Below are 45020 nucleotides of genomic sequence, written 5' to 3'. Positions count from 1 at the left end.
GCCCGGCCCGCGGGCCGGGCACCCCCGGGCGGGGGCTCAGGAGTGCCGCAGCGGCGTCGCAGCGGTCTCGCAGACGGGGGAAAGGACTCTCTCAGGTGAGAGCCAGTACGTACGCCACCGCTGCCGCCGCCGAGGCGACGGTCCGTATGTGGTTCCACCTCGTCCACTCGCGCACATACCGCGGCCAGTACGCGGCCGCCTCCTCGCTGTCGGGGTCAAGCCCGAGCAACACGTCGTTGCGCGGCACGTGCGCCGCCCTGGTCACCGCGAAGGAACCCGCCAGATACAGGACGCTGCCCACGACCAGCTCCACGGCTCCCCGCTCCGGCCACACCACGAACGTCACCACCGCGATCACCGCGCACACCACCGCCGACCCGAGGAACACGATCATGAAGGGGGGACGTACCGCGGCCACGTTGATCCCGTTCATCGCGGCCACCCCCCGCGCCGGCGGCAGTGCGGCCAGCCCCCTCATCACGAAGGTCGAGAACGCACAGAACACCCCGGCCACCAGGGCGGTCCCGAGCACACCCAGCACCGTCAGAGCGAAATACGGTCCATCGATCACGCCGGCCTCAACTCCCGCATCCGGCCGGACTCTTGCCCGGCACCACCTGCCACCATCTGAGAACCCCCGCACGAGCAGACCGCCCACGGCCGAGCCACGCGGATCATGCGCGAACGCCCCATGGCGCCGGTGATGCGCGAACCCCCCATCGCGCCGGTCCTGCTCGAACACCTCGTCCCGCGTGGACGTGCGCGCGCACGACCAGCGGACTCACGCCGCTCACCAGCTGCTCACCCGACGGCCGCCTCATGCTCCGTCCCACCACCCTGCGCCTCCGTTCCACGACCCCGCGTCCCCTCTTCGCGGTCCCACGCCTCCGCCTCGCCGTCTTGTTCCGTCTCCGCGGTCCGCCATCCCCGCAGTGTCCGCTCCGCGGCCGGCGCGATCCGCCGCCGCGCCTCGTGCCGGGGCACCCCGCCCATCAGCAGGTCGTCGTACGGCGTGTCCACATGCCGTACGGACGCAGCGACCGCCGAGGTCACCGCGCCCTCGGACAGCGCCCGTCCCGCCGCGCTGCGGCCCACGCGCCCGCTGCCCCGCACCGAGGCGTGTGCAGCGATCTCGTCGGCCCGGTCCGCCGGGCATCCGGGGAAGAGCCGCCGGATCTCCGCCGCGAACGCCCGCGTGAACCGCACGTCCTCGGCGGCCCGCCGCCGCGCGTCGCGCACCCGGCGCCGCCGCCGTGCCTCCGCGTCCGCGAGACACCGCCGCTCGGCTCGGGCGAGCCCCGCCTCCTCGACCAGGACGCCCTGCCGCTCGTATCTGCTCCTGCGCCGGTTGAACCGCACCACCACCGCCGACAGTGCGCTCTCCTCCCGCGACCGGCGGGTCAGGGCCGTGTCACCGCGCGGCACGAACACGAGGTGCCCCAGGTCGGCACAGTCCAGGCACCGGGGCACTCCGTCCTCCAGTACCAGCATCGGCAGGGGCCCGCCGCCGCACTCCGCGCAGTGCCGTCTCCGCAGCGGCTGCACGACGAGAAGCCCGCGGTGCGGCGAGGAGGTCACAGGAGACGCCATACCTGTTCCCTTCCCCGCGCGGCGGCCGGAGCTACGGGCATCGCGGCGGGTCGCCGGCGTCAGCGCCGGGTCCGTGCCGGTGCCGGCGTCCGTGTCCCCGCGCCTGTCGCGCGTCTCGGGGCGGAACGCGGCCCCGCCTGCCCCTGCCGCATCATGGGGCGTGTGCGACTCGAAGCGATCACCTGGGACCGGCTCGGCGACCTCCTGGCCGAGCGGCTGCTCGACCTGAAGCCGGCCGACGGCAGCCCCTGGCCCCGCATCGCGTTCGACGGCGCCCCGGCCGCCCGTCCGGGAGACCTCGCCGAGCGGGTCGCGGAGGCCCTGCGCGTACGCGGCCGCCCCTCGCTCGTCGTCGGAACCGAGGGCTTCCTGCGCCCCGCCTCGGTCCGCCTGGAGTACGGCCGCCACGACGTGGAGGCCTACTACAACGGCTGGTTCGACACCGGCGCCCTGTGGCGCGAGGTCTTCGGCCCCCTCGAACCCGACGGTGACGGCCGCGTCCTGCCCGACCTGTGGGACCCGGTCACCGACCGTGCCACCCGCAGCCCCTACGTCCAACTCCCGCCCGGTGGCTTCCTCCTGCTCCACGGTCCCCTCCTGCTGCGCCACTGGTTCCCCTTCGACCTGAGCGTGCACCTCCTCCTCTCACCCGGTGCCCTGCGCCGCCGTACCCCCGAGGGCGAGCACTGGACGCTTCCGGCCTTCGCGACCTACGACGACGAGACGGACCCGGCCGGCGCCGCCGACGTCCTGGTGCGAGCGGACGATCCGCGCCATCCGGCGTGGAGCGGCTGACCCGGGCAGACGAGGTCCTGCCACGCGCCGTGCGGTGCCCGCCCGGGCGCCCGGGTGCGTACTCCGGGGCGTACGGCGAGAATGAAGGGCGCCGGTATCCGCGGCGCGCCCGGCGCCGCCTCGGCCCGCCCGGCCCCACTCCGCGCCGCGTGGCCACCGGAGTCTGGAGGTACGCCATGACCACCGCCGCAGACATCATGCACCGTGGTGCCCAGTGGATCCCCGCCCACGAGACCCTGGACCGCGCCGCCCAGTTGATGCGCGAACTGAACGTCGGAGCCCTGCCCATCAGCGACCAGGACGAACGGCTCTGCGGCATCCTCACCGACCGGGACATCGTCGTCGGCTGCGTCGCCATGGGCCACGACCCCGCCCGGGTCACCGCGGGCGAGATGGCCAAGGGCACCCCGCGCTGGATCGACGCGGGCGCGGACGTCGGCGACGTGCTGCGCGAGATGCAGGAGCACCAGATCCGACGGCTCCCCGTCATCGAGGACAAGCGCCTGGTCGGCATGATCAGCGAGGCCGACCTCGCCCGGCACCTGACGGAGGACCAGCTCGCGGCCTGGGCCGAGAACGTCTACGCCGTGCCCCGCGGCCGCACCTGACCCGGCCGCCCCACACCCCGCGGGCCCATGCTCCTTCCGCTCCCCGGCCCAGCCTGCGCGCCCCGGTCCGCCTGACCGTTCCGGGCGTCGGTCAGAGCCAGCCGTTGTGCCGGAACCCGCGGTACAGCACCAGGCACGCCAGGGATATGACCCCCATCATCAGTCCGTAGCCGAACCGCCAGTGCAGCTCCGGCATGTGGTCGAAGTTCATGCCGTACACCCCGCAGACCATGGTCGGCACGGCGATCACCGCGGCCCAGGCCGTGATCTTCCGCATGTCCTCGTTCTGTGCGACCGTCACCTGCGCGAGGTGCGCCTGCAGGATCGAGTTGAGCAACTCGTCGAAGGCGGCGATCTGTTCCTTGGCCCTGTGCAGGTGGTCCGAGACGTCGCGGAAGTACGCCTGTATCTCGGGACCGACCACCTGTATCGGCCGGGTGGCGAGATCCTCCAGCGGACGCCCGAGGGGGACCACCGCCCTTTTCAGCTCCAGGAGTTCACGCTTCAGCTGGTAGATGCGTCCCGGGTCGGCCCGCGCGCCGTTCTCCGCGAACACGTCCGTCTCGACCTGGTCGATGTCCTCCTGGACCGAGTCGACGACGCTCAGGTAGTCGTCGACCACGTGGTCCGCGATGGCGTGCAGCACCGCCGCCGGGCCCTTGGCGAGCTGCCCGGCATTCGACTCCAGCTCCTCCCGCAGCGGACCGAGCGACCCGTGCCGGCCGTGGCGCACCGTCACCACGAAGTCCCGGCCGACGAACACCATGATCTCCCCGGTGTCGACCACCTCACTGGTCGCTGTGAGCTCCTCGTGCTCGACGTAGCAGACGGTCTTGAACACCGCGAACAGTGTTTCGCCGTAGCGCTCCACCTTCGGCCGCTGATGGGCCTCGACGGCGTCCTCGACCGCCAGCGGGTGGAGGTCGAACAGCTCGGCGATGCCCGCGAACTCGCGGTCCGTCGGTTCGTGGAGGCCGAGCCAGACGAAACCGTCACGATGCTTGCGCACCCGCTCCACTGCGTCGACCAGATCGGTGCCCGCGGGAATCCGGACACCGTCCCGGTAGGTCACGCAGTTGACCACGGACGTACCCAACGGGGACCGGGCCGGGTGGCTCAGGTCGACGCGCGGGCGCCGCCTGGCCAGCCGTGCCACTCTGCGGAGGCCGCCCACCCTGCCGAGGCCGGTCACCTTCCGCAAGTTCCCTGCCATGGACATCCGGATCTCCTCGCGTGGATCCCCCTGCGCCGTGTTCCCGCGCCCTGGCGGGCAAGTCTGCCAGGTCGGCGAGAAGCCCGTGGAAGCCTGTGGGAACGTGACGTTCCGCTTGGTTCCCGGCTGTGGACAACGGGACTTCGCGCCGCGAGCCGCAGGACCGGAAAGGACGGTGGGTGAGATCTCGACGCCGTCGAGCGTGGGCCGCTTCGGACAAGCCGTGCAACTGGGATGATCGCGGCATGACGCGATCAGACCGGTACCTCCTCGACAACCGGCAGTCCGAGGCGGGCGAGCGTTTCGACGCCTTCGCCACCGTCTTCGACCCCACGACGTTCCGGCACCTCGAAGCGCTGGGCGTCGGACCGGGCTGGCGCTGCTGGGAGGTGGGCGCCGGCGGCACCTCGGTGGTGTCCTGGCTGGCCAAGAAGGTCGGGCCGACCGGCCGGGTCCTCGCGACCGACATCGACATCTCCAGAGTCGCCCCGGTGGGACGGCCGCCGGTCGAGGTCCAGGTCCACGACGTGGGGGCGCAGGAGGCGCCGGAGGACGGGTTCGACCTGGTGCACGCCCGGCTCGTCCTCGTTCACGTGCGGGAACGCGACGCGGCGTTGCGGTCCATGGTCAAGGCCCTGCGCCCCGGCGGCCGGCTCCTCGTGGAGGACGGCGACCCCGCCCTGCAGCCACTGCTCTGCCCCGAGGAGTACGGCCCCGAGCAGCAGTTGGCGAACCGGCTCCGGCACGGCTTCCGCGAACTGCTCGCCGAGCGGGGCGCCGACCTCTCCTACGGTCGCCGGCTGCCGCGCCTGCTGCGCGAGGCCGGTCTGCTCCGGGTGGAGGCCGACGCCTACTTCCCCCTCGCCTCACCCGCCTGCACCGCCCTGGAATCCGCCACCGTCCGTCAGATCCGCGACCGGCTCGTCGCCACGGGCCGCGCCACGGACGAGGACGTCGACCGCCATCTGGCGAACATCGCGTCCGGCACGATGGAACTGGCCACCGCGCCCATGATCTCCGCGTGGGGGCGCAAGGCGTAACCCCACGACGGACCTCGAACGAGGGCGGATGCCACCCCGGCCGCCGTCCGCGGCTCGCCGGAGCGACCGGCGCCCCGGATGCCCGGCACGCCCAGGCGCACGAGGCCGCCCCGAACGCCCTGGCCCGCGACGCCAAGCGAACGTCACTCCGCTGCGGGGGGTGGTCTGCCGCCCACCCGCTGCACGGCCAGCGCTCCCGCCCGGCACCCCTCGCGTGCCGCGTCCTCAGCGGTGGCGCCCGCGAGGAGGCTGGCCAGGAACGCGCCCGTGAAGGCGTCACCGGCTCCCGTCGTGTCGCAGGGGGTCACCGGTACGGCGGGGACACGGGCCCGCACGGCGCCGGAGCGGGCGATCAACGCACCGTCCGCCCCCTGCTTGACCACCACCAGCGGGACCTGGCGGCTGAGCTTGGCCGCCGCGTCCGCCGGATCGGCCAGCCCGGTCAGCAGACACGCCTCGTCCCGACTCGGCAGCAACACACTCACCCCCTCGGTGAGCGCCAGGAACCGGTCGACGCCCAACTGCTCCAGGAAGCCGGCCGACGCGGGATCGAGGCTCACCGGCACGCCCCGCGCGCGTGCGGACGCGACGGCGACCGCCACCAGCGCCCGGCTCGGTTCGGAGAACAGGAGGTAGCCCGACAGATGCAGTCGTACGACGCCGTCCAGCAGCGCGTCCGACCAGTCGTCGGGGTCGAGGCGCAGGGAGGCCCCGCTGTCGGTGAGAAAGGTCCGCTCCGCCGCGGCGCCCGAGTCGACCAGACATATCACCGTGCCGGTCGGCGCCAGCGGATCGACGACGAGCCGGGACCGCACTCCACAGGCCGTCAGCTCCCGCTCGTGCCAGCCGGCCGTGTCCGCGCCGACCCGGCCGAGCAGGCGTACCTCGGCGCCCCGACGGGCGGCCCAGCAGGCCACGTTGGCACCAGCGCCGCCGGGCAGGGTCCGGATCGCGGAGGCCGTGTCCGTACCCGGTGCGAGGGGCCCCCGGTGCCGGGCCACGACGTCCGTGATCACGTCTCCCACGACCAGCAGGGCGCCGGCCGGCCCGTCGGTCACGCCGCGGCCCAGGCCGCCGCGATCCGTGCGGCCAGCCTCACGTTGCCGCGCACCGCCGCCAGGTTGGCGCTCAGCGAGGCGCCGTCGGTGTGGCGCACCAGGTAGTCCAGCAGGAACGGGGTGACCGCCTGACCGGTGACACCCCGCTCCTCGCAGGAGTGCAGGGCGTCCGCGAGCACGCGCGCGTGCAGCTCCGGGTCGAGCTGCTCCTCCGCGGGCACCGGATGGGCGACGATCAGCGCCGACTCGTGCACGTCCAGGGCGTCCTGGGCACGCATGACGGCCGCCACCTGCTGTGGGCTGTCCAGCGTCCAGTCCACGGGGTGGCCCGAGTCGGACAGATAGAAGCCGGGGAACCGGTCCGTGCCGTATCCGGCCACGGCGACCCCCAGCGTCTCCAGTCGCTGCAGGGTCGCCGGCACGTCGAGGATCGACTTCACGCCCGCGCACACCACGGTGATGCGCGTACGCGCAAGCAGACCGAGGTCGGCCGACTCGTCCTGCGTGAGCGTCCACTCCCGGTGCACACCGCCGAGCCCGCCGGTGGCGAACACCCGGACCCCCGCCAGGGCCGCCAGCTGGGCCGTCGCCGACACCGTGGTCGCCCCGCTCACCCCCGAGGCCACGGCGAGCGGCAGGTCGCGGTGGCCCAGCTTGCGGATGCCGTCCTCGTTGGCGACCCGCTCCAGCTGATCCTTGTCGAGACCCACGTGAGGCCGTCCGTCCAGCACGGCGATCGTCGCGGGCACCGCGCCCTCGCGTCGTACGACGTCCTCCAGCTCCAGCGCCACCTGCAGGTTGCGCGGGCGTGGCAGCCCGTGCGCGATGATCGTGGACTCCAGGGCCACCACGGGTCGACGCGCGTCGACCGCGTCCCGCACCTCTTCCGACACCCTCAGCACCACGCGCCTGCCTCCTGTCCGTCGGTCTTCTCTCATCTCTGGCGGGCGGCGCGCCCGGCCAAACCCTTGCGGCCGGTGGAGCAGGACACCAGCCTGGTGGCCATGACGGACAACACGACTCGTCTCGACCACATCGTCCTCTGGGTCCGCGATCCGGTGGCCTCGGCCGACTTCTACGAGAAGACGGTCGGCATGGAACCTCTGAGGATCACCGAGTTCGCCGCGGGACAGACGTCCTTCCCCTCCGTACGACTCAACGAGGAGACCATCTTCGACCTCGCGCCCCTGTCCCTCGCGGAAGGCATGAACATGCTCCCGGGTGCCGGGGACAGCGCCGGCCATGCCGTGAACCACGTCTGCCTCGCCCTGCGCGAGGACGCCTTCGACGCGCTGCGCAGCCGCCTGGAGGAGCGGGCCGTCCCGGTGTCCGACCTCTCCTACGACTCCTACGGCGCCCGGGGCCTGGCCAGGCGCAGCTTCTACTTCCGGGACCCCGACGGGAACGTCTTCGAGGCGCGGCACTACGCCTAGCGCACCCACGGGTCCGCGCGCAGTCCGGCGCGAGCAGCGCGGCCGCGACGACGCGTGCGCGGACCCGAGGTGCCCGGCTCCTGGACTCCCGCACTCCTGGAAGAGGCTCCTGGACCCCCGCACTCCTAGAAGAGCGGCTCCGGCAGGACGCCCTCCAGTGCGAGCAGCTTCCGCTTGGTCTCCAGACCGCCCCCGAAGCCCCCGATGCCCCCGTCGCGCTCGACGACCCGGTGGCAGGGCACCACGACCGGCAGCGGGTTGGAACCCATCGCCGTCCCCACCGCCTGGGCCGCACCCGGCTGGCCGACGCGCCCGGCGAGATCGCCGTACCCCACGACCGTGCCGTACGACACCCCGGACGCGAGTTCCCGCAGCACCTGCCGGTTGAAGCCGGATATCAGCGACCAGTCCAGCGGCAGCTCGAAGTCACGGCGCCTGCCCGCGAAGTACGCCTGGAGCTGGTCCGCCGCCTCGGCGAGCACCGGGGAGCCGGGCGCCTCGACGGGCTCGCGGCCCAGCCGGGAGGCCAGCCGGTCGAGCGCCCGGTCACGCACCGCCTCGGTGGCGTGGAACACGACGTTGACCAGCCCCTCCGGGGTCGCGGCCAGCAACAGGGGACCGATGCCGGTGTCGACGACGGTCCACACGACCCGCTGCTCGTACTGCCGATGGCTGTCCATGCGCCCACCGTACGGCCCGCCACTGACAACGCCCGGAGAGCGCGGTGGCACCCTCGGGGGGCCGGGGCGGGCTCACCATCCGCGCAACGCCCTCGGGAACCCGGGGCGGCTTTCACCATCCGCGCAACGCGCCCCGCACCACGTCGGGCCGGTTGGTGATGACCCCGTCGACGCCGTCCCCGGAGGCCCGCAGCGCGGTCGGCGCGTCGTCGACGGTCCAGGTGAAGACTTCCAGTGGCCGGCCGTGCGGTCCGGTGAGGGCGTGGACCGCGGCGACGTAGTCGCGGGACACGGAGGCGTACGACGGGTTGATCCGGTCGGTGAACGCCGCGTACGCGGGCAGTCGCGCGGGTGCCGGAGCGCCGAGGAAGGCGGTGGTCACGGCCGGTTTCAGAGCGTGCACCGTCCCGATGCTGTCCGCGCTGAAGCTCTGCACGACCAGCCGGCCTTCGACATGCCGCCGGTCGAGCCAGCCCTCGTTGCCGAGCAGCTTGAGGGTCTCGCGTTCGATGCCGGGGTACAGCTCCGGGTTCTTGATCTCCAGAAGCAGCTTCTGGTGGTTGTGCTCCACGCGGCGCATGTACTGCTCCAGGGTCGGCACGCGCGCGCCCGCGTAGGCCGGGCCGAACCAGCTCCCCGCGTCCAGGCGGGCGATGTCGGCGGCGGTGAAGTCCCTCACTTTCCATGGCGCCCGCCCGGGGAACACCTCCTCGGCGTCGGTGGTGCGCCGGAGCGTGTCGTCGTGGATGACGACGAGGGTCCCGTCCTTGGTGCGCTGGACGTCGTTCTCGACCCAGGCGATGCCCATCCGGGCCGCCCCGTCGACGGCGGCCAGGGTGTTCTCGGGCGCGTACGCGGAGGCACCGCGGTGGGCGATCACCCCGGGGCGGGCGAACTCCCCGGGGCGGCGGTCGCCGACCTCGTGGGCCAGGGCGCCGGAGGCGGGCAGCAGGAGGGCGACGGCCCCCAGGAGCGCGGTGGTCGTGGCGGCAACGGCGCGCGCGTGCATGCGTGCTCCTCGCGTCGGAATATCACGGACAGCTTCACTGTGACAGCACAAGGTCACCATAAGGCGGGCGCAGAATGGCCACAGACCTCATGGGGCCGCTCCAACTCCGCTCACCGGTGCCGCACAAGTGGGGTAAGGACGTGTTTCTTTGCCTGAAAATCGTTCGACCATTCCGGTGGCAGTCATACTCTCTGCCTCGGCCCTGACCGCCCGGGCGGTCCTGGGAAGAGGCGCAATTCAGAGATTCCGGGACGGAACAAGGCGGAAGGGTGGCCGCGCATGCAAGGCACGGTCGACGGCTTCAGTTACGGGCTCGTCACACCGCTGGTGGCCTACTTCATGGCCTGCCTCGGCGGGGCCCTCGGCCTGCGCTGCACCACCAGATCCATGCTCGTCACCCACTCCTGGCGGCCCGGCTGGCTCGCTCTGGGATCGGCGGCGATCGGCTCCGGCATATGGACCATGCACTTCGTCGCGATGATGGGGTTCACGGTCAGGGAGGCGCCGATCCACTACGACAAGCCGACGACCTACGCGAGCCTCGGCGTCGCCATCGTGATGGTGGGCGTCGGGATATTCATCGTCGGCTACCGCGGCGCCAGGGGGACGGCGCTCTTCACCGGGGGCACCATCACCGGCCTCGGCGTGGCGTCGATGCACTACCTGGGCATGGCCGGCATGCGCCTCAACGGGAAGCTGGAGTACAACACCCTCACCGTGGGCGCGTCCGTCGTCATCGCCGTCGTCGCGGCCACCGCCGCACTGTGGGCCGCCGGCCAGGTCAGAGGGTTCGCGTGGAGCGTGGGCGCGAGCCTCGTCATGGGGCTCGCCGTCAGCGGCATGCACTACACCGGGATGGCCGCGCTCAGCGTCCATCTGCACGGCACGGCCGAGCCCGGCTCGGGGGACTCGCACGCGAGCCTGCTCGCCCCCATGCTCATCGGCCCGCTCGCCTTCCTGCTCCTGGCGGGTGTCGTGGTCATGTTCGACCCGCTGATGGTGATGGGGAAGCCCGACTGGAGGCCGGTGGAGAACAAGCCCGGCGTCCCCGCACGCAGCGCCGTCCGGCATCCCCACGCCCACTCCGCGCCGCTCTCCCGCCAGGCCGGGCAACACGACCACAGCAGCGCCCGCACCCCGCAGAACCGCTGATCCGTCCGCGTTGTCAGTGGCGGGTCGTACGGTTGACATCATGCGGCCCGTTTCCAACATCGAACGCACGGTGGCGCCCTTCGAGGTCGTCAGCCCCTACCAGCCCAGCGGCGACCAGCCGCAGGCCATCACCGAGCTCGCCCGGCGCATCGAGGCGGGCGAGAAGGACGTCGTCCTGCTCGGCGCCACCGGCACCGGCAAGTCCGCCACCACCGCGTGGATGATCGAGAAGCTCCAGCGCCCCACCCTCGTGATGGCGCCGAACAAGACGTTGGCCGCCCAGCTGGCGAACGAGTTCCGGGAACTCCTCCCCAACAACGCCGTCGAGTACTTCGTCTCGTACTACGACTACTACCAGCCCGAGGCCTACGTCCCCCAGTCGGACACCTACATCGAGAAGGACTCCTCGATCAACGAGGAGGTGGAGCGCCTGCGCCACTCCGCGACCAACTCGCTGCTCACCCGCCGCGACGTCATCGTGGTCGCCTCCGTCTCCTGCATCTACGGCCTCGGCACCCCCCAGGAGTACGTGGACCGCATGGTCCCGCTCAAGGTCGGCGAGGAGTTCGACCGGGACCAGCTGCTGCGCCGCTTCGTCGACATCCAGTACACGCGCAACGACACCGCGTTCACCCGCGGCACCTTCCGCGTCCGCGGCGACACCATCGAGATCTTCCCGGTCTACGAGGAGCTCGCCGTCCGCATCGAGATGTTCGGCGACGAGATCGAGGCGCTGTCCACGCTCCACCCCCTCACCGGCGAGATCATCAGCGACGACCAGCAGCTGTACGTCTTCCCGGCCTCCCACTACGTCGCCGGCCCCGAGCGTCTGGAGCGGGCCGTGAACGACATCGAGAAGGAGCTCGGGGAGCGCCTCGCCGAGATGGACAAGCAGGGCAAACTCCTGGAGTCCCAGCGCCTGCGCATGCGCACGACGTACGACCTGGAGATGCTCCGCCAGATCGGATCCTGCTCCGGCGTCGAGAACTACTCGATGCACTTCGACGGCCGTTCGCCCGGCTCCCCGCCCAACACCCTGCTCGACTACTTCCCGGACGACTTCCTGCTCGTCATCGACGAGTCCCACAACACCGTCCCGCAGATCGGCGCGATGTACGAGGGTGACGCCTCCCGCAAGCGGACCCTGGTCGACCACGGCTTCCGGCTGCCGTCGGCCCTGGACAACCGCCCCCTGAAGTGGGAGGAGTTCCAGGAGCGCGTCGGTCAGACCGTCTACCTGTCGGCGACCCCGGGCAAGTACGAACTCTCGCGCGCTGACGGCACCGTCGAGCAGATCATCCGTCCCACCGGCCTCATCGACCCCGAGGTCGTGGTCAAGCCGACCGAGGGCCAGATCGACGACCTGGTGCACGAGATCCGGGACCGCGTCGAGAAGGACGAACGGGTCCTGGTCACCACGCTCACCAAGAAGATGGCCGAGGACCTCACGGACTACTTCCTGGAACTCGACATCCGGGTGCGTTACCTCCACAGCGACGTGGACACGCTGCGCCGCATCGAGCTGCTGCGGGAGCTGCGGTCCGGCGAGTACGACGTCCTGGTCGGCATCAACCTCCTCCGCGAGGGCCTCGACCTGCCCGAGGTGTCGCTGGTGGCGATCCTCGACGCCGACAAGGAGGGCTTCCTGCGCTCCGGCACCTCGCTGATCCAGACCATCGGCCGTGCCGCGCGCAACGTCTCCGGCCAGGTCCACATGTACGCCGACAGGATCACCCCGGCGATGGAGAAGGCCATCGAGGAGACCAATCGCCGCCGGGAGAAGCAGGTCGCGTACAACACGGAGCGGGGCCTCGACCCCCAGCCGCTCCGCAAGAAGATCAACGACATCGTCGCCCAGATCGCGCGCGAGGACGTCGACACGGAACAACTGCTCGGCTCCGGCTACCGCAAGACGAAGGACGGCAAGGGCGCCAAGGCCCCCGTGCCCGCGCTCGGCGGCAAGGCGGCCAAGGGCAGGGGCAAGGCCAAGGAGACGGTGCCGACCGACCGTCCCGCGGCCGAACTCACCCAGCAGATCGAGGACATGACGGCACGTATGCGCGCGGCCGCCGCCGACCTCCAGTTCGAGGTCGCCGCCCGGCTGCGCGACGAGGTGCACGAGATGAAGAAGGAGCTGCGCCAGATGAAGGAGGCGGGCTTGGCCTGACCCGCGCCGGAAGGCCCGGCCGAAGGGCGGCCGCGGCCGCCGCGTTCGCGGTGTGTTGCAAGAACGACACAAAGCGTGGACCGGGGTACGGCACTGTCGGTGGCTCTGCGTAGGGTTCTGCTCATCCGCGGACTCCGCGGCAACAGGGGACAGTTCGAGAGGGGATCAGCGCGTGACCGTCAACATGACCAAGGGTCAGGCCATCAGTCTGCAGAAGAGCGACGGAGGCACCCTGACCGCGGTGCGGATGGGTCTCGGCTGGCAGGCAGCTCCCCGGCGCGGCCTGTTCGGCTCGCGCACGCGGGAGATCGACCTCGACGCCTCCGCCGTGCTGTTCGCGGACAAGCAGCCGGTCGACGTCGTCTTCTTCCGCCACCTGGTGAGCGACGACGGCTCGGTGCGCCACACGGGCGACAACCTGGTCGGTGGCGCCGGCCAGGGTGGCGACGACGAGTCGGTCCTCGTCGACCTCCAGCGCGTCCCGGTCCACATCGACCAGATCGTCTTCACCGTGAACTCCTTCACGGGCCAGACCTTCCAGGAGGTGCAGAACGCGTTCTGCCGCCTCGTCGACGAGACCAACGGCCAGGAACTCGCGCGCTACACGCTCGCGGGCGGCGGCGCCTACACGGCCCAGATCATGGCCAAGGTCCACCGGACGGGCCAGGGCTGGACCATGACCGCTCTCGGCACTCCGGCCAACGGCCGGACCTTCCAGGACCTGATGCCCACGATCCTGCCGCACCTGTAGGCAGACCGGCGGGCGGCACACGACACCACAACACGGCGACACAGCCGACACGGGGGGAGAGGGCGATGACGGCCGAGCTGGTGCGGGGGCAGAACCACCCGCTCTCCCAGGTCCGCCTCGAGATCCGGGTCTCGGCCGGCACCCCTGTCGTCGCCGGGGCCACGCTCGGGGACGAGCAGGGCAGGGTCCACGGCACGGAATGGGTCGCCCACCCCGGCGCCCCCACCCTGCAGGGGCTGGAGGTCTCCCAGCAGGCCGCGTCCGACCACCGCCTCGCGGTGGATCTGGACGCCATGCCGGAGGCCGTGCACCGGATCAGTGTGCTGCTCGCTCTGCCCGCCGCGAGCGCCGGAGGTCCGGTGCGCTTCGGCGCCGTCGCCGCCCCCTTCGTCGCGGTCACCGGCCTGGACGGCACCCCGGTCGTCAGTTACACCCTCACCGGCCTGGAGGCCGAGTCGGCCGTCGTCGCCCTGGAGCTCTACCGCAGGCAGGGCGCCTGGAAGGTCCGCGCCGTCGGCCAGGGGTACGCCGGCGGTCTGACCGAACTCCTCACCGACCAGGGCCTGCCCCAGGCCCGCCGACTCGCCGACGGCATCAACGAGGCCGTGGCGCGTGGTCTGGCCCGTTCGTTCCCGGCGCCCGTCCCCCGTACGGCGGACGCCGACCGCACCCGCCGGCCGGCCGTCTCCGGCCCCGACCCCGACGGCGCCGCCGCCCAGGATGCCTCCGCGTCCCAGGGCGGCTCCGTACCGCCGCAGCCGGCCGGGTCCTTCGGTACCCAGGCCCCGCACTCCGGCACGCAGGTACCCGGCACCCCGGGCCGGTCCGCGCCGCTGCCGTCGCATCAGGGCGGGGCGGCAGCGGGGGAGTCCGCGACCGTCGGCGGGCCGTCCGCGCCCACCGCGGACACCGGCCCGATCAGCTACAGCCACCCCCGCCGGCAGAACGCGGCTCCGCCGTCACCTCCGCCGACCGTGCCCCCGGCCCCACCCGGACAGCACCCGCAGTCCGTCGCCGGGGACGCCACCGGCTGGTCCATGGACGAACGGCTCTACAACCAGGTGTGGGGCATGTTCGAGGATCTCGCCCGCACGGCGGCGGCGTACCGCAGCGCCGTCGATTTCGCGGACTCGCGCATGGAGAAGGAACTCGACCAGGTCCTGTCCGATCCGCGCAGCCGCATCGGCGGCCAGGGCGACTCCGCTCGCGAGGCGGCCCGCGCCAAGCACGCCCAACTGGTCGACCAGGCGAAGGAAGCCCTCGACCGGGACCTCGCCCAGCTGACGGCGGAGGCGGGAGTGGTGGAGCCCGCACTGCCGCCGGCCTACGCGCGCTGGGACAACCCCGTCTGGCACGGCTACCGCGTGCCGATGGAGACCCCCATGGCGCTGCGCCTGGGCGACCTCCACCTGCCGGAAGCCGCCCGGCTGCGCATCCCCGTGCTGGTCCGGCTCCCGCTGGAGCGTGGTCTGTGGATCGACAGCGGACGCAGCGAGTCGCTCGACGCCGGCTTCGCCGACGCGGACGAACTGCGCCGCCTCGCGCTGGACACGGCGGTGGCGCACGCCGCCCGACTGCTCGCCGTACACCCGGTGGGCGACTTCAACGTGCACGTCATCGACCCCGCCGGTTCGGGGGCGCAGGCTCTCGCACCCCTGGTGGCGACCGGCGTGCTCGCCGCCCCGCCCGCCAGTGGCGCCGCCGGAGTGGCGGACGTCCTGGCCCGGCTCACGCAGCGCGTCGACCTGGTGCACATGGCGGTGCGGGGTGGCGCGGCCGACGCGCTCCCGCCGGGCGTCGACACCTCCGAGCAACTGCTGATCGTCAACGACTTCCCGCACGGCTTCGACGACCGGGCCGTGACCCAGTTGCGCTACCTCGCGGACGAGGGCCCGGCGGTGGGTGTCCACCTGATGATGGTCGCCGACCGCGAGGAGGCCGCCGAATACGGTCCCCTGCTCGATCCGCTGTGGCGTTCGCTCCTGCGGCTCACGCCGGTGCCCGACGACCACCTTGCCGACCCCTGGGTCGGGCACGCCTGGACCTACGAGCCCGCGCTCGTGCCGCCCGGCAGCCAGGTGCTGCAGCAGGTGCTCACCCAGGTCGCGGCGGCTCGCCGCGCGTGGAACAGATGACCACCTCACCCCCCTTCGTCAAGCACTCGTAAAGTGCCCCTACCAGCGCACTTGGCTTCTGTTTTACCAAACCCTTTACCTTTCCTTGGTGATTGGGGTAGTGTTTTCCTCACGGAGGGGAGTACTCCCTGTCTGTGCGGCGTGCCCGTCAATACGGATCTGGCCAGATCCCGGGGCGTCGGCCCGTGGACCCAGGACGCGTCACTCGCGCCCCAGGTCCGGGGTGGAAGAGACCTCCGGCAGCGACGACGCTGACATCTGCCGTTACGTACTGCCGGAGGCGCAGTGAATGTTTCCGTGACCCTCTGGGTCCTCACCATCGCGGGCCTGGCGGCCCTGATCGCGGTCGACTTCTTCATCGGCCGCAAACCGCACGACGTGTCCATCAAGGAAGCCGGCATCTGGACGGTCGTCTGGATCGCCCTGGCCGGACTCTTCGGGCTCGGCCTGCTCCTCTTCGAGGGCGGCCGACCCGCCGGGGAGTTCTTCGCCGGCTTCATCACCGAGAAGTCGCTGAGCGTCGACAACCTCTTCGTCTTCGTCCTGATCATGGCGAAGTTCGCCGTGCCCACGCAGTACCAGCAGCGGGTGCTGCTGGTCGGTGTGCTCATAGCCCTGGTCCTGCGGGCGATCTTCATCGCCGCCGGTGCCGCGATCCTCGCCAGCTTCGCCTGGGTGTTCTACCTCTTCGGCGCCTTCCTGATCTGGACCGCCTGGAAGCTCATCCAGGAGGCCCGGGCCGACGAGGAGGACGAGGAGTTCGAGGAGAACAAGCTGCTCAAGGCCGCCGAGCGGCGCTTCGGAGTGGCCGACCGCTACCACGGCACCAAGCTGTGGCTCCAGGAGAACGGCAAGCGGGTCATGACCCCGATGCTGGTCGTGATGCTCGCCATCGGCACCACCGACGTCCTGTTCGCGCTCGACTCGATCCCGGCGATCTTCGGCCTGACACAGGACCCGTACATCGTCTTCACCGCCAACGCCTTCGCCCTGATGGGTCTGCGCCAGCTGTACTTCCTCATCGGCGGCCTGCTCAGGAAGCTGGTGCACCTCAGCTACGGCCTGTCGGTCATCCTCGGCTTCATCGGCATCAAGCTGGTCCTGCACGCACTGCACGAGTCCGGGGTACACGTACCGGAGATCAGCATCCCGGTGTCCCTCGGGGTGATCTGCGGGGTCCTGGTCATCACCACGATCACCAGCCTGATGGCGACCAGGAAGCAGGCGGCGGCCGAGGCCGCGCAGGCGGCCGGCGACGATCCGGCGAAGGACAGCGTCGAGGCCTGAGCGCAGGCCGCGGACACGACGACCGGCGGGAGCGGGACCCGGCGAACAGCCGGCCACCGCTCCCGCCGGCCGGCCGCGGATCGACGCACCACACCCCGGCCGTACCGGAGTGCGACGCCTGTAGGAGTCTGCGACGATCGCTGCATGATCGCTCGGCTCGGGTCGTTCACGACACGGTGGACGGCCTTCGTGCCGGTGGTCGCGGTCGTCCTGCTGGTCCTCACCTGGGGCCGCGACCTGCCGCCCGGTGGGGTCGTCGCGCTGGTGACGCTGGTCCTGGCCGGAGCCGTGCTGGCCGCCGTGCACCACGCCGAGGTGATCGCCCACCGGGTCGGTGAGCCCTTCGGCTCCCTGGTCCTCGCCGTCGCCGTCACGATCATCGAGGTCGCCCTCATCGTCACACTGATGGTGGACGGCGGAGCCAAGTCCTCCACCCTCGCCAGGGACACCGTGTTCGCGGCCGTGATGATCACCTGCAACGGCATCGTCGGCATCAGCCTCCTCGTGGCCTCCCTGCGCCACGGCACGGCTGTCTTCAACCCCGAGGGCACCGGCGCCGCCCTCGCGACCGTAGCCACCCTGGCCTCTCTCAGCCTGGTGCTGCCGACGTTCACCACCAGCAAGCCGGGACCGGAGTTCTCCTCCACACAGCTCACCTTCGCCGCACTCTCCTCGCTGATCCTCTACGGCCTCTTCGTGGCGACGCAGACCGTGCGGCACCGCGACTACTTCCTGCCCATCACCCGCCAGGGCGAGGTGATCACCGCGGACCACCACGCCGACCTGCCGTCCGCCCGCGCCGCCCTGGTCAGCCTGGGCCTGCTCGGACTGGCCCTGATCGGCGTGGTCGGCCTGGCGAAGGGCGTCTCGCCCACCATCGAGTCCGGCGTGGAGGCCGCCGGCCTGCCGCACGCCGTCGTCGGTGTGATCATCGCACTGCTGGTGCTGCTCCCCGAGACGATCGCCGCTCTGCGTTCCGCTCGCCGGGACCGGGTGCAGACCAGCCTGAACCTCGCGCTCGGCTCGGCGATGGCCAGCATCGGACTCACCATCCCGGCGGTCGCCCTGGCCTCCGTCTGGCTCTCCGGCCCGCTCGTGCTCGGCCTCGGCCCGACCTATCTGGTGCTGCTGACCCTGACGGTGGTGGTGAGTTCGCTGACCGTGGTGCCGGGCCGCGCCACACCCTTGCAGGGCGGGGTCCACCTGGTGCTGTTCGCGGCGTACCTGGAGCTCGCGATCAATCCGTAGGCCACGCCGCCCGCGGTGGCCCGGCGCGGCACCGCCACACCCGCCGTTCCGCTCTCGTGATAGACCGTGACCGAGCGGCCGGTGTCACTGGTCCGCCGACGTCGTACGACATGTCCGAACGGACCGGAGGAACCGTGCCCCGCACCCTGGCCAACGCCCCGATCATGATCCTCAACGGCCCCAACCTGAACCTGCTGGGGCAGCGCCAGCCCGAGATCTACGGGGCCGACACCCTCGCCGACGTGGAGGCGCTGTGCGTCGAGGCAGCGGCCGGGCACGGCGGCACGGTGGACTTCCGCCAGTCCAACCACGAGGGCGAACTGGTCGACTGGATCCACGAGGCGCGGCTCGGCCACTGCGGGATCGTCATCAACCCGGGCGCCTACTCGCACACGTCCGTCGCCATCCTGGACGCGCTCAACACCTGCGACGGCCTTCCGGTGCTGGAGGTGCACATCTCCAACATCCACAAACGGGAGTCGTTCCGCCACCACTCCTACGTCTCGCTGCGCGCCGACGGCGTCATCGCCGGGTGCGGCGTGCAGGGGTACGTGTTCGGCGTGGAGCGCGTCGCCAAGCTCGCGGGGCCGGCCCGGGCCGACGCGTAAGCCCCGCCGTCCAGGCGGGCGGGGCTTACAGGCGCCCGGCGTCCACGATGCGCCGCAGGAAGCGCCGGGTGCGCTCCTGCTGAGGATCGCCGAAGAGCTCCGCCGCGGTCCCGCGCTCCAGCACCACACCACCGTCCAGGAAGCACACCTGATCGGCGACATCGCGCGCGAAGCCCATCTCGTGCGTCGCCAGCACCATGGTCATCCCGTCGTCCTTCAGATCACGGACGACGGCGAGGACCTCGCCCACGAGCTCCGGATCGAGGGCGGCGGTGATCTCGTCGAGCAGCAGCAGCCGGGGCCGTACGGCCAGCGCCCGCACGATCGCGACCCGCTGCTGCTGGCCGCCGCTCAGCCGGTCCGGGTACTCCGCCGCCTTCGCGGCCAGCCCGAGCCGTTCCAGGAGCTCGCGGGCGCGTCCCTCGGCCTCCGCCCGGGACACGCCGTGCACCCGGCGCGGGGCGAGGGTGATGTTCTCCAGCACCGTCATGTGCGGGAACAGGTTGTACGCCTGGAAGACCGCGCCGATACGACGGCGTACCGCGTCCTGGTCGGCGCGCGGGTCGGTGATCTCCTCGTCGTCCAGCCAGATCGCGCCGTCGTCGATCTCCTCCAGGAGGTTCGCGCAGCGCAGCAGCGTGGACTTGCCGGAGCCCGAGGCGCCGATCAGGGCGGTCACCGTGTGCGGGGCGACCTCCAGGTCGACGTCCCGCAGCACGACGGAGTCCCCGAAGGTCTTGCGGACGGACTCCATGCGCAGCACGGAGGGGCTGACGGTGGCGCTCATAGGGTGCCTCCCTGGGCCCGCCGGCGGTCCATCCGCGCCGTCACCCAGTCCGTGAAACGGGTCATCGGGATCGTCAGGGCCACGAAGACCAGGCCCGCGACGATGTACGGCGTGTAGTTGAGACTGCGGCCCACGATGATGTCGGCGGCCCGCACCGCGTCGATCGCACCGCCGATCGACACGAGCCCGGTGTCCTTCTGGAGCGACACCAGGTCGTTGAGCAGGGGCGGCACCTGGCGCCGTACGGCCTGGGGCAGCACCACGTACCGCAGTGCCTGACGGTTGGTGAGACCCAGCGAGCGGGCCGCGGCGCGCTGCGAGGGGTGCACGGACTCGATGCCGGCGCGGAACACCTCGGCGACGTACGCGGAGTACGTCAGCGTCAGCGCCGTACCGCCGAGGAGCACCGGGTCGACCGTGACGCCCTGGAGGCGCAGCGCCGGAACGCCCAGGACCACGATCATCAGGTTGATGATCAGCGGGAGCCCGCGGAAGAAGTCGGTGTACGCGGCGGCCAGCGCGCGCAGCGGGAAGAAGACCGGCCCGCGCAGGGTGCGCGCGATGGCGATCAGCATGCCGAGCACGAGCACGGCGACACCGCAGACCAGCAGCAGCCGGACGTTGAGCCAGAGCCCTTCGAGGACCTTGGGCAACGCCTCGCGCGCGTACTGCCCGTTGAAGAACGTCTCCTTGGTGCGCGGCCAGCCCGGCGCGCTGACGACGACCAGGTAGAGGACGACTGCCGTGACCAGGGTGGACAGTGCGGCGATCGAGGTGGCGCGGCGGGCGCGGGCACGCTTGCTGCGCTCGCGCTCGATCCGCCGCGGCGACGGCACGTACGCGTCGCCGTCGCCGGCCATGTCACCGTTGTCGGCCGCGCCCTCCTGGCCGGACTCCTCCTTGGTGACGGTCACTTGAGCACCGGGGCGTCGACGGCGTCGGACAGCCACCGCGTCTCGATCTTCGCCAGTGTGCCGTCGGTGCGCAGGGCGTTGACCGCGTCCGTCACGCACGAGGTGAGCGCGCTGCCCTTGTCGAGGACGAGCCCGAACTGTTCGGGCGTACCGCCCTGGTTCTCGAACTGCCCGACGATCTTCGCGTCCGTGACCTCGGCCGCCGTGATGTAGAACGCGGTCGGCAGATCGGTGACGACGGCGTCGACCTGACCGTTCTTCAGCGCGGACTTGGCCTGGTCGTTCTTGGCGTACACCGCGGCGTCCCGGCTCGGCTTCACCACGTCGTCGATGTAGTCGAGGCTGGTGGTGCCGACCTGGGCGCCCAGCTTGAGGCCCTTCAGATCCGCGATGCTCGTCGCCTTGGCGGCCTTGCTGCCCTTGAGCGCGATGACGGCCTGGCGCACGTCGTAGTAGCCGGAGGAGAAGTCCACGGCCTTCTTGCGCTCGGTGCTGATCGACACCTGGTTGATGTCGAAGTCGAAGGTCTTCTCACCCGGCGCGAACGCCTTGTTGAAGGGCACGCTCTGCCAGACGACGGCGCTCTTGTCGTAGCCGAGCTGCTTCGCCACCGCGTAGGCGACCGCCGACTCGAAGCCCTGGCCGTTGGCGGGCTTGCCGTCCTTGAACCACGGTTCGTACGCGGGCTCGTCGGTCGCGATCGTCAGCTTGCCGTCGGTCCTGGTGGCCAACTCGCCCTTCGCACACGTGGTCCCGGCCGAACCCGAAGGCGTGTCGGCGGCCTTCTCCTCCGGCTGCGGGGCACAGCCCACGGCGGTGGCGAGCAGGGTTATCGTGGCGGCGGCGACGACGCGGCGCAGCGCGTGCGGAGCAGGGTGCATGGCGGGAGAGTGACAGTCCGACATCCTGTTTGTCGAGGTCACAGCGGGATCTGTCCGCATGGTGGGAACGTGTGTTGCGTTCTCGTGAACGCCTCCCCGCCGCCCTGGCGTCCGCGCCCGACACATGCCGGGGCCGCCGGTCGAGGGCGGGGATCGAAAGACCGGCGGCCCGTACCGCGCAGGAGCCGTCATCCTGTGCGGGGCTGGCACCAGTTGACCGCGCAACGAGATGGACCGGGAGCGCGCGTGTCACACGGGTGCGTGTGAACGGTTCACACGGGGTACGACCGGCCGCCCCCGCCGGTCCTCACGCCCCGCGCCCACCGCCGTGTCACCACCCGCGCGCGTGCCACTCCGGCAGATGCGGGCGCTCCGCGCCCAGGGAGGTGTCGTTGCCGTGCCCCGGGTACACCCAGGTCTCGTCCGGCAGCACGGCGAAGATCTTCGTCTCCACGTCGTGGATCAGGCTGGCGAACGCCTGCGCGTCCTTGCGCGTGTTGCCCACGCCGCCGGGGAAGAGGCAGTCCCCGGTGAAGACATGGGGATGGCCGTGCGGGTCGTCGTAGACGAGGGCGATCGAACCGGGCGTGTGGCCCACCAGGTGGCGTGCGGTGAGCTCCACGTGGCCGACCCGGATGGTGTCGCCGTCGTCGACGAGGACGTCCGTCGGCACGGGGATGCCCTCGGCGTCCTCGCGGCCGGCGTGGGTGCGGGCACCGGTGGCCGCGACGACCTCGGCGAGGGCCTGCCAGTGGTCGCCGTGCCGGTGGGTGGTGACGACGGACGCGATGCCGTCGTCACCGATCATGCCGAGAAGTGTCGGCGCGTCGGCGGCGGCGTCGATCAGCAGCTGCTCGTCCGTGGCCCGGCACCGCAGCAGGTAGGCGTTGTTGTCCATCGGGCCTACCGCGATCTTCGTGATCATCAGATCCCGCAGCTCGTGCACGTCGGCCGCGCCCCCGACCTTCACCGCTCCGCTGTACGTCATGACGCTCAGCCTATAACCGGGAGCTGCTCGTCAACCGTCCGCGCCCGCACCGCCGTCTCCGGCCGAGAAACGCCCCGGCGACCACCGCCGCGACGGCGACCGCGACGGTGACCAGGATGGTCACTGCGGCCGCCGCCGGGACGCCTACAGCGGTGGAAGGACCGGCAGCGCGCCACCGCGCACCCTCAGCGCGGAACCGTCGCGGCGCCCGGAGAGCCAGCCGAGCAGGTCGGCCGCCGGTCCCTCTACCTCGACCGGCCCCCCGGCGGCACCTCCGCCCGTGGTCCACACCCGGCCGTCATCGGTGGCCAGGCTCGTGGAGGGCACCTCCGGGTGGCCGGCGAACCGCTGCGCGAGAAAGTCGGTCTCCCGTTCCACGAACTCCTCGGGGAGGTCCTCCAGCTCGTAACCGATCCCCAGGTCGACGTGGTGCAGCTCCACCTCGGCCCAGCGCCGGAACGGCACGCGCGAGGCCGCGTCGGTGACCCCGTTGCGCAGCTCCACCGTGCGGGACCAGTCCGCCGGAGCGTCCCCCGCCTCCTGGAAGCGGGCCGCGCTCGCGCGCAGGTCGGCGAGCTGCACGTCGAGGGGGCGCGGGGCGTCCCGCTCGATGTCGGCGTCCCGTGCTTCCCCGGACGCGTACATGGGACGGCCCTGGAGGACGTTCACCAGGGCGTCCGCGTTGCGGGCGAGGTGGGCGAGGACATGGCCCCGGGACCAGCCGGGGAGCCGTGTCGGCTCGGTCACTGAAGCGTTGTCCAGTGCGGCGACTGCGACCAGCAAACGGTCCGTCGCGTCCCGTACAGACACCAGGTCAGGCGCGTGATCATTCATGCTGCTGACACTAGTGCCGCCACACCTTCGGGTGAAGGACTGGCGGCAGCGCCGTAAATCGAATGGACGTGCTATAAGGTCGAGTGTGGCGTCGGGCATGCTGGATGGCCGGGGATTGTTATGCAACCTGGAATCCGACCGGCGTTGTCAGTGGCTCCCCCTAGTCTGAGAAAGCACGGGGGCCCCGCCCCTGTCACTTCTCTCAAAGAAAGGTGCGGACCGGCGTGGCCGACCGTCTCATCGTCCGTGGCGCGCGTGAGCACAACCTCAAGAACGTCTCGCTCGACCTGCCTCGTGACTCGCTCATCGTCTTCACGGGCCTGTCCGGGTCGGGCAAGTCCTCCCTGGCCTTCGACACCATCTTCGCCGAGGGCCAGCGGCGCTATGTGGAGTCGCTCTCCTCGTACGCCCGCCAGTTCCTCGGCCAGATGGACAAGCCGGACGTCGACTTCATCGAGGGCCTGTCCCCGGCGGTGTCGATCGACCAGAAGTCGACCTCGCGCAACCCGCGCTCGACGGTCGGCACCATCACCGAGGTCTACGACTACCTGCGGCTGCTCTTCGCGCGCATCGGCAAGCCGCACTGTCCCGAGTGCGGCCGCCCGATCTCGCGCCAGTCGCCGCAGGCCATCGTCGACAAGGTCCTGGAACTGCCCGAGGGCAGCCGTTTCCAGGTGCTGTCCCCGCTGGTGCGCGAGCGCAAGGGCGAGTTCGTCGACCTCTTCGCCGACCTCCAGACCAAGGGCTACAGCCGCGCGCGGGTGGACGGCGAGACCGTCCAGCTCTCCAACCCGCCCACCCTGAAGAAGCAGGAGAAGCACACCATCGAGGTGGTCATCGACCGCCTCACGGTGAAGGAGTCGGCCAAGCGCCGGCTCACCGACTCCGTGGAGACCGCCCTCGGCCTGGCCGGCGGCATGGTCGTGCTCGACTTCGTCGACCTCCCCGAGGACGACCCCGACCGCGAGCGCATGTACTCGGAGCACCTGTACTGCCCGTACGACGACCTGTCCTTCGAGGAGCTGGAGCCCCGCTCCTTCTCCTTCAACTCGCCCTTCGGCGCCTGCCCGGAGTGCTCCGGCATCGGCACGCGCATGGAGGTCGACCCCGAGCTGATCGTCCCGGACGAGGACAAGTCGCTCGACGAGGGCGCCATCCACCCCTGGTCGCACGGCCACACCAAGGACTACTTCGGCCGTCTCGTCGGGGCCCTCGCCGACGCACTGGGCTTCCGGACGGACATCCCCTTCGCCGGACTCCCGCAGCGCGCCAGGAAGGCCCTGCTCTACGGCCACAAGACGCAGATCGAGGTCCGCTACCGCAACCGCTACGGACGCGAGCGGGTCTACACGACGCCCTTCGAGGGCGCCCTGCCGTTCGTGAAGCGCCGGCACGGCGAGGCCGAGAGCGACGCCAGCCGGGAGCGCTTCGAGGGGTACATGCGCGAGGTGCCCTGTCCCACCTGTGAGGGCACCCGCCTCAAGCCGCTCGTGCTCGCGGTCACCGTCATGGGCAAGTCCATCGCCGAGGTCTCGGGCATGTCCATCAGCGACTGCGCCGAGTTCCTGGGCGAGCTGAAGCTCAACGCCCGGGACAAGAAGATCGCCGAGCGGGTGCTGAAGGAGGTCAACGAACGACTGCGGTTCCTGGTCGACGTCGGCCTGGACTACCTCTCGCTGAACCGCGCGGCCGGCACGCTCTCCGGCGGCGAGGCGCAGCGCATCCGCCTGGCCACCCAGATCGGTTCCGGACTCGTCGGCGTCCTGTACGTACTGGACGAGCCGTCCATCGGGCTGCACCAGCGCGACAACCACCGGCTGATCGAGACCCTGGTGCGGCTGCGCGACATGGGCAACACGCTCATCGTCGTGGAGCACGACGAGGACACCATCAAGGTCGCCGACTGGATCGTGGACATCGGCCCCGGCGCCGGCGAGCACGGCGGCAAGGTCGTCCACAGCGGCTCCCTCAAGGAACTGCTCGCCAACGAGGAGTCGGAGACGGGGCAGTACCTCTCCGGCCGGAAGGCCATCCCGCTCCCGGACATCCGGCGCCCCCAGGACCCCACGCGCCGGCTCACGGTGCACGGTGCCCGCGAGAACAACCTCCAGGACATCGACGTGTCCTTCCCGCTGGGCGTGTTCACCGCGGTCACGGGCGTGTCCGGCTCCGGCAAGTCGACCCTGGTCAACGACATCCTGTACACGCACCTGGCACGCGAGCTGAACGGCGCCCGCAGTGTGCCCGGTCGGCACACGCGCGTGGAGGGCGACGACCTCGTCGACAAGGTCGTGCACGTCGACCAGTCGCCCATCGGCCGCACGCCCCGGTCCAACCCGGCGACGTACACCGGAGTCTTCGACCACGTCCGCAAGCTGTTCGCCGAGACCACCGAGGCGAAGGTCAGGGGCTACCTCCCGGGGCGCTTCTCCTTCAACGTCAAGGGCGGCCGCTGCGAGAACTGCGCGGGCGACGGCACCATCAAGATCGAGATGAACTTCCTCCCGGACGTGTACGTCCCCTGCGAGGTCTGCCACGGGGCCCGCTACAACCGGGAGACCCTTGAGGTCCACTACAAGGGCAAGTCCATCGCCGAGGTCCTGAACATGCCGATCGAGGAGGCGATGGACTTCTTCGAGGCCGTCCCCTCCATCGCCCGCCATCTCAGGACCCTGCACGATGTCGGGCTCGGCTACGTCCGCCTCGGCCAGTCCGCGACCACCCTGTCCGGCGGTGAGGCCCAGCGTGTGAAGCTCGCCAGCGAGCTGCAGCGCCGGTCCACCGGACGCACGGTCTACGTACTGGACGAGCCGACCACCGGTCTGCACTTCGAGGACATCAGCAAGCTGCTCAAGGTCCTCGGCGGCCTGGTCGACAAGGGCAACACGGTCATCGTCATCGAGCACAACCTCGACGTGATCAAGACCGCCGACTGGGTCGTCGACATGGGTCCCGAGGGCGGCGCCGGCGGTGGCCTGGTCGTCGCCGAGGGCACCCCCGAGCAGATCGCGGGCGTCCCGGCCAGCCACACCGGCAAGTTCCTGCAGGAGGTCCTCGGCGCCGACCGGATCAGCGACGCCTCCTCGGTCCCGGCCCCGCGCAGGGCGTCGGCCAGGAAGACGGTCGCGGCCAAGTCGACGGCGAAGAAGACGGCGACGGCCAAGGCGGCCGGAACCACCGGCACCACGGCGGCGAAGAAGACGGCCGCCGCCACGAAGAAGGCGGCCACCCCCGCGAAGAAGACGACGCGGGCCCGCAAGGCCTGAGCGTCCGCGTCCAGCACGGCACGGTGCCCCCGCGGGAGCAGACTCCCGCGGGGGTACCGGTGTCTTCCCGGCCAGAGGCATCCGGGGCCTTCAAGAAGTGAGGGGACGGTCCGGGAGAGGACCCTCGCGGACGAGACCGTCCGCCGTACGCCGTCACACCGCGTCGACCTCGGTGGCGTACGGCGGTTCCGCGCCCGCCCGGGAACAGGTGATCGCCGCCGCGCGTGCGGCGAAGCGCAGCAGACGGGTCCAGCCGTCGGCGCCCAGGCCGCTGAGCGCCTCCGCGGACAGCGCGTTCTGGGCCGAGAGGCCGTGCAGCAGGGCCGCGTTGACGGTGTCGCCGGCACCGATGGTGTCCACGACGTCGACCTTCTCGCCCGGCACCGAGTACTCGGCACCCTCCCGGGTGAACACGCTCAGCCCGTCGCCACCCCGGGTGATCACGACCGCCGAGGGCCCGGCGGCCAGCCATGCGCGCGGCGAACCACCGAGCCATCGAGCGTCCTCTTCGGACAGCTTGAGCAGCGACACCGACGGCAGCCAGCTCTCGAACCGGGCCCGGTAGGCGTCCGCGTCCGGAATCAGCCCGGCCCGGATGTTCGGATCGAGCGCGGTGAACACGCCCCGCGCCGCCGAGGCGCGCAGCACCTGCTCATAGGCGCTCGCACCCGGCTCCAGGACGAGCGAGCAGGTACCGAAGGACACGGCTCGGGTGTCGGCGGGGAGCTGGTCGGGGACCGTGAAGAGCCGGTCGGCGGTGCCGTCGACGTAGAAGGAGTACGCGGCCGAGCCGCTCGCGTCGATCGTGGCCACCGCCAGGGTGGTCGGCTCGGGACCGCGCTGTACGGCCGACACGTCCACCCCGGCCTCCCGCAGCCCATCGAGCAGCGCCTCGCCGAAGGCGTCGTTCGAGGTGCGGGAGCAGAAGGCGGTGGGGGAGCCGAGGCGGCCGAGGGCCACGGCCGTGTTGTAAGGGCCGCCGCCGAGCGCCGGCCGCAGGGCCGCCAGGGCACCCGTGCCCTGCGGCACCAGGTCGATCAGGGCTTCACCGGCGACGACGATCACGGGCGGGTTCCTTTCACCGGCTGAACGGACGGTACGGAGGGGTCTGCGGACTGCTCGGGGCAGCCGCACGAGGTGCGGTGGACGAAGGTGCAGGCGAGCCGCACGGTGCGGGCCGGCCGTTCGGGCGCGGCGAGGCGTTCCAGGAGCAGCTCGACCGCCCGGGCGCCGATCTCCCTGCCGGGCTGCGCGACGGCCGTGAGCCGCGGCGTGAACAGGTCCGCCCAGGCGAAGTCGTCGAAGCAGCACAACGCGATGTCCTCGGGCACGGACAGGCCGCCGTCGCGCAGCGCGCGCAGCGCTCCGATGGTCATGGCGTTGTTGGCGGTGACGAGCGCGGTGGGCGGCGCGGCGAGGGCCAGCAGCGCCTTGGTGGCCCGCTCGGCGCCGGCCGACTCTGAGTCGCCGTGCACGACGAGGCGTTCGTCGTAGGGGAACCCGGCGGCCGCGAGACCGTGCCGGTACCCCGTGATCCGCTCGCCCGTTGTGCTGAGCCCGGGCCGCCCCGCGACCAGCGCGATCCGCCGGTGCCCGAGGCCGGCGAGGTGGCTGACCAGCAGGGTCGTCGGCTCGGCGCTGTCGGCGCAGACCTGGTCGAAGCCGGACGCCCCGGCCACCGAGGGGTCGATCACGCGGTCGAGGAGCACGGCCGGTACGGCGTGGCGGCCGAGGTAGGCGAGGAGGTCGCGCGGGTCCGGGGAGGGCGCGACGATCATGCCGTCCACCCGGCGTTCGTGCAGGAGCTGGACGACCTTGCGCTCGTGCCGCGGATCGTCGTGCGGGTCGGCGAGGAGCAGGCCGTAGCCGTGCTCCAGGGCGGCGGCCTCGACCCCCTGGAGGATGTCCGTGAAGTGCGGGTTGCCGATCACCGACACCGCGAGCCCGATCGACCGGGTGCGGGAGGTCACCAGGGAACGGGCGAGGGAGTTCGGCGTGTAGCCGAGCTCGTCGACGGCGTCGAGCACGGCCTGCCGGGTGTGCGGGAGGACCGGTCTGGTGTCGTTCAGCACGTGCGAGACGGTCGCCACGGACACGCCGGCGCTGCGCGCGACGTCCGCCATGGTCGCCATCGAGTCCCGTGCCCCTCTCCCACTCGCGACGGATCCTTCTGGCGGGAAGGTATCCCATGCGGGGGTGCACGTAAACGCTTACGCAAGCGTTTACGCGGTCACGGTCGCCGCTACGGCCGCGGTTGCCGGCATGTCACGGCAGCTCCCTCACACGCCCACACCCGCAGCCCGCCCCGACCCAGTCATCCCACCCACGTTCAGGCCCGCGCCCAGGCACACGCGCACCTCACTCCCACTCCCACCCGATCCCCACGATCCCCGACCGCACGCGCGGCTCGACGAGGTGGACCGAGTGGTGCCGGCCGGTGAGCGCCAGCTCCTGCCGGCCGCTGCGCGGGGCCGCCGCCGAGTGCTGCGCGAACCGGTGGCAGCGCACCGGCAGCGCGCGCTCGTCGAACCGCACCTGGAGGGCGTACTGGCCGCCCGCCGACCCGAACCCGCGCACGTACTCACGCGACATGCCGGCGGTACCGTCCTCGACGGCGTAGCGGAAGAGGAACGTGTCGCCTGCGCGCAGGCGCGTGTCGAGCAGCAGTTCGGCGACGAGCACGCCGGTGTCGTGATGCACGCGGACGCGCCCCGTGCTGCAGTTCTCCAGCGCGTGCACCGACATGCGCTCCGGCGCGCAGCCGGGGTCGCCGTGGTGGACGGCCACGAAGCGGTCGACTCCGTCCCGGTGCGCGCGCACGATGTGGTGCGACTCGCGGCTGGTGAGCTCCCGGTGCGCGCCTATGCGTACCCGTTCGTGGTGTCCGAGGGTGAGCAGGCCGGTGTCGGCCTGCGAGTCCAGCTCCTCCAGCATTCGTTCCAGGGCGCCGGAGGCCGCCACGAGGGAGCGGTAGGAGCGGGCCGCGGGCCGTTCGCCGACCGTGTGCTCGTGGCTCTCGGCGAGCAGCCGGATCAGGGACTCGTCCGGCAGCTGGAGGATCTCCTCCAGCGCGCGTACGGCCCGCAGTGACTCGGGGCGCTGCGGGCGCCGGGCGCCCTGCTGCCAGTAACTCAGGCTCGTCACGCCCACCTTGACCCCGTGGCGCGACAGATGGTGCTGCACGCGCTGCAACGGCAGTCCGCGTGCGGCGATCGCCGCACGCAGTGCGACGTGGAAGGGGCCGCCGCGCAGGGCCGTGTCCAGTTCAGCGGTGGCGACGACGGCGACGTCCGCGTGCTGTGTGGCGTGCGGCATGCAGGGGCCTTTCTGTGAATGTTCACAACGGCTGGTCAGACCGTTGGCGGGGGAGGTCGGGGCCGTCCCGTCGGCGCCGGGGTTCTTCACATCCGTACGCCGCCGTTCACCGCCCCGAGTTCCCCCGCATTGAAGCGTGTTGACCAAGTCCCGACAACACCTGACACCCAACAGCGACGTACTCCTGGCCGAGTCCGGACCCCGCTCCGTCCGGTGGCCGGGTCCGGGCGGCCGGCGTTCACGGAACGCGTCCGCTCGCCCACTCGTCGTACCGGAGACGGGTGGGTCAGGCGGGGATGAGGGAGGCGGTCCGCGGGCGGTCGACGGCGCCGGTCGAGGCGCGGGGAGGCCCGGGTGCGGCCGGCGGTCGGCGTTGTCCACAGGCCCGCCGCGCTGTCACCGCCCGCCAGTAGGGTGTGAGACATGGCCGACCCCTCCAGCTACCGCCCCAAGCCGGGAGAGATCCCGGACACTCCCGGGGTCTACAAATTCCGCGACGAGCACCGCCGGGTGATCTACGTCGGAAAGGCGAAGAGCCTGCGCCAGCGCCTGGCGAGCTACTTCCAGGACCTGTCGAACCTCCACCCCCGCACCCGGACCATGGTCACCACGGCGGCGTCCGTGGAGTGGACCGTGGTGTCCACGGAGGTCGAGGCCCTCCAGCTGGAGTACTCCTGGATCAAGGAGTTCGACCCCCGGTTCAACGTCAAGTACCGCGACGACAAGAGCTACCCGTACCTCGCGGTGACGATGAACGAGGAGTTCCCGCGGGTGCAGGTGATGCGCGGCCAGAAGCGCAAGGGCGTGCGCTACTTCGGGCCGTACGGACAGGCGTGGGCGATCCGCGACACCGTGGACCTGCTGCTGCGCGTCTTCCCGGTCCGCACCTGCTCGGCCGGCGTGTTCAAGAACGCCGCCCGCACCGGCCGCCCCTGTCTGCTCGGCTACATCGGCAAGTGCTCCGCACCCTGCGTCGGCCGTGTCTCGCCCGAGGAGCACGGCGAACTCGCCGAGGACTTCTGCGACTTCATGGCCGGCCGCACCGGCACGTACATCCGCCGCCTCGAACAGAGGATGACCGAGGCGGCGGAGGACATGGAGTACGAGCGGGCGGCCCGCCTGCGCGACGACATCGGGGCCCTGAAGAAGGCCATGGAGAAGAGCGCGGTCGTGCTCGCCGACGCGACCGACGCCGACCTCATCGCGGTCGCCGAGGACGAGCTGGAAGCGGCCGTGCAGATCTTCCACGTGCGCGGCGGGCGCGTGCGCGGCCAGCGCGGCTGGGTGACCGACAAGGTCGAGGAGGTCACGACCGGCGCCCTCGTCGAGCACGCCCTGCAGCAGCTCTACGGCGAGGAGCGCGGTGACGCGGTGCCCAAGGAGGTGCTCGTCCCGGCCCTGCCCGACCCGGTGGAGCCCGTGCAGGAGTGGCTCACCGAGCGGCGCGGGTCCAACGTCTCGCTGCGCATCCCGCAGCGCGGCGACAAGAAGGCCCTCATGGAGACCGTGCAGCGCAACGCCCAGCAGTCGCTCGTGCTGCACAAGACCAAGCGCGCCTCCGACCTGACCACCCGCTCGCGCGCGCTGGAGGAGATCGCCGAGGCCCTCGACCTGGACAGCGCCCCCCTCCGGATCGAGTGCTACGACATCTCGCACCTCCAGGGCGACGACGTCGTGGCCTCCATGGTCGTCTTCGAGGACGGCCTGCAGCGCAAGGGCGAGTACCGCCGCTTCCAGATCAAGGGCTTCGCCGGCCAGGACGACGTGCGTTCCATGCACGAGGTGATCACCCGCCGCTTCCGGCGCTACCTCGCCGAGAAGGAGAAGACGGGGGAGTGGACCGACGGCGAGAACGCCCTCACCGAGGAGGACGGCCGCCCCAAGCGCTTCGCCTACCCGCCGCAGCTCGTGGTGGTCGACGGCGGCCGGCCGCAGGTCGCGGCAGCCAAGAGGGCGCTCGACGAGCTCGGCATCGACGACATCGCCGTGTGCGGGCTGGCCAAGCGGCTGGAGGAGGTCTGGCTGCCGGAGGACGACGACCCGGTGGTCCTGCCGCGCTCCAGCGAGGGGCTCTACCTGCTGCAGCGCGTCCGTGACGAGGCGCACCGGTTCGCGATCACCTACCAGCGCGCCAAACGCGCCAAACGCTTCCGCTCCAGCCCCCTGGACGACGTGCCGGGCCTCGGCGAGACACGCAAGCAGGCACTGATCAAGCATTTCGGTTCGGTGAAGAGGCTCCGGTCCGCGACAATCGACCAGATCTGCGAGGTTCCCGGCATAGGCCGCAAGACGGCCGAGACGGTCGCTGTGGCCCTCGCCCAGGCGGTTCCCGCCGCACCCGCCGTCAACACGGCGACTGGGGAGATCATGGGAGACGAGGAAGAAGACGGGACACCCGAAACGACGGCGGGTGCCCCGGGGGAGCCCGTGACCGCGGGCGCCCCGGACGATCGACGGGGGCAGGAGAGATGACCGAGCACGAGAAGCAGCCCACAGCGGGGCGAGATCGCACGCACGAGGAAGCGGTCGAGAATCCCGCGGAGCAGGACACCGAGCGGAACGTCCGGCCGGACACCCCGCAGCCCGCGGAGCACGACGCCCCGCAGGAGCACGACGCGCAGCAGGAAGACGGAGCACAGGTGAGTACGGGCAGCGAAACAGCCGCGGTCCCCGACGCGGCCATCCCCGAGCTGGTGATCATCTCCGGGATGTCCGGGGCCGGCCGCTCGACGGCCGCGAAGTGTCTGGAGGACCTCGGCTGGTTCGTGGTCGACAACCTGCCGCCCGCGCTGATCCCCACCATGGTGGAGCTCGGCGCCCGCTCGCAGGGCAACGTCGCACGGATCGCGGTCGTCGTCGACGTCCGCGGCCGCCGCTTCTTCGACAACCTGCGCGAGTCCCTCGCCGACCTCGACACCCGGGGCGTCACCCGGCGGATCGTCTTCCTGGAGTCCTCCGACGACGCCCTGGTCCGCCGCTTCGAGTCGGTGCGCCGCCCGCACCCGCTCCAGGGCGACGGCCGGATCGTCGACGGCATCGCCGCCGAGCGTGAACTGCTGCGCGAGCTGCGCGGCGACGCCGACCTGGTGATCGACACCTCCAGCCTCAACGTGCACGAGCTGCGGGCCAAGATGGACGCCCAGTTCGCCGGCGAGGAGGAGCCCGAGCTGCGGGCCACCGTCATGTCGTTCGGCTTCAAGTACGGCCTGCCGGTCGACGCCGACCTGGTCGCCGACATGCGCTTCCTGCCCAACCCGCACTGGGTCCCGGAGCTGCGCCCGTTCAGCGGCCTCAACGAGGAGGTGTCCGCGTACGTCTTCAACCAGCCCGGCGCCAAGGAGTTCCTCGACCGGTACGCCGAGCTGCTGCGGCTCATCGCGGCCGGCTACCGGCGCGAGGGCAAGCGCTACGTGACCATCGCCATCGGCTGCACGGGCGGCAAGCACCGCTCGGTCGCCACCTCGGAGAAGCTCGCCGCGCGCCTCGCCGCCGAGGGCGTGGAGACGGTGGTCGTACACCGGGACATGGGACGCGAATGACCGCACGTTCACCGCGGCTGACCAGGCTGCGCCGGACGATGCCCGAGGGGCGCGCGGGCCGGGCCGTCGAGGCCCGCGGCGCCAGGCCGCGCCGCCGTGGCGCCCAGCCCAAGGTCGTCGCCCTGGGCGGCGGCATGGGCCTGTCGGCCTCGCTCGCCGCGCTGCGCCGGATCACCGGTGACCTCACCGCCGTGGTCACCGTGGCCGACGACGGCGGCTCCAGCGGCCGTCTGCGCGACGAACTCGGCGTGCTGCCGCCCGGCGACCTCCGCAAGGCGCTGGCCGCGCTGTGCGGCGACGACGACTGGGGCCAGACCTGGGCCCGCGTCATCCAGTACCGCTTCCAGTCCCAGGGCGACCTGCACGAGCACGCGGTCGGCAACCTGCTGATCGTCGCCCTGTGGGAGCAGCTCGGCGATCACGTCCAGGCCCTCGACCTGGTCGGCAAGCTCCTGGGCGCGCACGGGCGCGTGCTGCCCATGTCCGCCGTACCCCTGGAGCTCCAGGCCCTGGTCAGGGGGCACGACCCGGACCGGCCCGACGACGTGGACACCGTACGGGGGCAGGCGACCGTCGCCCTCACGCCCGGCGAGGTGCAGTCGGTGCACCTCGTGCCGCACGACCCGCCGGCCGTGCCCGAGGCGGTCGAGGCCGTCCTCGACGCCGACTGGGTGATCCTCGGCCCGGGCTCCTGGTTCTCCTCGGTGATCCCGCACCTGCTCGTGCCCGAGCTGCTCGACGCGCTCACCCAGACGAAGGCGCGCCGGGTACTCTCCCTGAACCTCGCCCCGCAGCCGGGAGAAACCGACGGCTTCTCCCCGCAGCGTCATTTGGAGGTTTTGGGACGACACGCCCCTAAACTCGCCCTGGACGTGGTGCTGGCCGACGAGGCCGCCGTGCCCGACCGCGAAGTGCTCACCGAGGCCGCCAAGCGGCTCGGTGCCGCGGTCGAGCTGGCGCCGGTGGCCCGGCAGGACGGGAGCCCGAGGCACGACCCGGAGCTCCTGGCCGCCGCGTACGACCGTATTTTTCGGATGCATGGAAGGATCGGCCCATGGCGATGACGGCAGCGGTGAAGGACGAGATCTCCCGGCTCCCCGTCACCCGGACCTGCTGCAGGAAGGCGGAGGTCTCCGCCATTCTGCGGTTCGCCGGCGGCCTCCATCTGGTGAGCGGGCGCATTGTGATCGAGGCGGAGCTGGACACCGCGATGGCGGCCCGCCGCCTCAAACGGGACATCCTGGAGATCTTCGGCCACAGTTCCGAACTGATCGTGATGGCGCCCGGCGGACTGCGGCGCGGCTCGCGCTACGTCGTACGGGTGGTGGCCGGCGGGGACCAGCTGGCCCGTCAGACCGGTCTCGTCGACGGCCGCGGCCGTCCCATCCGGGGCCTGCCGCCGCAGGTGGTCTCGGGGGCCACCTGCGACGCCGAGGCGGCCTGGCGCGGGGCGTTCCTGGCGCACGGCTCGCTCACCGAGCCCGGCCGCTCCTCCTCGCTGGAGGTGACCTGCCCGGGCCCGGAGGCCGCGCTCGCGCTGGTCGGCGCGGCCCGCAGGCTGTCGATCGCGGCGAAGGCCCGCGAGGTGCGCGGTGTGGACCGGGTCGTCGTCCGCGACGGCGACGCGATCGGGGCGCTGCTCACCCGGCTGGGCGCGCACGAGTCGGTGCTGGCCTGGGAGGAGCGCCGGATGCGGCGCGAGGTGCGGGCCACGGCGAACCGGCTCGCCAACTTCGACGACGCCAACCTGCGCCGCTCGGCGCGGGCGGCCGTCGCGGCGGGTGCCCGGGTCCAGCGGGCGCTGGAGATCCTCGCCGACGACGTGCCCGAGCATCTCGCCGCCGCGGGCCGGCTGCGCATGGAGCACAAGCAGGCCTCGCTGGAGGAGCTGGGCGCGCTCGCCGACCCGCCGCTGACCAAGGACGCCGTGGCCGGCCGTATCCGCCGGCTGCTCGCGATGGCCGACAAGCGCGCCTCCGACCTCGGCATCCCGAGTACGGAGTGCGGGATCAGCGAGGAGATGGCCGACAACCTGGTCGGCTGAGCCGCGGGGTCGCTGAGCCACCCGGGTCGCCGAGCCGCCAGACCAGGCTTCCGCCCGGTGCTCGCTGCGGGTCCGCGACGCTGATGATCCGTCAAAGCGCCGGTGCTGTAGTCCGATTGGGCGACGGCACCGGCGTTTCCCGCTTGTCGAGGCGCCCTTGACTCGATCATGAACTGTCATGAGCCTGGCAGAGTTCGCTGCTGTGGCGAACTCACGCAAGGGGGGTTCATGAGACGAAGAGCGAGATCGATCCTCGCCGTCGGCGCACTCCTGATCGGCGGAGCGGCCCTCGCGCCCACCGCCCAGGCGCAACCGGGACACGCGTCCGGGAAGTCCGACGCGGACGAGGTCAAGGTCTTCCGCGCCGACGTCACCAAGGCGCAGGTGCCCCTGCTGCTGGCCGCCGGACAGGACGGTCACGAACTCGGCGAGCAGGTGCCCGCGAAGGGCAGCGGCGCCGTCGAGGTCTACCTCACCGACAAACAGGCCGGAAAGCTGGAGAAGCAGGGCGTCCGGCTCACCGAGCACACCTTCTCCGCCAAGGCCCGGGCGCGCGTGGGGGCCGCCGCCGAGGGCGTGTTCCGCCCGTACAGCGGCAGCGGGGGCCTCAAGGAGGAGATCGTCGCGGCCGGGCAGGCGAACCCGGGGCTCACCAAGGTCGTCTCCATCGGCAAGACGGTCAAGGGTCAGGACATCCTCGCGCTCAAACTGACCAAGGGCGCGAAGAAGACCAAGGACGGCTCCAAGCCCTCCGTGCTGTACATGTCCAACCAGCACGCGCGTGAGTGGATCACCCCGGAGATGACCCGCCGGCTGATGCACTACTACCTGGACAACTACAAGAAGGACAAGCGCGTCCGGAAGCTCGTCGACACCACCGAACTCTGGTTCGTGCTGTCGGCGAACCCCGACGGCTACGACTACACCTTCCAGAACTCCGACAACCGCCTGTGGCGCAAGAACCTGCGGGACGTCAACGGCGACGGTGTCATCTCCACCGGCGACGGCGTCGACCTCAACCGCAACTTCGCCTACAAGTGGGGCTACGACGACGAGGGTTCCTCGCCCAACCCCACCAGCGAGACCTACCGCGGTGCCGCGCCGGCATCGGAGCCCGAGACCAGGGCGCTCGACGCCTTCGAGAAGCGGATCGGGTTCACGTACGCCATCAACTACCACTCCGCCGCCGAACTCCTGCTCTACGGGGTCGGCTGGCAGGTGGCCACGCCCACCCCGGACGACGTCGTCTACAAGGCGCTCGCCGGCACGCCCGGCAACTCCGCGATCCCCGGCTACCACCCGCAGGTCTCCTCGGAGCTGTACACGACCAACGGCGAGGCCGACGGCCACGCGGCGAACGTCAACGGCATGTCGATGTTCACCCCCGAGATGTCGACCTGCCAGACCGCCTCGGCCGTCGATCCGGACGACGCCTGGAACGCGGCCGACTGCCGGTCGGTCTTCACCTTCCCGGACGACGAGAAGCTGATCCAGGAGGAGTTCGCGAAGAACGTCCCCTTCGCGCTCTCCGTCGCCGAGACCGCCGCCCACCCGGACCGGCCCTCGTCCTCGGTCGGGCTCGACGCGGCCGACTTCACCCCGGCCGCGTTCACCACCTCGTACTCCCGCGGCGCCGACCAGGAGGTCTCCGTCGTCGTGCGGAAGGCGCTGCGCGACAAGAAGCTCAAGTACCGCGTCAACGGCGGCCGCGCCAGGGCCGTGGCCCTGAGGGCGTGGAAGGGCGGCGAGACGTACGGCGGCGACGACAACCTCTACTTCGACGAGTACCGGGCCAAGGTCGGGGACGGCGACCCGGGCGACAAGGTCGAGGTGTGGTTCACCGGCCGGGCGAAGGGCAAGAAGACCGTCTCCGGCGGTCACTTCACCTACACCGTGGCCGAGCGGCCGCGCGCGGACACCCTCGTGGTCGCCGAGGAGGGCGCGGCCGCCACACAGGCGCAGAAGTACGTCGACGCGCTGAAGGCGGCCGGCCGCAAGGCGGTCGTCTGGGACGTCGCGACGCAGGGCGCGCCGGACGCGCTCGGCGTGCTGGACCACTTCCGCACGGTCGTCCACTACACCGGCGCCGGCGTCCCCGGCAACGCCACCCAGCTCCAGCTGCGCGCCTTCCTCAACGAGGGCGGCAAGCTGATCGAGGCGGGCGAGCGGGCCGGCGGCAGCGTCGACCTCGGCGACGGCACGCTGTCGGACGACTTCAGCCAGTACTACCTGGGCGCCTACTCGCGTACGTCGACCCCCGGGGCCACCGGATTCACCGGCTCCGGGCCCCTCACCGGTCTCACCGCCCCGCTCGGCGAGGCGCCCGGCAACCCGCTCGACCGGGCCGGTACCTACGGCGTGACCTCCGACGAGCTGCCGGCCGCCACCCACCCGCAGTTCGCGAGCGCCGGCGCGGGCCAGTTCGCCGGAACCGTCAACCCGTACGGGCCCTACGCCGGCTCCTACATGGCGGCCGCCGTCCACACGGACGACGCGTACAAGCGGCTCACCCGGACCGTCGACCTCACCGGGGTCACCGCGGCCGACTCGCCCGCCCTGCGCGCACAGCTGCTGTGGGACACCGAGCCCGGCTACGACAACGTCGTGATCGAGGCGCACACCGTGGGGGCCGACGACTGGACGACCCTCCCGGAGGCGGGCGGCGCCACCAGCACCGCCGTGCCGGCGGAGTGCGAGGGCGGCTTCTACGTCGGTGAGCACCCCTGGCTGAAGCACTACCTGACGGTCGGGTCCGGCGGCTGCACGGCCTCCGGCACCTCCGGCGCGTGGAACAGCCTCACCGGCGCCTCCAACGGCTGGCAGCAGGTGAACTTCGACCTGAGCGCTTACGCGGGCAGGTCGGTCGAGGTGTCGATCAGCTACGTCACCGACCCCGGCACCGGCGGTCACGGCGTCCTCGCCGACGACACCGCGCTCGTGGTGGGCGGCAGGGCCACCGGGGCCGAGGGCTTCGAGACCTCGCGCGGTCCCTGGAGCGTGGCCGGACCGCCCCCGGGCAGCCCGGCCGTCCTCAAGGACTGGACGCGCACCGGGACCCTGTTCCAGACCTACGGAGCGGTCACCACGGACGACACCGTGCTGCTGGGCTTCGGCCTGGAACACGTCACCGCGGCGGCCGACCGGACCGCGCTGATCAAGAAGGCCCTCGCGGCCCTGAAAGGGTGATCCACCCGGTCGACGGGGGCTGATTCCCCGTAGTTCCCCGTAGTCACATCGGGTGATCGGTTCTTCCGACCCGGGCGGTCCGTACCCCTACTGGCGGGTACGGACCGCCCTGCCGTGTATGGGGCATCTCGATGTCACTCCGGGGGCGTCAGGGAGGTAGGGTCGTAGGCGGTCGGGGACATCCCATACAGCTCGCCGGTGTCGAACCCGGCGTACCAACGAGGAGATCGGTTTCGTGACGATCCGCGTAGGCATCAACGGCTTTGGCCGCATCGGTCGTAACTACTTCCGCGCGCTGCTGGAGCAGGGTGCTGACATCGAGATCGTGGCTGTCAACGACCTGGGTGACACCGCGACCACCGCTCATCTGCTGAAGTACGACACCATCCTGGGCCGCCTCAAGGCCGAGGTGACGCACACCGCAGACACGATCACCGTCGACGGCCACACCATCAAGGTGCTGTCGGAGCGCAACCCCGCCGACATCCCGTGGGGTGACCTCGGCGTCGACATCGTCATCGAGTCGACCGGCATCTTCACGAAGAAGGCCGACGCCGAGAAGCACATCGCCGGCGGCGCCAAGAAGGTCCTCATCTCGGCTCCGGCCAAGGACGAGGACATCACCATCGTGATGGGCGTCAACCAGGACAAGTACGAGGCGGCGAACCACCACGTCATCTCCAACGCCTCCTGCACCACCAACTGTGTGGCGCCGATGGCCAAGGTGCTCGACGAGAACTTCGGCATCGTCAAGGGCCTGATGACGACGGTCCACGCGTACACCAACGACCAGCGCATCCTGGACTTCCCGCACTCGGACCTGCGCCGCGCCCGCGCCGCCGCCGAGAACATCATCCCGACCACGACGGGTGCCGCGAAGGCCACCGCCCTGGTCCTGCCGCAGCTCAAGGGCAAGCTCGACGGCATCGCGATGCGCGTCCCGGTCCCGACCGGCTCGGCCACCGACCTGGTCGTGACGCTCCAGCGCGAGGTCACCAAGGACGAGGTCAACGCCGCGTTCAAGAAGGCCGCCGACGACGGCGACCTCAAGGGCTACCTGACCTACACCGAGGACCCGATCGTCTCCTCGGACATCGTCGGCGACCCGGCCTCCTGCACCTTCGACTCCTCCCTGACCATGGTCCAGGAGGGCAACTCGGTGAAGATCCTCGGCTGGTACGACAACGAGTGGGGCTACTCCAACCGCCTCGTCGACCTCACGGTCTTCGTCGGCAACCAGCTCTGACCGACAGAGCAGGCACCTCGATGTGAGGGCAGGGCTCGGGCCGCGCGAGGACGCGCCGCCCGAGCCCTGCCGCACGTACGGAACAAGCCCTCTCACGATCACGGTTTCACGAGCCGTCACCAGGAGTTCCCTCAATGAAGACGATCGACGAACTTCTCGCCGAAGGTGTCGCGGGCAAGCGGGTCTTCGTCCGCGCCGACCTCAACGTCCCGCTGGACGGGACCACCATCACCGACGACGGCCGGATCCGCGCCGTCCTGCCCACCGTCAAGGCCCTCGCCGAGGCCGGCGCCCGGGTGGTCGTCGCCTCGCACCTCGGCCGCCCCAAGGGCGCCCCGGACCCCGCCTTCTCGCTCGCCCCCGCCGCCGCCCGCCTCGGTGAACTCCTCGGCGCCGACGTGGCGTTCGCGACCGACACGGTCGGCGAGTCCGCCGCGTCCACGGTCGCGGGCCTCACCGACGGCCGGATCGCCGTCCTGGAGAACCTGCGCTTCAACGCCGGCGAGACCTCCAAGGACGACGCCGAGCGCGGCGCGTTCGCCGACCAGCTGGCGCGGCTCGCCGACCTGTACGTCGGCGACGGCTTCGGCGCCGTGCACCGCAAGCACGCCTCGGTCTTCGACCTCCCGGCCCGCCTGCCGCACGCCGCCGGCTACCTCATCGCCACCGAGGTCGCCGTCCTGAAGAAGCTCACCGAGGAGGTCGAGCGGCCCTACGTCGTCGCCCTCGGCGGCTCCAAGGTCTCCGACAAGCTCGCCGTCATCGACCAGCTCCTCGGCAAGGCCGACCGCCTTCTCGTCGGCGGAGGCATGGTGTTCACCTTCCTCAAGGCCAAGGGGTACGAGGTCGGCGCCTCCCTCCTCCAGGAGGACCAGATCCCGGTCGTCCAGGAGTACATCGAGCGGGCGGAGAAGAACGGCGTCGAGCTGGTCCTCCCCGTCGACGTGCTGACCGCCACCGGGTTCCCGGACCTGAAGACCAAGGCGCCGTCGAACCCGAACACCGTCGCCGCGGACGCCATCCCCGCCGACCAGCTGGGCCTGGACATCGGCCCGGAGTCCCGGAAGCTGTACGCCTCGAAGCTCGCCGACGCCGCCACCGTCTTCTGGAACGGTCCCATGGGCGTCTTCGAGCACCCCGACTACGCCGAGGGCACCAAGGCGGTCGCCCAGGCCCTTCTCGACTCCCCGGCCTTCACGGTCGTCGGTGGTGGCGACTCCGCCGCCGCCGTCCGCATCCTGGGCTTCGACGAGACGGCATTCGGCCACATCTCGACCGGCGGCGGCGCCTCCCTCGAATACCTCGAGGGCAAGACGCTCCCCGGCCTCGCCGCACTGGAGGACTGACCCCGTATGACCACTCGTACGCCGCTGATGGCGGGCAACTGGAAGATGAACCTCAACCACCTCGAGGCCATCGCCCACGTCCAGAAGCTCGCCTTCGCCCTGGCCGACAAGGACTACGAGGCCTGTGAGGTCGCGGTCCTGCCGCCCTTCACCGACCTGCGCTCCGTGCAGACCCTGGTCGACGGCGACAAGCTCAAGATCAAGTACGGCGCCCAGGACGTCTCGGCGCACGACTCCGGCGCCTACACCGGCGAGATCTCCGGCTCGATGCTCGCCAAGCTCAAGTGCACGTACGTGGCCGTCGGCCACTCCGAGCGCCGCCAGTACCACGACGAGACCGACGCCGTCGTGAACGCCAAGGTCAAGGCCGCCTACAAGCACGGCCTGACCCCGATCCTGTGCGTGGGCGAGGAGCTGGACGTCCGCGAGGCGGGCAACCACGTCACGCACACCCTCACCCAGGTCGAGGGCGGCCTGAGGGACATCCCGGCCGAGCAGGCCGAGACCGTCGTGATCGCCTACGAGCCCGTGTGGGCCATCGGCACCGGCAAGGTGTGCGGCGCCGAGGACGCGCAGGAGGTCTGCGCCGCCGTCCGCGCCAAGGTCGCCGAGCTGTACACGCAGGAGCTGGCCGACAAGGTCCGCATCCAGTACGGCGGCTCGGTGAAGTCCGGCAACGTCGCCGAGATCATGGCGCAGGCCGACATCGACGGCGCCCTGGTCGGGGGCGCCTCGCTGGACGCCGACGAGTTCGTCAAGATCGTGCGCTTCCGCGACCAGTGAGTCGATCAGTGAGTAGGCGGTAGCGACGATCCGTCGTACCCTTACGGGGGCATGGTGGCCAGCCACCGTGCCCCCGTCGTCCATCCGAGTCCGAGGAAGTTGGTCCAGCCGTGGTTCTGGGGTTCTCGATCGCCCTGATCGTCTTCAGCCTGCTGATGATGCTGCTGGTGCTGATGCACAAGGGAAAGGGCGGCGGCCTCTCCGACATGTTCGGTGGCGGTATGCAGTCGTCCGTCGGCGGCTCCTCGGTCGCCGAGCGCAACCTGGACCGCATCACCGTGGTGATCGGTCTGCTGTGGTTCACGTGCATCGTCGTCCTCGGCATCCTGATGAAGACGAACACCTGATCAACGGCTGACACAGCACACCACGCACGCACATCACACACGTACATTCCGCACGTAAGGCCCCATGTTCGGTACGCGCAGCTTAGCGCGGCCTATCATGGGGCTTGCGTCTAGGTGTAGGGGCTGTAACTCCAACCACTGGACGCGCGTTGGGCCTTACGTAGACTGAGGCGCTCGCAACGAAGCGACACGTCGACTCGCTTCGCGGCACCATCACGCAGGGAGTTACGACCGTGGCAAGTGGCAACGCGATCCGAGGTAGCCGGGTCGGGGCGGGGCCGATGGGCGAGGCCGAGCGCGGCGAGTCCGCGCCGCGTCTGCGCATCTCCTTCTGGTGCTCCAACGGGCACGAGACGCAGCCCAGCTTCGCCAGCGACGCACAGGTCCCCGACACCTGGGACTGTCCGCGCTGCGGCTTCCCCGCCGGTCAGGACCGGGACAACCCGCCGGACCCGCCGCGCACCGAGCCGTACAAGACGCACCTCGCGTATGTGCGGGAGCGGCGCAGCGACGCGGACGGCGAGGCGATCCTCGCCGAGGCGCTCGCCAAACTGCGGGGCGAGATCTAGAAGTCGACAACCGGCCGGTCACCCAGGGGTGTCTGGCCGGAGCTGTCTCCCACCGCGTGCGCCGGCGATCGTCCGCCGCCCGCCGGGCCGTTCGCGCGCCCGCGACCCGGAGCCCGCTCCCCGTGCGGGCGCACGATGCCGCCGGTTCACTGTGAACGCGGCTTTCCTCGCCGGGTGCCTCACCCGCGTACACAGCGACGCGCCCACCCGGCCGCCTTCACTTCTCCCGCCCTTCCTGCCCGGCCGTTCCGGCTCGTCGCCAGCCCGTTGATACCGCCGCGTCGGATGGACGTACCTGTTGTTGCACCGTACGACCACGTGACGCGGGGTCGCGTCCCCCACCGAGCAACCAGGTGGGGACCGGCAGCGGGGCGCGGCACAGGCGAGGAAGAAGGCTGAAGTCCGAGATGAACGCAGACGGCCGTACCAGGCTGAATCAGACGCCCGAGTGGACCGCTCTGGCCAGGCACCGTGAGGAACTCGGCGAGGTCCGGCTGCGGGAGCTGTTCGCCGCCGACCCGGGACGCGGCACCGGGTACACGCTGCGGGTCGGTGACCTCCACGTCGACTACTCCAAGCAGCTCGTCACCGACGAGACCCTGCGGCTGCTGCGCGAACTGGCCGCCGCGACGGACGTGTTCGGCCTCCGGGACGCCATGTTCCGCGGCGAGCGGATCAACACCAGCGAGAACCGCGCCGTGTTGCACACCGCGCTGCGCGCCCCGCGGGACGCCGTGATCGAGGTCGACGGGCAGAACGTCGTACCGGGGGTGCACGCCGTTCTCGACAGGATGGCCGGCTTCGCCGAACGCGTCCGCTCCGGCGCCTGGACCGGCCACACCGGCAGGCGCATCAGGAACGTCGTCAACATCGGCATCGGCGGCTCCGATCTCGGCCCGGCGATGGCGTACGAGGCGCTGCGCAGCTTCACCGACCGCGACCTCACGGTCCGCTCCGTGTCCAACGTCGACGGCGCCGACCTGCACGAGGCGATCCGTGACCTGGACCCCGCTCAGACCCTGTTCGTCATCGCGTCCAAGACGTTCACCACGATCGAGACGATCACCAACGCGACCTCGGCCCGCGCGTGGCTGCTCGCCGAGCTGAAGGCCGGTCAGGAGGCCGTGGCCCGGCATTTCGTGGCCCTGTCCACGAACGCCGAGAAGGTCCGCGGCTTCGGCATCGACCCGGACAACATGTTCGAGTTCTGGGACTGGGTCGGCGGCCGCTACTCCTACGACTCGGCCATCGGCCTGTCGCTGATGATCGCGATCGGCCCGGACCGCTTCCGGGAGATGCTCGACGGCTTCCACCTCGTCGACGAACACTTCAGGACCGCACCCGCCGAGTCCAACGTGCCGCTGCTGCTGGGCCTGTTGGGGATCTGGTACGGCAACTTCCACGACGCCCAGTCGCACGCCGTGCTCCCCTACAGCCACTACCTCTCCAGGTTCACCGCGTATCTCCAGCAGCTGGACATGGAGTCCAACGGCAAGTCCGTCGGCCGTGACGGCCGGGAGGTCGACTGGCAGACGGGTCCCGTGGTGTGGGGCACGCCGGGCACCAACGGCCAGCACGCCTACTACCAGCTGATCCACCAGGGTACGAAGCTGATCCCGGCGGACTTCATCGGCTTCGCCGAGCCGGTCGCCGACCTCGCCGACGGGCTGAAGGCCCAGCACGACCTGCTGATGGCGAACTTCTTCGCGCAGACCCAGGCGCTGGCCTTCGGCAAGACGCCGGACGAGGTGCGCGCGGAAGGGGTGCCGGAGGACCTCGCGTCGCACAGGACCTTCCCGGGCAACCACCCCACGACCACCATCCTCGCGCGTGAGCTGACCCCCTCGGTCCTGGGCCAGCTCGTCGCGCTGTACGAGCACAAGGTGTTCGTGCAGGGCGCGGTGTGGGACATCGACTCCTTCGACCAGTGGGGCGTCGAACTCGGCAAGGTCCTCGCGAAGCGGGTGGAACCGGCGCTCACCGAGGGCGCGGACGTGCCGGGACTGGACGCCTCCACGAAGGCCCTGGTCGCCGCCTACCGGGAGCTGCGCGGCCGGCAGTGACCGGCGGGCCGCGGCGGTGGTGCGGGAGGGGCGGGCGGGGTGGCACGTGGGCACCTTCAACTTCCCGAGTCTGGCCCTCGCGGCGAACGCGAACCCCACCACCGCGCAGAGCGCGTCCCGAACCGGCGAACCCGCGGG

Annotated in this window: 38 protein-coding genes; 23 read left to right on the top strand and 15 right to left on the bottom strand. The window is 71.1% G+C overall.

Annotated features, from left to right (window positions below):
* Positions 1-91: 91 nt before the first annotated feature.
* Both ABZT03_RS31890 and ABZT03_RS31885 read right to left on the bottom strand, forming a co-directional pair.
* Positions 92-571 (bottom strand): anthrone oxygenase family protein, encoded by a 480-nt coding sequence (locus ABZT03_RS31890; RefSeq protein ID WP_356045871.1) that lies wholly within the window; start codon positions 569-571, stop codon positions 92-94.
* A 230-nt stretch (positions 572-801) separates the two neighbouring features.
* Positions 802-1590: a DUF2293 domain-containing protein gene (locus ABZT03_RS31885; protein WP_356045870.1), complete on the bottom strand. Its 789-nt coding sequence runs from the start codon at positions 1588-1590 to the stop codon at positions 802-804.
* A gap of 153 nt (positions 1591-1743) precedes the next feature.
* Here ABZT03_RS31885 and ABZT03_RS31880 point away from each other — a divergent pair, with 153 nt between their 5' ends.
* Positions 1744-2385: a uridine kinase gene (locus ABZT03_RS31880; protein WP_356045869.1), complete on the top strand. Its 642-nt coding sequence runs from the start codon at positions 1744-1746 to the stop codon at positions 2383-2385.
* A 176-nt stretch (positions 2386-2561) separates the two neighbouring features.
* Positions 2562-2993, top strand: coding sequence for a CBS domain-containing protein (locus ABZT03_RS31875; protein WP_356045867.1), 432 nt, complete (start codon positions 2562-2564; stop codon positions 2991-2993).
* Positions 2994-3084: 91 nt separating this feature from the next.
* Here ABZT03_RS31875 and ABZT03_RS31870 read toward each other — a convergent pair whose 3' ends face one another.
* A complete protein-coding gene (locus tag ABZT03_RS31870) occupies positions 3085-4212 on the bottom strand; it encodes a magnesium and cobalt transport protein CorA (RefSeq protein WP_356045865.1) in 1128 nt (375 codons plus the stop codon).
* A 239-nt stretch (positions 4213-4451) separates the two neighbouring features.
* Here ABZT03_RS31870 and ABZT03_RS31865 point away from each other — a divergent pair, with 239 nt between their 5' ends.
* On the top strand, positions 4452-5246 hold the full coding sequence (locus tag ABZT03_RS31865; protein WP_356045863.1) for a methyltransferase: 795 nt from the start codon (positions 4452-4454) through the stop codon (positions 5244-5246).
* 143 nt (positions 5247-5389) lie between these two features.
* Here ABZT03_RS31865 and ABZT03_RS31860 read toward each other — a convergent pair whose 3' ends face one another.
* Both ABZT03_RS31860 and ABZT03_RS31855 read right to left on the bottom strand, forming a co-directional pair.
* The gene (locus ABZT03_RS31860) at positions 5390-6304 is read right to left on the bottom strand and encodes a sugar kinase (protein ID WP_356045861.1); all 915 of its coding nucleotides are present in this window, start codon (positions 6302-6304) and stop codon (positions 5390-5392) included.
* A complete protein-coding gene (locus ABZT03_RS31855; protein ID WP_356045859.1) occupies positions 6301-7209 on the bottom strand; it encodes a pseudouridine-5'-phosphate glycosidase in 909 nt (302 codons plus the stop codon). The genes ABZT03_RS31860 and ABZT03_RS31855 overlap by 4 nt, the downstream gene beginning before the upstream one ends.
* A gap of 99 nt (positions 7210-7308) precedes the next feature.
* Here ABZT03_RS31855 and ABZT03_RS31850 point away from each other — a divergent pair, with 99 nt between their 5' ends.
* On the top strand, positions 7309-7737 hold the full coding sequence (locus ABZT03_RS31850; protein WP_356045872.1) for a VOC family protein: 429 nt from the start codon (positions 7309-7311) through the stop codon (positions 7735-7737).
* Positions 7738-7862: 125 nt separating this feature from the next.
* On the opposite strand, the gene ABZT03_RS31845 is transcribed toward ABZT03_RS31850, so the two are convergent.
* Positions 7863-8417 carry a methylated-DNA--[protein]-cysteine S-methyltransferase gene (locus tag ABZT03_RS31845; RefSeq protein ID WP_356045857.1) on the bottom strand — a complete coding sequence of 185 codons (555 nt, stop codon included), beginning with the start codon at positions 8415-8417 and terminating at the stop codon, positions 7863-7865.
* A gap of 112 nt (positions 8418-8529) precedes the next feature.
* Positions 8530-9426 carry a glycerophosphodiester phosphodiesterase family protein gene (locus tag ABZT03_RS31840; RefSeq protein ID WP_356045855.1) on the bottom strand — a complete coding sequence of 299 codons (897 nt, stop codon included), beginning with the start codon at positions 9424-9426 and terminating at the stop codon, positions 8530-8532.
* 279 nt (positions 9427-9705) lie between these two features.
* On the opposite strand from ABZT03_RS31840, the gene ABZT03_RS31835 reads away from it, so the two are divergent.
* The 7 genes from ABZT03_RS31835 to aroQ all read left to right on the top strand — a co-directional run bounded on the left by ABZT03_RS31835 (position 9706) and on the right by aroQ (position 18774).
* On the top strand, positions 9706-10578 hold the full coding sequence (locus ABZT03_RS31835) for an MHYT domain-containing protein (RefSeq protein ID WP_356045854.1): 873 nt from the start codon (positions 9706-9708) through the stop codon (positions 10576-10578).
* Positions 10579-10618: 40 nt separating this feature from the next.
* Positions 10619-12745: an excinuclease ABC subunit UvrB gene (gene uvrB / locus ABZT03_RS31830; protein WP_356045852.1), complete on the top strand. Its 2127-nt coding sequence runs from the start codon at positions 10619-10621 to the stop codon at positions 12743-12745.
* Between the two features lie 172 nt (positions 12746-12917).
* Positions 12918-13496: a TerD family protein gene (locus ABZT03_RS31825; protein WP_356045850.1), complete on the top strand. Its 579-nt coding sequence runs from the start codon at positions 12918-12920 to the stop codon at positions 13494-13496.
* A 65-nt stretch (positions 13497-13561) separates the two neighbouring features.
* The gene (locus ABZT03_RS31820; RefSeq protein ID WP_356045848.1) at positions 13562-15631 is read left to right on the top strand and encodes a TerD family protein; all 2070 of its coding nucleotides are present in this window, start codon (positions 13562-13564) and stop codon (positions 15629-15631) included.
* Positions 15632-15916: 285 nt separating this feature from the next.
* Positions 15917-16918 (top strand): TerC/Alx family metal homeostasis membrane protein, encoded by a 1002-nt coding sequence (locus ABZT03_RS31815; RefSeq protein WP_356045847.1) that lies wholly within the window; start codon positions 15917-15919, stop codon positions 16916-16918.
* A gap of 144 nt (positions 16919-17062) precedes the next feature.
* Complete coding sequence (locus ABZT03_RS31810) at positions 17063-18166, top strand: ionic transporter y4hA (RefSeq protein WP_356045846.1); 1104 nt, start codon at positions 17063-17065, stop codon at positions 18164-18166.
* 134 nt (positions 18167-18300) lie between these two features.
* Positions 18301-18774: a type II 3-dehydroquinate dehydratase gene (gene aroQ / locus ABZT03_RS31805; protein WP_356045844.1), complete on the top strand. Its 474-nt coding sequence runs from the start codon at positions 18301-18303 to the stop codon at positions 18772-18774.
* Between the two features lie 25 nt (positions 18775-18799).
* On the opposite strand, the gene ABZT03_RS31800 is transcribed toward aroQ, so the two are convergent.
* The 5 genes from ABZT03_RS31800 to ABZT03_RS31780 form a co-directional block, all read right to left on the bottom strand.
* Positions 18800-19561, bottom strand: a complete 762-nt coding sequence (locus ABZT03_RS31800) for an amino acid ABC transporter ATP-binding protein (RefSeq protein ID WP_356045842.1) — start codon at positions 19559-19561, stop codon at positions 18800-18802.
* A complete protein-coding gene (locus ABZT03_RS31795) occupies positions 19558-20475 on the bottom strand; it encodes an amino acid ABC transporter permease (RefSeq protein WP_356045840.1) in 918 nt (305 codons plus the stop codon). The genes ABZT03_RS31800 and ABZT03_RS31795 overlap by 4 nt, the downstream gene beginning before the upstream one ends.
* Positions 20472-21356: an ABC transporter substrate-binding protein gene (locus ABZT03_RS31790; RefSeq protein ID WP_356045838.1), complete on the bottom strand. Its 885-nt coding sequence runs from the start codon at positions 21354-21356 to the stop codon at positions 20472-20474. Before ABZT03_RS31790 ends, ABZT03_RS31795 begins: the two co-directional genes overlap by 4 nt.
* 331 nt (positions 21357-21687) lie before the next feature.
* Positions 21688-22344, bottom strand: coding sequence for an MBL fold metallo-hydrolase (locus ABZT03_RS31785; RefSeq protein WP_356045836.1), 657 nt, complete (start codon positions 22342-22344; stop codon positions 21688-21690).
* A 144-nt stretch (positions 22345-22488) separates the two neighbouring features.
* Positions 22489-23178 carry a maleylpyruvate isomerase family mycothiol-dependent enzyme gene (locus tag ABZT03_RS31780; protein WP_356045834.1) on the bottom strand — a complete coding sequence of 230 codons (690 nt, stop codon included), beginning with the start codon at positions 23176-23178 and terminating at the stop codon, positions 22489-22491.
* 224 nt (positions 23179-23402) lie between these two features.
* Here ABZT03_RS31780 and uvrA point away from each other — a divergent pair, with 224 nt between their 5' ends.
* Positions 23403-26444, top strand: coding sequence for an excinuclease ABC subunit UvrA (gene uvrA, locus ABZT03_RS31775; RefSeq protein ID WP_356045832.1), 3042 nt, complete (start codon positions 23403-23405; stop codon positions 26442-26444).
* A gap of 153 nt (positions 26445-26597) precedes the next feature.
* On the opposite strand, the gene ABZT03_RS31770 is transcribed toward uvrA, so the two are convergent.
* The 3 genes from ABZT03_RS31770 to ABZT03_RS31760 form a co-directional block, all read right to left on the bottom strand.
* Complete coding sequence (locus ABZT03_RS31770; RefSeq protein ID WP_356045830.1) at positions 26598-27509, bottom strand: carbohydrate kinase; 912 nt, start codon at positions 27507-27509, stop codon at positions 26598-26600.
* Positions 27506-28576: a LacI family DNA-binding transcriptional regulator gene (locus tag ABZT03_RS31765; protein WP_356045828.1), complete on the bottom strand. Its 1071-nt coding sequence runs from the start codon at positions 28574-28576 to the stop codon at positions 27506-27508. The genes ABZT03_RS31770 and ABZT03_RS31765 overlap by 4 nt, the downstream gene beginning before the upstream one ends.
* 226 nt (positions 28577-28802) lie before the next feature.
* Positions 28803-29759, bottom strand: a complete 957-nt coding sequence (locus ABZT03_RS31760; protein ID WP_356045827.1) for a hypothetical protein — start codon at positions 29757-29759, stop codon at positions 28803-28805.
* Positions 29760-30182: 423 nt separating this feature from the next.
* On the opposite strand from ABZT03_RS31760, the gene uvrC reads away from it, so the two are divergent.
* The 11 genes from uvrC (at position 30183) to pgi (ending at position 44882) form a co-directional block, all read left to right on the top strand.
* Complete coding sequence (gene uvrC, locus ABZT03_RS31755; RefSeq protein WP_356045825.1) at positions 30183-32231, top strand: excinuclease ABC subunit UvrC; 2049 nt, start codon at positions 30183-30185, stop codon at positions 32229-32231.
* A complete protein-coding gene (rapZ, locus tag ABZT03_RS31750; RefSeq protein WP_356045824.1) occupies positions 32228-33298 on the top strand; it encodes an RNase adapter RapZ in 1071 nt (356 codons plus the stop codon). The genes uvrC and rapZ overlap by 4 nt, the downstream gene beginning before the upstream one ends.
* Complete coding sequence (yvcK, locus tag ABZT03_RS31745; RefSeq protein ID WP_356045822.1) at positions 33295-34362, top strand: uridine diphosphate-N-acetylglucosamine-binding protein YvcK; 1068 nt, start codon at positions 33295-33297, stop codon at positions 34360-34362. The genes rapZ and yvcK overlap by 4 nt, the downstream gene beginning before the upstream one ends.
* Positions 34353-35342 carry a DNA-binding protein WhiA gene (whiA, locus tag ABZT03_RS31740; RefSeq protein WP_356045820.1) on the top strand — a complete coding sequence of 330 codons (990 nt, stop codon included), beginning with the start codon at positions 34353-34355 and terminating at the stop codon, positions 35340-35342. The genes yvcK and whiA overlap by 10 nt, the downstream gene beginning before the upstream one ends.
* Positions 35343-35570: 228 nt before the next feature.
* A complete protein-coding gene (locus tag ABZT03_RS31735) occupies positions 35571-38528 on the top strand; it encodes a M14 family zinc carboxypeptidase (RefSeq protein WP_356045819.1) in 2958 nt (985 codons plus the stop codon).
* Positions 38529-38763: 235 nt separating this feature from the next.
* Positions 38764-39774, top strand: a complete 1011-nt coding sequence (gene gap / locus ABZT03_RS31730; protein ID WP_356045817.1) for a type I glyceraldehyde-3-phosphate dehydrogenase — start codon at positions 38764-38766, stop codon at positions 39772-39774.
* A 134-nt stretch (positions 39775-39908) separates the two neighbouring features.
* Positions 39909-41120 carry a phosphoglycerate kinase gene (locus ABZT03_RS31725; protein WP_356045815.1) on the top strand — a complete coding sequence of 404 codons (1212 nt, stop codon included), beginning with the start codon at positions 39909-39911 and terminating at the stop codon, positions 41118-41120.
* Positions 41121-41126: 6 nt separating this feature from the next.
* Positions 41127-41903: a triose-phosphate isomerase gene (gene tpiA / locus ABZT03_RS31720; protein ID WP_356045813.1), complete on the top strand. Its 777-nt coding sequence runs from the start codon at positions 41127-41129 to the stop codon at positions 41901-41903.
* A gap of 110 nt (positions 41904-42013) precedes the next feature.
* Positions 42014-42250: a preprotein translocase subunit SecG gene (gene secG, locus ABZT03_RS31715; RefSeq protein ID WP_356045811.1), complete on the top strand. Its 237-nt coding sequence runs from the start codon at positions 42014-42016 to the stop codon at positions 42248-42250.
* Between the two features lie 233 nt (positions 42251-42483).
* Positions 42484-42819 (top strand): RNA polymerase-binding protein RbpA, encoded by a 336-nt coding sequence (locus ABZT03_RS31710; RefSeq protein WP_003957010.1) that lies wholly within the window; start codon positions 42484-42486, stop codon positions 42817-42819.
* A gap of 407 nt (positions 42820-43226) precedes the next feature.
* Positions 43227-44882 (top strand): glucose-6-phosphate isomerase, encoded by a 1656-nt coding sequence (gene pgi, locus ABZT03_RS31705; RefSeq protein ID WP_356045809.1) that lies wholly within the window; start codon positions 43227-43229, stop codon positions 44880-44882.
* The last annotated feature ends 138 nt before the right edge of the window (positions 44883-45020 follow it).

It is taken from the genome of Streptomyces sp. NPDC005574, assembly GCF_040605435.1.
Taxonomy (GTDB): Bacteria; Actinomycetota; Actinomycetes; order Streptomycetales; family Streptomycetaceae; genus Streptomyces.
The sequence above is the reverse complement of the archived record's forward strand: the minus strand, read 5'-3'. Positions and strand labels throughout refer to the sequence as shown.

Coding starts and splice junctions, on each gene's coding strand:
- tpiA (WP_356045813.1), top strand. CDS start 41,127: ATGACCACTCGTACGCCGCTGATGGCGGGCAACTGGAAGATGAACCTC.
- ABZT03_RS31845 (WP_356045857.1), bottom strand. CDS start 8,417: ATGGACAGCCATCGGCAGTACGAGCAGCGGGTCGTGTGGACCGTCGTC.
- ABZT03_RS31810 (WP_356045846.1), top strand. CDS start 17,063: ATGATCGCTCGGCTCGGGTCGTTCACGACACGGTGGACGGCCTTCGTG.
- ABZT03_RS31780 (WP_356045834.1), bottom strand. CDS start 23,178: ATGAATGATCACGCGCCTGACCTGGTGTCTGTACGGGACGCGACGGAC.
- uvrC (WP_356045825.1), top strand. CDS start 30,183: ATGGCCGACCCCTCCAGCTACCGCCCCAAGCCGGGAGAGATCCCGGAC.
- ABZT03_RS31760 (WP_356045827.1), bottom strand. CDS start 29,759: ATGCCGCACGCCACACAGCACGCGGACGTCGCCGTCGTCGCCACCGCT.
- yvcK (WP_356045822.1), top strand. CDS start 33,295: ATGACCGCACGTTCACCGCGGCTGACCAGGCTGCGCCGGACGATGCCC.
- ABZT03_RS31725 (WP_356045815.1), top strand. CDS start 39,909: ATGAAGACGATCGACGAACTTCTCGCCGAAGGTGTCGCGGGCAAGCGG.
- whiA (WP_356045820.1), top strand. CDS start 34,353: ATGGCGATGACGGCAGCGGTGAAGGACGAGATCTCCCGGCTCCCCGTC.
- ABZT03_RS31765 (WP_356045828.1), bottom strand. CDS start 28,576: ATGGCGACCATGGCGGACGTCGCGCGCAGCGCCGGCGTGTCCGTGGCG.
- ABZT03_RS31735 (WP_356045819.1), top strand. CDS start 35,571: ATGAGACGAAGAGCGAGATCGATCCTCGCCGTCGGCGCACTCCTGATC.
- rapZ (WP_356045824.1), top strand. CDS start 32,228: ATGACCGAGCACGAGAAGCAGCCCACAGCGGGGCGAGATCGCACGCAC.
- ABZT03_RS31790 (WP_356045838.1), bottom strand. CDS start 21,356: ATGCACCCTGCTCCGCACGCGCTGCGCCGCGTCGTCGCCGCCGCCACG.
- ABZT03_RS31840 (WP_356045855.1), bottom strand. CDS start 9,426: ATGCACGCGCGCGCCGTTGCCGCCACGACCACCGCGCTCCTGGGGGCC.
- ABZT03_RS31820 (WP_356045848.1), top strand. CDS start 13,562: ATGACGGCCGAGCTGGTGCGGGGGCAGAACCACCCGCTCTCCCAGGTC.
- ABZT03_RS31880 (WP_356045869.1), top strand. CDS start 1,744: ATGGGGCGTGTGCGACTCGAAGCGATCACCTGGGACCGGCTCGGCGAC.
- ABZT03_RS31875 (WP_356045867.1), top strand. CDS start 2,562: ATGACCACCGCCGCAGACATCATGCACCGTGGTGCCCAGTGGATCCCC.
- ABZT03_RS31785 (WP_356045836.1), bottom strand. CDS start 22,344: ATGACGTACAGCGGAGCGGTGAAGGTCGGGGGCGCGGCCGACGTGCAC.
- ABZT03_RS31850 (WP_356045872.1), top strand. CDS start 7,309: ATGACGGACAACACGACTCGTCTCGACCACATCGTCCTCTGGGTCCGC.
- uvrB (WP_356045852.1), top strand. CDS start 10,619: ATGCGGCCCGTTTCCAACATCGAACGCACGGTGGCGCCCTTCGAGGTC.
- ABZT03_RS31870 (WP_356045865.1), bottom strand. CDS start 4,212: ATGTCCATGGCAGGGAACTTGCGGAAGGTGACCGGCCTCGGCAGGGTG.
- ABZT03_RS31835 (WP_356045854.1), top strand. CDS start 9,706: ATGCAAGGCACGGTCGACGGCTTCAGTTACGGGCTCGTCACACCGCTG.
- ABZT03_RS31885 (WP_356045870.1), bottom strand. CDS start 1,590: ATGGCGTCTCCTGTGACCTCCTCGCCGCACCGCGGGCTTCTCGTCGTG.
- ABZT03_RS31865 (WP_356045863.1), top strand. CDS start 4,452: ATGACGCGATCAGACCGGTACCTCCTCGACAACCGGCAGTCCGAGGCG.
- pgi (WP_356045809.1), top strand. CDS start 43,227: ATGAACGCAGACGGCCGTACCAGGCTGAATCAGACGCCCGAGTGGACC.
- ABZT03_RS31800 (WP_356045842.1), bottom strand. CDS start 19,561: ATGAGCGCCACCGTCAGCCCCTCCGTGCTGCGCATGGAGTCCGTCCGC.